This window comes from Enterobacter cloacae complex sp. 418I7 (assembly GCF_050030705.1).
Lineage (GTDB): Bacteria > Pseudomonadota > Gammaproteobacteria > Enterobacterales > Enterobacteriaceae > Enterobacter > Enterobacter intestinihominis.
This window is the reverse complement of the sequence record NZ_JBLGUU010000001.1, coordinates 2,235,729-2,293,399: the sequence shown is the minus strand read 5'-3', so window position 1 is coordinate 2,293,399 and position 57,671 is coordinate 2,235,729. Positions and strand designations below refer to the sequence as shown.

The 57,671-nt window shown below is 52.9% G+C and carries 55 protein-coding genes and 1 pseudogene (2 of these 56 cut by a window edge); 23 read left to right on the top strand and 33 right to left on the bottom strand.

Annotated features, from left to right (window positions below):
* On the top strand, positions 1-61 hold the 3' end of the coding sequence (locus tag ACQG0S_RS11065; protein ID WP_048966636.1) for a LysR substrate-binding domain-containing protein. It extends 824 nt beyond the left edge of the window; only the last 61 of its 885 coding nucleotides appear in the window; the start codon falls outside the window, past its left edge; the stop codon is at positions 59-61.
* On the opposite strand, the gene ACQG0S_RS11060 is transcribed toward ACQG0S_RS11065, so the two are convergent.
* The 4 genes from ACQG0S_RS11060 to ACQG0S_RS11045 form a co-directional block, all read right to left on the bottom strand.
* Entirely contained in the window at positions 52-960 is a 909-nt protein-coding gene (locus tag ACQG0S_RS11060; RefSeq protein ID WP_048966637.1) for a LysR family transcriptional regulator, read from the bottom strand. The two genes, ACQG0S_RS11065 and ACQG0S_RS11060, sit on opposite strands and share 10 nt — an antisense overlap.
* Before the next feature lies 1 nt (position 961).
* Positions 962-1,939 (bottom strand): MBL fold metallo-hydrolase, encoded by a 978-nt coding sequence (locus tag ACQG0S_RS11055; protein ID WP_048966638.1) that lies wholly within the window; start codon positions 1,937-1,939, stop codon positions 962-964.
* 107 nt (positions 1,940-2,046) lie between these two features.
* Positions 2,047-2,931, bottom strand: coding sequence for an SDR family oxidoreductase (locus ACQG0S_RS11050; protein ID WP_022648162.1), 885 nt, complete (start codon positions 2,929-2,931; stop codon positions 2,047-2,049).
* Between the two features lie 111 nt (positions 2,932-3,042).
* Positions 3,043-3,570, bottom strand: a complete 528-nt coding sequence (locus ACQG0S_RS11045; protein WP_022648161.1) for a GNAT family N-acetyltransferase — start codon at positions 3,568-3,570, stop codon at positions 3,043-3,045.
* Positions 3,571-3,701: 131 nt separating this feature from the next.
* Here ACQG0S_RS11045 and treZ point away from each other — a divergent pair, with 131 nt between their 5' ends.
* From treZ to glgX, 3 genes are read left to right on the top strand one after another with little or no spacing between them, the layout of a single operon-like run.
* Positions 3,702-5,489, top strand: coding sequence for a malto-oligosyltrehalose trehalohydrolase (treZ, locus tag ACQG0S_RS11040; protein ID WP_048966639.1), 1,788 nt, complete (start codon positions 3,702-3,704; stop codon positions 5,487-5,489).
* Positions 5,486-7,954: a malto-oligosyltrehalose synthase gene (gene treY, locus ACQG0S_RS11035; protein WP_169441114.1), complete on the top strand. Its 2,469-nt coding sequence runs from the start codon at positions 5,486-5,488 to the stop codon at positions 7,952-7,954. Before treZ ends, treY begins: the two co-directional genes overlap by 4 nt.
* Before the next feature lie 15 nt (positions 7,955-7,969).
* Positions 7,970-10,045, top strand: coding sequence for a glycogen debranching protein GlgX (gene glgX / locus ACQG0S_RS11030; RefSeq protein WP_048966033.1), 2,076 nt, complete (start codon positions 7,970-7,972; stop codon positions 10,043-10,045).
* Here the strand turns inward: glgX and ACQG0S_RS11025 are convergent.
* On the bottom strand, positions 10,042-10,590 hold the full coding sequence (locus tag ACQG0S_RS11025; RefSeq protein ID WP_022648157.1) for a winged helix DNA-binding protein: 549 nt from the start codon (positions 10,588-10,590) through the stop codon (positions 10,042-10,044). The genes glgX and ACQG0S_RS11025 overlap by 4 nt on opposite strands.
* Before the next feature lie 224 nt (positions 10,591-10,814).
* Here ACQG0S_RS11025 and ACQG0S_RS11020 point away from each other — a divergent pair, with 224 nt between their 5' ends.
* The 3 genes from ACQG0S_RS11020 to ACQG0S_RS11010 are packed head-to-tail and all read left to right on the top strand — an operon-like array spanning position 10,815 to position 13,525.
* Positions 10,815-11,537 (top strand): DUF969 domain-containing protein, encoded by a 723-nt coding sequence (locus tag ACQG0S_RS11020; protein WP_038416072.1) that lies wholly within the window; start codon positions 10,815-10,817, stop codon positions 11,535-11,537.
* On the top strand, positions 11,534-12,520 hold the full coding sequence (locus tag ACQG0S_RS11015; protein ID WP_038416071.1) for a DUF979 domain-containing protein: 987 nt from the start codon (positions 11,534-11,536) through the stop codon (positions 12,518-12,520). Before ACQG0S_RS11020 ends, ACQG0S_RS11015 begins: the two co-directional genes overlap by 4 nt.
* A 9-nt stretch (positions 12,521-12,529) precedes the next feature.
* Positions 12,530-13,525, top strand: a complete 996-nt coding sequence (locus tag ACQG0S_RS11010) for a DUF2891 domain-containing protein (protein WP_169441112.1) — start codon at positions 12,530-12,532, stop codon at positions 13,523-13,525.
* 3 nt (positions 13,526-13,528) lie between these two features.
* Here the strand turns inward: ACQG0S_RS11010 and ACQG0S_RS11005 are convergent, their stop codons facing one another.
* The 4 genes from ACQG0S_RS11005 to ACQG0S_RS10990 are packed head-to-tail and all read right to left on the bottom strand — an operon-like array spanning position 13,529 to position 18,506.
* Positions 13,529-14,602: a fimbrial protein gene (locus ACQG0S_RS11005; protein ID WP_169441110.1), complete on the bottom strand. Its 1,074-nt coding sequence runs from the start codon at positions 14,600-14,602 to the stop codon at positions 13,529-13,531.
* 15 nt (positions 14,603-14,617) lie between these two features.
* The gene (locus ACQG0S_RS11000; protein WP_244644851.1) at positions 14,618-17,122 is read right to left on the bottom strand and encodes a fimbria/pilus outer membrane usher protein; all 2,505 of its coding nucleotides are present in this window, start codon (positions 17,120-17,122) and stop codon (positions 14,618-14,620) included.
* Positions 17,123-17,166: 44 nt separating this feature from the next.
* Positions 17,167-17,835 carry a fimbrial biogenesis chaperone gene (locus ACQG0S_RS10995; protein ID WP_169441108.1) on the bottom strand — a complete coding sequence of 223 codons (669 nt, stop codon included), beginning with the start codon at positions 17,833-17,835 and terminating at the stop codon, positions 17,167-17,169.
* Positions 17,836-17,894: 59 nt separating this feature from the next.
* Positions 17,895-18,506, bottom strand: coding sequence for a fimbrial protein (locus ACQG0S_RS10990; RefSeq protein WP_022648150.1), 612 nt, complete (start codon positions 18,504-18,506; stop codon positions 17,895-17,897).
* A gap of 367 nt (positions 18,507-18,873) precedes the next feature.
* Between ACQG0S_RS10990 and ACQG0S_RS10985 the strand changes: the two genes are divergently transcribed.
* From ACQG0S_RS10985 to ACQG0S_RS10960, 6 genes are all read left to right on the top strand, one after another.
* The gene (locus ACQG0S_RS10985) at positions 18,874-19,401 is read left to right on the top strand and encodes a fimbrial protein (protein ID WP_022648149.1); all 528 of its coding nucleotides are present in this window, start codon (positions 18,874-18,876) and stop codon (positions 19,399-19,401) included.
* Positions 19,402-19,445: 44 nt separating this feature from the next.
* Complete coding sequence (locus ACQG0S_RS10980; protein ID WP_048966031.1) at positions 19,446-20,129, top strand: fimbria/pilus periplasmic chaperone; 684 nt, start codon at positions 19,446-19,448, stop codon at positions 20,127-20,129.
* 38 nt (positions 20,130-20,167) lie between these two features.
* Positions 20,168-22,750: a fimbria/pilus outer membrane usher protein gene (locus ACQG0S_RS10975; RefSeq protein WP_426750331.1), complete on the top strand. Its 2,583-nt coding sequence runs from the start codon at positions 20,168-20,170 to the stop codon at positions 22,748-22,750.
* Positions 22,750-23,328 carry a fimbrial protein gene (locus tag ACQG0S_RS10970; RefSeq protein ID WP_022648146.1) on the top strand — a complete coding sequence of 193 codons (579 nt, stop codon included), beginning with the start codon at positions 22,750-22,752 and terminating at the stop codon, positions 23,326-23,328. Before ACQG0S_RS10975 ends, ACQG0S_RS10970 begins: the two co-directional genes overlap by 1 nt.
* Positions 23,329-23,351: 23 nt before the next feature.
* Positions 23,352-24,488, top strand: coding sequence for a type 1 fimbrial protein (locus tag ACQG0S_RS10965; protein ID WP_048966029.1), 1,137 nt, complete (start codon positions 23,352-23,354; stop codon positions 24,486-24,488).
* 120 nt (positions 24,489-24,608) lie between these two features.
* Positions 24,609-25,166, top strand: a complete 558-nt coding sequence (locus ACQG0S_RS10960) for a hypothetical protein (RefSeq protein WP_426750329.1) — start codon at positions 24,609-24,611, stop codon at positions 25,164-25,166.
* On the opposite strand, the gene ACQG0S_RS10955 is transcribed toward ACQG0S_RS10960, so the two are convergent.
* Positions 25,145-26,533: an MFS transporter gene (locus ACQG0S_RS10955; protein ID WP_048966028.1), complete on the bottom strand. Its 1,389-nt coding sequence runs from the start codon at positions 26,531-26,533 to the stop codon at positions 25,145-25,147. The two genes, ACQG0S_RS10960 and ACQG0S_RS10955, sit on opposite strands and share 22 nt — an antisense overlap.
* Before the next feature lie 129 nt (positions 26,534-26,662).
* Between ACQG0S_RS10955 and ACQG0S_RS10950 the strand changes: the two genes are divergently transcribed.
* From ACQG0S_RS10950 to ACQG0S_RS10935, 4 genes are all read left to right on the top strand, one after another.
* A complete protein-coding gene (locus ACQG0S_RS10950; RefSeq protein WP_048966027.1) occupies positions 26,663-27,592 on the top strand; it encodes a LysR family transcriptional regulator in 930 nt (309 codons plus the stop codon).
* A 63-nt stretch (positions 27,593-27,655) separates the two neighbouring features.
* Positions 27,656-27,922 carry a DUF1778 domain-containing protein gene (locus ACQG0S_RS10945; RefSeq protein ID WP_003857131.1) on the top strand — a complete coding sequence of 89 codons (267 nt, stop codon included), beginning with the start codon at positions 27,656-27,658 and terminating at the stop codon, positions 27,920-27,922.
* On the top strand, positions 27,910-28,395 hold the full coding sequence (locus ACQG0S_RS10940) for a GNAT family N-acetyltransferase (RefSeq protein ID WP_048966026.1): 486 nt from the start codon (positions 27,910-27,912) through the stop codon (positions 28,393-28,395). Before ACQG0S_RS10945 ends, ACQG0S_RS10940 begins: the two co-directional genes overlap by 13 nt.
* A gap of 17 nt (positions 28,396-28,412) precedes the next feature.
* Positions 28,413-28,751 carry a hypothetical protein gene (locus tag ACQG0S_RS10935; RefSeq protein WP_023300127.1) on the top strand — a complete coding sequence of 113 codons (339 nt, stop codon included), beginning with the start codon at positions 28,413-28,415 and terminating at the stop codon, positions 28,749-28,751.
* On the opposite strand, the gene ACQG0S_RS10930 is transcribed toward ACQG0S_RS10935, so the two are convergent.
* From ACQG0S_RS10930 to ACQG0S_RS10920, 3 genes are all read right to left on the bottom strand, one after another.
* On the bottom strand, positions 28,726-28,941 hold the full coding sequence (locus ACQG0S_RS10930) for a DUF4225 domain-containing protein (protein ID WP_265349208.1): 216 nt from the start codon (positions 28,939-28,941) through the stop codon (positions 28,726-28,728). The genes ACQG0S_RS10935 and ACQG0S_RS10930 overlap by 26 nt on opposite strands.
* A gap of 549 nt (positions 28,942-29,490) precedes the next feature.
* Positions 29,491-30,255, bottom strand: a complete 765-nt coding sequence (locus tag ACQG0S_RS10925; RefSeq protein ID WP_048966025.1) for an SDR family NAD(P)-dependent oxidoreductase — start codon at positions 30,253-30,255, stop codon at positions 29,491-29,493.
* A 95-nt stretch (positions 30,256-30,350) separates the two neighbouring features.
* Positions 30,351-31,373, bottom strand: a complete 1,023-nt coding sequence (locus ACQG0S_RS10920; protein WP_023300125.1) for an alpha/beta hydrolase — start codon at positions 31,371-31,373, stop codon at positions 30,351-30,353.
* A 338-nt stretch (positions 31,374-31,711) separates the two neighbouring features.
* On the opposite strand from ACQG0S_RS10920, the gene ACQG0S_RS10915 reads away from it, so the two are divergent.
* The gene (locus tag ACQG0S_RS10915) at positions 31,712-32,611 is read left to right on the top strand and encodes a LysR family transcriptional regulator (RefSeq protein WP_023300124.1); all 900 of its coding nucleotides are present in this window, start codon (positions 31,712-31,714) and stop codon (positions 32,609-32,611) included.
* Positions 32,612-32,703: 92 nt separating this feature from the next.
* Positions 32,704-33,603: a LysR family transcriptional regulator gene (locus ACQG0S_RS10910; protein ID WP_022648133.1), complete on the top strand. Its 900-nt coding sequence runs from the start codon at positions 32,704-32,706 to the stop codon at positions 33,601-33,603.
* Between the two features lie 185 nt (positions 33,604-33,788).
* Here the strand turns inward: ACQG0S_RS10910 and ACQG0S_RS10905 are convergent, their stop codons facing one another.
* Positions 33,789-34,838 carry an NAD(P)-dependent alcohol dehydrogenase gene (locus tag ACQG0S_RS10905; protein WP_048966024.1) on the bottom strand — a complete coding sequence of 350 codons (1,050 nt, stop codon included), beginning with the start codon at positions 34,836-34,838 and terminating at the stop codon, positions 33,789-33,791.
* Between the two features lie 672 nt (positions 34,839-35,510).
* Positions 35,511-35,627, bottom strand: a pseudogene (locus tag ACQG0S_RS10900) (AraC family transcriptional regulator); the annotation flags it as partial.
* Between the two features lie 146 nt (positions 35,628-35,773).
* On the opposite strand from ACQG0S_RS10900, the gene ACQG0S_RS10895 reads away from it, so the two are divergent.
* Positions 35,774-36,313: an NAD(P)H-dependent oxidoreductase gene (locus ACQG0S_RS10895; protein ID WP_237764898.1), complete on the top strand. Its 540-nt coding sequence runs from the start codon at positions 35,774-35,776 to the stop codon at positions 36,311-36,313.
* Between the two features lie 327 nt (positions 36,314-36,640).
* On the opposite strand, the gene ACQG0S_RS10890 is transcribed toward ACQG0S_RS10895, so the two are convergent.
* On the bottom strand, positions 36,641-37,933 hold the full coding sequence (locus tag ACQG0S_RS10890) for a glycoside hydrolase family 28 protein (protein WP_048966022.1): 1,293 nt from the start codon (positions 37,931-37,933) through the stop codon (positions 36,641-36,643).
* A 104-nt stretch (positions 37,934-38,037) separates the two neighbouring features.
* Positions 38,038-38,796, bottom strand: coding sequence for a DeoR/GlpR family DNA-binding transcription regulator (locus ACQG0S_RS10885; protein WP_048966021.1), 759 nt, complete (start codon positions 38,794-38,796; stop codon positions 38,038-38,040).
* A gap of 86 nt (positions 38,797-38,882) precedes the next feature.
* Between ACQG0S_RS10885 and ACQG0S_RS10880 the strand changes: the two genes are divergently transcribed.
* Positions 38,883-39,467, top strand: coding sequence for an NUDIX domain-containing protein (locus tag ACQG0S_RS10880; protein ID WP_022648128.1), 585 nt, complete (start codon positions 38,883-38,885; stop codon positions 39,465-39,467).
* Positions 39,468-39,551: 84 nt separating this feature from the next.
* Positions 39,552-40,310: a trans-aconitate 2-methyltransferase gene (gene tam, locus ACQG0S_RS10875; protein ID WP_048966020.1), complete on the top strand. Its 759-nt coding sequence runs from the start codon at positions 39,552-39,554 to the stop codon at positions 40,308-40,310.
* 6 nt (positions 40,311-40,316) lie between these two features.
* Here the strand turns inward: tam and ACQG0S_RS10870 are convergent, their stop codons facing one another.
* From ACQG0S_RS10870 to ACQG0S_RS10830, 9 genes are all read right to left on the bottom strand, one after another.
* On the bottom strand, positions 40,317-41,507 hold the full coding sequence (locus ACQG0S_RS10870; RefSeq protein WP_048966019.1) for a cytochrome c biogenesis protein/redoxin: 1,191 nt from the start codon (positions 41,505-41,507) through the stop codon (positions 40,317-40,319).
* A gap of 135 nt (positions 41,508-41,642) precedes the next feature.
* Positions 41,643-42,938, bottom strand: a complete 1,296-nt coding sequence (locus tag ACQG0S_RS10865) for an ATP-binding protein (RefSeq protein WP_426750322.1) — start codon at positions 42,936-42,938, stop codon at positions 41,643-41,645.
* Positions 42,935-43,675: a response regulator gene (locus ACQG0S_RS10860; protein ID WP_022648124.1), complete on the bottom strand. Its 741-nt coding sequence runs from the start codon at positions 43,673-43,675 to the stop codon at positions 42,935-42,937. Before ACQG0S_RS10860 ends, ACQG0S_RS10865 begins: the two co-directional genes overlap by 4 nt.
* Positions 43,676-43,719: 44 nt before the next feature.
* A complete protein-coding gene (locus ACQG0S_RS10855; protein ID WP_038416060.1) occupies positions 43,720-44,715 on the bottom strand; it encodes an alpha/beta fold hydrolase in 996 nt (331 codons plus the stop codon).
* 134 nt (positions 44,716-44,849) lie between these two features.
* Entirely contained in the window at positions 44,850-45,077 is a 228-nt protein-coding gene (locus ACQG0S_RS10850; protein WP_254909581.1) for a GNAT family N-acetyltransferase, read from the bottom strand.
* Between the two features lie 11 nt (positions 45,078-45,088).
* Positions 45,089-47,296: a peptidase domain-containing ABC transporter gene (locus tag ACQG0S_RS10845; RefSeq protein WP_426750319.1), complete on the bottom strand. Its 2,208-nt coding sequence runs from the start codon at positions 47,294-47,296 to the stop codon at positions 45,089-45,091.
* Positions 47,296-48,549 (bottom strand): HlyD family secretion protein, encoded by a 1,254-nt coding sequence (locus ACQG0S_RS10840; protein ID WP_032624257.1) that lies wholly within the window; start codon positions 48,547-48,549, stop codon positions 47,296-47,298. Before ACQG0S_RS10840 ends, ACQG0S_RS10845 begins: the two co-directional genes overlap by 1 nt.
* 14 nt (positions 48,550-48,563) lie before the next feature.
* Complete coding sequence (locus ACQG0S_RS10835) at positions 48,564-49,208, bottom strand: CPBP family intramembrane glutamic endopeptidase (protein ID WP_426750317.1); 645 nt, start codon at positions 49,206-49,208, stop codon at positions 48,564-48,566.
* Between the two features lie 497 nt (positions 49,209-49,705).
* Positions 49,706-50,038 carry a hypothetical protein gene (locus tag ACQG0S_RS10830; protein WP_074142822.1) on the bottom strand — a complete coding sequence of 111 codons (333 nt, stop codon included), beginning with the start codon at positions 50,036-50,038 and terminating at the stop codon, positions 49,706-49,708.
* Between the two features lie 444 nt (positions 50,039-50,482).
* Between ACQG0S_RS10830 and ACQG0S_RS10825 the strand changes: the two genes are divergently transcribed.
* Positions 50,483-51,031: a GNAT family N-acetyltransferase gene (locus ACQG0S_RS10825; RefSeq protein ID WP_058646625.1), complete on the top strand. Its 549-nt coding sequence runs from the start codon at positions 50,483-50,485 to the stop codon at positions 51,029-51,031.
* Here the strand turns inward: ACQG0S_RS10825 and ACQG0S_RS10820 are convergent.
* From ACQG0S_RS10820 to ACQG0S_RS10790, 7 genes are all read right to left on the bottom strand, one after another.
* Positions 51,019-51,933: a bestrophin family protein gene (locus ACQG0S_RS10820; protein WP_003857155.1), complete on the bottom strand. Its 915-nt coding sequence runs from the start codon at positions 51,931-51,933 to the stop codon at positions 51,019-51,021. The two genes, ACQG0S_RS10825 and ACQG0S_RS10820, sit on opposite strands and share 13 nt — an antisense overlap.
* A 201-nt stretch (positions 51,934-52,134) precedes the next feature.
* Positions 52,135-53,586, bottom strand: coding sequence for a tagaturonate reductase (locus ACQG0S_RS10815; RefSeq protein ID WP_045308111.1), 1,452 nt, complete (start codon positions 53,584-53,586; stop codon positions 52,135-52,137).
* A gap of 116 nt (positions 53,587-53,702) precedes the next feature.
* On the bottom strand, positions 53,703-54,230 hold the full coding sequence (locus ACQG0S_RS10810; RefSeq protein WP_032624259.1) for a GNAT family N-acetyltransferase: 528 nt from the start codon (positions 54,228-54,230) through the stop codon (positions 53,703-53,705).
* A gap of 82 nt (positions 54,231-54,312) precedes the next feature.
* Positions 54,313-55,278 (bottom strand): sensor domain-containing diguanylate cyclase, encoded by a 966-nt coding sequence (locus ACQG0S_RS10805; protein ID WP_022648115.1) that lies wholly within the window; start codon positions 55,276-55,278, stop codon positions 54,313-54,315.
* A gap of 58 nt (positions 55,279-55,336) precedes the next feature.
* Positions 55,337-55,699 carry a DUF4186 domain-containing protein gene (locus ACQG0S_RS10800; protein WP_022648114.1) on the bottom strand — a complete coding sequence of 121 codons (363 nt, stop codon included), beginning with the start codon at positions 55,697-55,699 and terminating at the stop codon, positions 55,337-55,339.
* Positions 55,699-56,625 (bottom strand): glutaminase B, encoded by a 927-nt coding sequence (gene glsB, locus ACQG0S_RS10795; protein ID WP_003857165.1) that lies wholly within the window; start codon positions 56,623-56,625, stop codon positions 55,699-55,701. Before glsB ends, ACQG0S_RS10800 begins: the two co-directional genes overlap by 1 nt.
* Positions 56,626-56,687: 62 nt before the next feature.
* Positions 56,688-57,671 carry the 3' portion of a methyl-accepting chemotaxis protein gene (locus ACQG0S_RS10790; protein WP_063137748.1) on the bottom strand. Its footprint extends 606 nt past the window's final position, so the window shows 984 of its 1,590 coding nt (coding positions 607-1,590); the start codon falls outside the window, past its right edge; it ends in the stop codon at positions 56,688-56,690.

Sequence of the window (57,671 nt, the reverse complement as noted above, 5' to 3'; positions counted from 1 at the left end):
CCACCGGATTATTCGCTCTGAGGTGCTGAAAAAATTGCTGAGTATCCTCGATCATACCTGACGTCCGGCGGCCTGATGAAGCTGTTCTCGCAGCCAGCGATTAGCCGGATCCTGACTGTTTTTCGGGTGCCAGTACATACCGATGACGATCGGCGGGAGATCCAGCGGCGGCGGAAAAATATCAAGCGTTTGCGTAAAGCGTAGCAACATGCGCCTGGGTAGGGTGCAGAGCAAATCGGTACCGGCAACAATCGCAGGCGCCATCGCATAGCTTTGCGTCGACATCACCACGTTACGCTGGTGGCCAAGCCCCGCCAGATGCTGATCGACAAAGCCCGCGAACGGGTCGCCCTCGGATGAAACCACCAGGTGTGAAAGACTACAATAGCTTTCCAGATCCACCGGCCCCGTACCGCGCGGATGGCCTTTCCGCTGGGCTGTGGCATATTCATCGTCAAACAGTTTGCGTCTGACCCATGCATCGTGCGCCCCCGCGTTAACGCCGATATAAATATCCACATCGCCATTTTCCATCTGCGCTGACAGCAGCTGGGTTTCCGGGAGCGCAAAACGCAGGCGGATACCTGGTGCCGCACTGCTAATCTGATTCTGCAACTCTGCCCCCAGCATTAGCGCCGGGTTTTCGTGCAGGGCAATAACAAAGGTGCGGTTGCTGTTCTGCGCGTTGAACGTGGTGGGTTCAAGCATCGCCGCTATGCCCTGCAAAACCGTCGCGACCTGCGGCCTTAACACTTCGGCGCGCGGCGTCGGTAACACCCCACGTCCGTGTGGGGAAGGGACAAACAGCGGCTCACCAAACAACACGCGCAGGCGTGCCAGGCGGGCAGACATTGCTGGCTGGCTGATGCCCAGCCGCGCGGCCGCATGGGTGATATTCTGGTCCCTGAGTAACGCATCCAGCGTCAGGATCAGGTCCATATCCATATCGGAGGGGGACATCTTATTTTGCGTCACGGTTGGTATAGGTCACCGGGACCCACGCGTAGCCTTCCCGCTCACCTTTCGTCACATAGCCGATCCCGGGGAAAGGCAGATGTGGCGCCGCAATCAGATCTTTGTTTTTCACAAACTCAGCGAAAGCTGCGTTGCGCACCCGGGCGGCGCCGTCCTGATCCTCATCGTAAGCAATCGTCACGTTGGGCTGCGGGAACTGAACTGCGGCGACGTGGATGATGTCACCGACAAAGGTAATTTTTTCACCTTTGCTCTCCAGCGTGTAAAACGCGGAACCTGGGGTGTGGCCCGGGTGAACCGTACCGCTGATGCCCGGCAGAAGCTGTTCGGTGCCTGAGAAAGTCTTCACTTTTCCGGCATCCAGATAAGGCTTTAATGTCTTGTGCGCGACATCGAAGTAGTTCTGGTCATAGCCAGACTTTTTCTGGTTCTTGTCGTTAAAGAAGAAATCGATATCCGGTTTGCCGACATAGACCTGCGCGCGGGTAAACACGCGCTGACCGTCTTTGACCAGGCCACCAGCGTGATCTGAGTGCGCATGGGTGATTAGAATATCGGTAATATCTTCGGGTTTGATGCCCTGGGTCGCCAGGCTTTCAATCAGCCGCCCGCCTTTGCCGGGGCCAAAGAGCTGACCGGAACCGGTATCCACCAGGATTTTGTGACCGGGCAAGGCGATATAAAACGCGTTAATCGATGCTTCCACCGGATTGGCCTGGAAGTTTTTGGCCAGTAACGCATCGGTATTTTCCGCCGTCGTCCGGCGCAGTAAGGCGTGCAGATCCTGCGGCACGCTGCCGTCCGTAAAGGCGGTGATAATCCTGTCGCCAACCTGAACGCTGTAGCCGCCAGCCTGCTGTTTCACCACATGCTGCGGAACGCTGGCCACCGCGTGGATCGCTGGAAAGAATAAAACTGAACCGGTCAACAGGGTTGATATCGCAAGTTTTTTCACAGTAAACATGATGGGCTCCTCAATAGTAAGTTCATCATAGTTCAACTGCGATTTTTGAGAACAGCAGGGGAGTGAATGTGACCTATCCATGAAATGGATAGGTCTGAGAGGATGCTTTACAGCACGCCGGTACCGCCATCAGAGCACCACACCTGCCCGGAAGCGTATGAGCAGGAATCGGAGGCAAACAGCACATACAGCGGTGCGATTTCAACCGGCTGACCCGGTCTCCCCAGGGGCGTATCTTCCCCGAACTTCTGAACTTTAGACTGAGGCTGACCGCCGCTGGACTGAAGAGGCGTCCAGTATGGACCTGGCGCGACGGCATTTACCCGAATACCACGCGGTCCCAGCTGCTGGGCCAGAGACTTGGTAAAGGCCACGTTACAGGCTTTGGTCTGCGCATAGTCCACCAGGATCGCGCTCGGTTTAAACGCCTGAACGGAAGTGGTGTTGATGATCACGGCACCTTCCTGCAAATGGCGCAGCGCAGCTTTGGTGATCCAGAAGGGGGCATAGACGTTGGTCTTAAACGTCGCGTCAAAATCTGCCGTGGTGAGATCGTCGATAGATTCACAGTACTGCTGGCGTCCGGCGTTATTCACCAGGATATCCAGGCCGCCCAGTTCGGCAACGGCTTTTTCCACCAGCGTGTCGCAGAAGGACTCCACGCGAATGTCGCCGGGAATGGCGACCGCTTTACGGCCTTCGGCCTGAATCAGCGCAATGACCGATGCCGCATCGGACTCCTCTTCCGGCAGATAGCCAATAGCGACATCTGCACCTTCACGGGCATAGGCGATGGCTACCGCGCGACCAATGCCGGAATCACCGCCGGTAATCAGCGCTTTTTTTCCTGCCAGTTTTCCTGACCCGATATAACTTGTTTCACCATGATCCGGTATTGGCTTCATTTCCGATGCCAGCCCGGGAGCCCTTTGCGGTTGTTCAGCAAACGGTGGACGAGGGTAATGCAGCGTGTGATTATTTCCTGTAGACATACCGGCCTCCTTAATAGTGAATTCCAAGATTAGTCGTTAATTAAACGTAAGCGGGCAAAATTGACAAATTCAGACAAATCTATATTCCAGTGGCGGATATAAAATATTTTCTCAAGCCAGCATGTAATACCAGAAAAGGGCGACCTCATCTTTTTCCGGCAGGGCGTTGTAAAGGTAACGATCGTAACCGCCCAGAATAAACCCATAGTGACGATAGAAAAGGCAGGCAGAAACATTAACGTTCTGCGTCTCCAGCCGTAAGCCGGGCGCATTGAGGCTTCGCGCCCAGACGTGGGTGGCAGACATCAGCTTGTGCGCCGCGCCCGTTCGGCGTTTTGAACGCTCCACGGCAATGTAATCCACCGAAATAAATTTATTCCAGTTGCAGGACGCGGTTATAAAACCGGCGATTTCACCGTCATCCGTTTCGGCGATAAGAAATATTGAATCGGGATTAACGCAATGATTTTCCAGCGTCTGGAGATCCAGTTCATAGGTTTTATGATAAGGATCGGTTAGCGCCTCGATATGCAAATCACCATTGAGAAAAGGTTCTCTGGCAATCTCATCGACCGTAAAAGAAAAATCACAACATTCAAGACGGGCGAGGTCGGTGCTTAATCCTTTTCGAATATGCATAGTATTCCTTAAGTGGGAGTTATAAATAGATAATAGACGAAGCGGCATACCCTGCTGGCATAACACTCTGTTCATCCTGGTCTAAGCTTGTATTTCGTTCCGCGTAAAATGTGGTCATTCGAGGACAATGAATGGAATTCAGAACATGTCGCAGGCACTGGGGTGCTGAGTTTATTTCCGATGACGTTGTACGTTTTCGCGTCTGGGCAGAAGGGCAGAAAGATCTCACGTTGCGTTTAACCGACACCGACATTCCGATGGCGGCGGTGGGCGACGGCTGGTTTCAGGTTGACGTGCCCGGCGTCAGACACGGTACGCCGTATCAGTTTGTTTTACAGGATGGAATGGCGGTGCCGGATCCGGCCTCGCGCGCGCAACAGGCTGACGTCAACGGCCCGTCGGTGGTAATCGACCCGCGTCACAACCTGCCCGCACAGCGGGAATGGCAAGGGCGGCCTTGGGAAGAGACGGTGATCTACGAGATGCATATCGGCACCTTCACCGGGGAAGGAACCTTCAGGGCGGCCATCGATAAATTGCCTTATCTGGCCGAACTGGGTATTACGCAACTGGAAGTGATGCCCGTGTCCCAGTTCGGGGGCGCGCGCGGATGGGGGTATGATGGCGTACTGCTGTATGCCCCGCACTCAGCTTATGGCACACCGGATGATTTTCATGCCTTCATCGATGCCGCCCACGCGCTCGGGCTTTCCGTGGTGCTGGATATTGTACTCAACCACTTTGGCCCGGAAGGGAACTACCTGCCGTTGCTCTCGCCGGCGTTTTTCCATCAGGATCGTATGACCCCGTGGGGCAACGGTATAGCCTATGAGGTTGAAGCCGTCCGGCAATACATCGCTGAGGCGCCGTTATTCTGGCTCTCGGAGTATCATCTTGACGGTCTGCGCTTCGACGCCATCGACCAGATCCATGACAACGCTGAGACCCATATTCTTCCCGAGATAGCGCAACGGATCCGCGACGCCTTTCCGGATCGGCATATCCATCTGACCACCGAAGACAGTCGCAACGTGATTTTCCTGCATCCGCGCGATGAGCATGGTCAGACGCCGCTTTTCACCGCCGAATGGAATGATGATTTTCACAACGCCGCGCATGTCTTCGCGACCGGGGAATCACACGCCTATTATCAGGATTTTGCCTTTGAGCCGGAGAAAAAGCTGGCGCGGGCGCTGGCAGAGGGCTTTGTCTACCAGGGGGAAATCTCGCTTCAGACCGGGAAATCGCGCGGAGTAGAGTGTCGCGAGCAACCACCGCAGTTTTTTGTCGATTTTATTCAGAATCACGACCAGGTCGGCAACCGTGCCCAGGGGGAGAGGCTTATCTCTCTGGCTGGGGCGGAGAAAACGCGCGTGCTGTTCGCGGCGCTGCTCCTGTCGCCACATATCCCGCTGCTGTTTATGGGTGAGGAGTATGGCGAAACGCATCCGTTCCTCTTTTTCACCGACTTCCAAGGCGACCTGGCGAAAGCCGTGCGGGAGGGGCGCGCGAAAGAGTTTACCGGCCATGCCGGGCACGATGAAACCGTACCGGATCCCAATGACGTAAATACCTTTATGCGGTCGAAGCTTGACTGGAACAAGGCAGACACGGAGGAAGGCAGGGCGTGGCTGCACGTTACGCGCGAACTGATTGCGCTGCGTCAACGCTTTATCGTCCCGTTACTGAAACAGCGGGGCGCCGTGGAGGGTAACGTCCTGCAAACGGCGCTCGGCATGGTTGCCGTGAGCTGGCGTTTTCCGTCCGGTACGCTGTCGCTGGCGCTGAATATCGGCAAAAAGCCCCTCGCCTTAGCGGACCTGCCCGGAAAAACGATCTTTAGCTGGCCGGAGGCAGTCGAAAACCTGCCGCCGAACAGCATTGTTGTTCGCTTTGCTGATGGAGAAGCAGCGCTATGATCCCTTCCTCTACTTACCGAATTCAGTTTCGCAACGGCATGACCTTCGATCGCGTGGTGGACCTGATTCCGTATATGAAAGACCTCGGAATTAGCCATCTTTACGCGTCGCCTGTTTTCATCGCAACCACGGATTCCACCCACGGCTATGACGTGACCGACCCCAACGAAATCGACCCGGCGATTGGCGGGCGGGAAGGGTTTGACCGCATGGCGGCAGCGCTGAAACAGGCGGGGATGGGGCTGATTCTGGATATCGTTCCTAACCATATGTCGACCTCGCTGGAAAACCGCTGGTGGCGCGATGTTATCGAGCACGGTCGGCAGAGCCGCTATGCGGCATATTTTGATATCGACTGGTCCCGACCCCTGACGTTGCCGTTTCTTGGCGACACCTTTGAAGCCGAGCTGGAGCGGGGGGCTATCACCCTTAAACGTGACAATGTCACCGACAGCACGGCGTTGGTTTACTATGATACCGCCTATCCGCTTAATCCCGGCACGTATGCCGAAGGCAAGAGCATCGCTGAGATCCACGAGGCGCAAAGCTGGCGGCTGATGTCCTGGCGGGAAGCGCCGAAACAGCTTTCATGGCGGCGCTTTTTTGAAATCACCGGGCTGGTCGGCGTGCGGGTAGAGGATGAGGCGGTATTCGCAGACACGCACCGCCTGATCCTTGAGCTTGTCCACGCCGGGGTTGTCGACGGCCTGCGCATTGACCATGTGGACGGGCTTGCCGATCCGCTGGGCTATTTGCAGCGACTGCGTGCGGCGACCGGACCGGATTGCTACATCACGGTAGAGAAGATCCTCGCCAAAGGGGAACAGCTTCCTCCGGAGTGGCCCATCTCAGGTACTACGGGCTATGAGTTTATCGCCTCCCTGGCGGAAGTGCTGGTGGATGATACCAACCTCTCGCGGCTGGAGACGCTCTACGACGAGACACTGGGTACGACCGTTGACAGGCAGGCGGAACTTCGCAACGCCAAAGGCCTGATGACCGATCGTAATTTTGAAGGTGAATTTACCACGCTGCTCAAAATAGCCAGCGAGCTGGCCGGACATAACGGTGCCGAAGTGGAGCATGAGGATATCCGCCATGCCCTGCGCGAGCTGCTTATCGCGTTTCCGGTGTATCGCACCTACGGCACCGCTGAGGGGCTGACGTCACCGGATGTGGCGCTGCTCAGCCGCGTGGTCGCCAGCGTCAACACCTCTGAACCCGCTCTGAGCCTTATCGTGCGTATTCTTACCGGCGATCTGCCGGCGCATGACCACGCACTGGCCTCGCTTTTCCGCACCCGTTTTCAGCAGCTGACCGGGCCGCTGATGGCGAAATCGGTAGAGGATACGCTGTTCTTCCGCCATAACCTGGAGCTGGCCCTGAACGAAGTCGGCGCCGACCCGACGCCGCGCGCGTTTTCACTTTCCCGTTTTCATCAGGAGATGCGCATTCGACTTACCCGTCAGCCCGATGCGCTGCTGGGAACTTCCACCCACGACACCAAACGCGGCGAGGATGCACGAGCTCGTCTGTATACGCTGACGGAAGCGCCAGATCTGTGGGGAGAAAATCTGGCGCGCTGGCGGCAGATGAACCAGACGCAAGTCCGATTCCTCAACGATGGCACCGCGCCGAACGCCGCCGACACCTGGATGATCTTCCAGGCGCTGGCGGGCGTCTGGCCAGCAACCCTGTCGCCTGAGGATCGTGATGGCCTTAAGTCACTGGAAGAGCGTTTCCTCGGCTTTATCGAGAAAGCCCTGCGCGAGGCCAAGCAGCGTACCGACTGGATCGACAGCAACGAAGATTACGAGAGCGTGGTCCTGGACTACGTGCGCCATCTGCTTTCCCCGGATAACACCCTGTTCCTGCGTGATTTCAGTGCCGCACTCCAGCCGTTTATTCGGGCTGGGTTAATGAACAGCCTGAGCCAGACGGTGATCAAACTGACTGCGCCTGGCGTACCGGACATCTACCAGGGCAGCGAGGGGCTTAACTTCAGCCTCGTCGACCCGGATAACCGCCGCGAACCGGATTTCGCCGCACTGGCGGAAAACCTCAGCGTAGCGGATGGCACTGTTTTTAACGATGCGCAACGCTGGCGAGACGGCAGCGTGAAGCAGTACGTCACCGCCACGCTGTTACGGCTTCGGCCACATTACTCCGCGCTTTTCCGCTACGGCGACTGGCTGCCGCTGAAGGTAACCGGCGAGCGGGAGGAGAATCTGATCGTTTATGCCCGCATCAAAGATGACGAGGCGCTGATCGTCGCCGTGCCGCGCCTGGTGTTTGACGTCACCGATAATGCGATGCTGTGGGCCAATACTACCGTGGCCATACCCCAGGCGCTGGCCGGGAAGCACTACCGGGATCTGTTTACCGGTGAGCGTCGCCTTCTGCCAGAGACGCTGGATTTAACGTCTGAAAAGGGATGTTTGTTGGTTCTGCTTACCTGCGAATAATCGAGGAGAACAAAAATGCCAAAGGATACAACGTTTGAAATTCGGGCCGGTCATGGCCAACAGTTGGGCGCAAATTATGACGGAAAAGGGGTGAACTTCGCCCTGTTTTCCGCCCACGCGGAGCGGGTGGAGCTGTGTCTGTTTGATCCTTCGGGAAAAACAGAAATCGCCCGTCTGGAACTGCCGGAATATACCCATGAGGTCTGGCACGGCTATGTGCCGGACCTGAAACCGGGGGCGCTGTATGGCTACCGCGTTTACGGCCCCTACGATCCGGAGAAGGGTCACCGCTTCAACCCCAATAAGCTGCTTATTGACCCCTATGCCCGTGAACTGGTAGGTGAAATTGAGTGGAACGATGCCCACTTCGGCTATGAGCTGGGACACGACGAGCTGGATCTCAGTTTTGACACGCGAGACAGCGCGCCGTTTACGCCCAAATGTAAGGTCATCGACCCCAATGCCGTTGACTGGCAGGACTCACGCCGGCCCGATATCCCGTGGCCGCATACCGTGGTCTATGAAAGCCACGTTAAAGGCTTTACCCAGCTTAACCCGGCTATTCCGCCTGAACTGCGCGGTACGTTTGAGGGGATGGGGCATAAAGCCTCGGTGGAGTACATCAAAAGCCTCGGCATTACCTCGGTCGAACTGCTACCGGTTCACTGGTTCCCGGACGATCAGCACCTGCTCGATCGCGGCCTGAAAAACTTCTGGGGCTATAACTCGCTCGGTTTCTTTGCGCCAGCGTCCCGCTATTACGGCCCGGCGGGGATCCAGGGTTTCCGCGACATGGTGCGTGCTTATCATGACGCGGGCATCGAGGTGATCCTAGACGTGGTCTATAACCACACGGCGGAGGGCAACGAGCTGGGACCAACCCTGTCGTTTAAGGGGATTGATAACTTCTGCTATTACCGCACCATGCCGGATCAGCACCGGTATTACATCAACGACACCGGCACCGGGAACACCGTTAACACCTCGCACCCGCGCGTGTTGCAGATGGTCATGGACTCCCTGCGTTACTGGGCGGAATCGATGCAGATTGACGGTTTCCGCTTTGACCTCGGAACCATTCTCGGACGCGAGCCGGAGGGATTTGACCCGCGCGGCGGCTTCTTTGATGCCGTGACCCAGGATCCGGTGCTGTCGAAGCTGAAGCTTATCGGTGAACCGTGGGATATCGGCCCAGGGGGATATCAGGTGGGGGGCTTCCCGCCAGGCTGGGGCGAGTGGAACGACAAATACCGCGACACGGTACGTGAATACTGGAAGGGAGATAACGTTTCTAACGATTTTGCCGCCCGTCTGTTAGGGTCCGGTGATTTGTACGATCTGCGCGGGCGTCGTCCGTGGGCCAGCGTCAATTTTATTACCGCGCATGACGGCTTCACGCTGAACGACCTGGTGTCGTACAACGAGAAACATAACGCCGATAACGGGGAAGATAATAACGACGGACATAACGATAACCGGTCGTATAACTACGGTGTAGAAGGGTCGACGGAGAACCCGGATATCATCGCCACCCGCGAGCGGCAAAAGCGCAACTTCCTCACCACGCTCTTCTTCTCGCACGGCACGCCGATGCTGCTGGCAGGCGATGAGTTTGGCCGGACGCAAAAGGGCAATAATAACGGCTATTGTCAGGACAGCGAGATCTCCTGGGTAAACTGGGAAGGACTCACTGAAAACGACGAGAAGCTGCGCGACTTTACCCGTCGGTTGATTGCCCTGCGCGCGACGCAGCCGCTGCTGCGACGTGAGAACTGGCGCGACGGGCTGGAGATCCGCTGGTTTAACGCCGGCGGCGGACCGCAGCAGTCTGAGCAGTGGGACGAGGGTTCCACCCTTGGTCTTGCCATCAGCCGTCCTGATCTTGAGCAGGAAGAGGGCGTCTGGCACGACGTGCTGATGCTGTTTAACCCGTTTGAAGGTACGGTGCCATTCCAGATCCCGCAGTTTGGCGAAGGGGGTTGGGTGCTGGAGCTTTCGACGGCGGATGATGCCCCCACAGGGGAAATCATCACTGAATCTGTCGATTACGAGCTGGCCGGGCGGAGTATAACGCTTTTCCGCCGTCCTTAAAGCGAGGCCGCCGCGCGTGCGGCGGTATCATACAGGGAGGAGATCGCGCGGAGTAACTGCGCGGTCTCACCAATCGACGCGCCTGGAATGCCGCTTTCCGCATGAATGTTGATCAGGCAGGCCTCCCGCACTTCCCGGTACTTCATGCACAGCGCTTTGCCTTCCTCCGTCGTCGAGAAAAAGAGTTCTTTCCCCGCTTTTTCACTGGTGACGTAACCCGCCTTTACCAGCTTTTTCAGCGCATACGTCACCACGTGGGTATCTTCCACGTTCAGCACAAAGCAGATGTCGGCCAGCTTTTTCTTGCGGTTGCGGTGGTTTACGTGGTGCAGAAGCGAGACGTCGAAAGCGCCCATATCCGGTTCACCTGCTGCGGTCATGCAGCGCACCATCCATTTGTTAAACGCATTGCTGGTCATGATCAACGCGTATTCCAGCTCCGACAGTTCGGCACACCGCTCTGAGACGAGATGGCGGGAGGAGACGATACGCCCGTCCGCAATGTCGTCGTGGTTTAACGCTGTTTTCGTTTTCTTTGTCGTCATACCGATCCTTTCTCCAGAATGTAAACCCGTCGATAAAATAAGAACATTTTATTGATAAATTGTTTACATGTTTTTGACGTTCAGATATAGCTTTTTAGTGCAGGTTCTGCAGAGCCTGACGCAAAACACAACATCGCGCGCCGTAATGCACCGGCTTCGCTCTGCTGCGAAGTATAAAAAATAGCCGTCGGCGCGCAACGCTCACTTTGGATAGGGTAACGTTTATGGACAGTTCTACACTGTTGCCACTTATCGGGATTCCGGTGGTGGTTATTGGTTTTGCACTGCGTTTCAACCCGCTGCTGGTTGTCGTGGTGGCGGGGCTGGCAACGGGCCTGCTGGTTGGCATGGATTTCGGTATGCTGCTGGAAACCTTTGGCGAAAAGTTCGTGAATAGCCGATCGCTCGCCACTTTCATACTGATCCTGCCGGTGATTGGCCTGCTGGAGTATTACGGGCTGAAAGAGCGCGCCCAGGCCTGGGTCGCGAAGATCGCCAGCGCCACCTCGGCGCGTATCCTGATGCTCTACTTTGTTGCCCGCGAAGGGACGGCTGCGCTGGGCCTGATGTCGCTTGGCGGCCACGCACAAACGGTGCGTCCTCTGCTGGCGCCGATGGCCGAAGGGGCGGCCCTGAATGAATACGGCGAACTGCCGCAGACTATCCGCGACAAAATCAAAGCCCATGCCGCCGCGTGTGACAATATCGCGGTTTTCTTTGGGGAAGATATCTTTATCGCCTTTGGCGCGGTACTGCTGATTGATGCGTTCCTGAAAGAGAACGGGATCGAGGGGATCGAACCGCTGCATATCGGCCTGTGGGCCATTCCGACCGCTATTGCGGCACTGATCATCCATATGACGCGTCTGCTGCGCCTGGACGCCAGCATTCGTCGCGACGTGATGGCCTGGAGAGCAGAGCAGGGTTCGCAGGAGATCGCACCATGATGACCTTTATCACCATTAACCGCGTGTACTACCTGATCGGTTTTGTCGTGATGCTGCTGGTTGTGATGACCCTTCGCGATCGCGCTAACCCGAAACGCTATACCACCGCGCTGTTCTGGTTTCTGTTTGGCGGGATCTTCCTGTTTGGCGATCTGATGGTGCAGGAGCTGGGTAAGTCGCTGGCGTATCGCATTATTGGCGGCGCCGTTATCGTGATTGCGCTACTGGCCGGTTTCGGGCTGGTCGGGAAGGGGCATTATAAAATGTCCACCGAGGAGGAGCGGGTTGCCTCATCACACCGGCTGAAAAACTGGCTATTCTTGCCCGCGCTGATGATCCCGGTGGTGACGGTCATCGGGACGCTGTTTCTGAAAGGCGTGTCGATTGGCGGTGTCTATCTGCTAGACCAGAAGCAGCTTACGCTGGCGGCGCTGTGCGTGGCCTGTGTGGCAGCTATCCTCACCGGCTGGTGGCTGACAAAAGGTACGCCGCTGCATGCGGTTCGTCAGTCGCGTCGGCTGGTCGATACCATTGGCTGGGCGGTGATCCTGCCGCAGATGCTCGCCATGCTCGGCGGGGTGTTTGTGGTGGCGAATACCGGTGAATCGGTACAAAAGGTGGTCAGCCTGTTTGTGAACCCGGACAGCCGCTTCATGCTGGTGGTCATTTATTGCGTGGGGATGGCGCTGTTTACCATGATTATGGGCAACGCCTTCGCTGCCTTCCCGGTGTTAAGCGCCGGTATCGCTCTGCCATTCCTGATTAACGTCCATCACGGTAACCCGGCACCATTGCTGGCTATCGGCATGTACGCAGGCTATTGCGGCACGCTGATGACCCCGATGGCCGCCAACTTCAACATCGTGCCCGCCGCGCTGCTGGAGCTAAAAGACAAATATCAGGTTATCAAGATCCAGATCCCGACCGCGTTAACCTTGCTGGTGGTGAACGTGTTCTTAATGTATTTCCTCGTGTTTCGCTAAGGAGCTGCAATGGAATTAACGCAACATCAGGCTGACGCCTTCGCCAGAATGCCGTTGACCTATTTACGTCAGGAATATCCGAACCACATTATGCATCTGCTCAACGATGACGGCGACGTTCTGCCGCCTCGCGAGCTGCACCCGATCTTTTACGGCTGTTTTGACTGGCACTCTGCGGTGCACGGCTACTGGCTGCTGCTGCGCTGCCTGCGTCTCTGGCCCGAACTGCCGTGTCGGGAAGAGATCATCATTCTCTTCGAAGAACACCTGACCGACGAGAAGGTGGCGAAGGAGCTGGCCTATTTTACCGCGCCGTTCCGCGCGTCGTTTGAGCGGCCTTATGGCTACGGCTGGCTGCTGGCGCTGGCGCAGGAGCTGAAACAATCGTCACTGCCGCAGGCGGAGCGCTGGTACCAGACGCTGCAACCGTTAACGCGGGATATTCGCCAGCGGCTGGTGGATTACCTCAGCAAGCTTACCTATCCGATCCGCGTCGGGACGCACTACAACACGGCGTTTGCGCTCGCGCTGGGGCTGGATTATGCCCGGGCGGTAAACGATGACACGCTTGAGCGCGCCATCCTGGACGCGGCAACGCGGTTTTACCTCGCGGACACGCATTATCCTGCGCATTATGAGCCGGGTGGCGACGAGTATATCTCCGGAGCGCTGACCGAGGCCCTGCTGATGAGTAAGGTGGTGGAGGATTTCCCGGCCTGGTTCGATGCGTTTCTGCCTGAAGTTGGCGCCGTTTCTGCGCTCATGAACCCGGCTGAGGTGAGCGATCGCACCGACCCGAAAATCGCGCATCTGGACGGTCTCAACCTCAGCCGTGCCTGGTGTATGAAGCACATTGCCCGCGCCCTGCCGGAAAATCATCACGCCCGAAAGCCATTACGCGATGCCGTTGCGCGCCATCTCTCGGCAAGCGTGGAGCATGTTGTCGGCAGTCACTACAGCGGCGGGCACTGGCTGGCGAGTTTTGCGCTGCTGGCACTGGAGTAGCGCTTAGTTGTATATCAGACTAAATGTCGCCAGGCTGTCTGCCAGCCCCGCGGTGGCCTGGGTTTCAGTGCGCACATATTGTGCGTCGTAATCCAGGGAAAACGCGGTCTGCCGGGCAGCGTTGGCAAAAGGTTCGACACCGGTGCTGTTGAGAGGAACGGTTGTACCTCTGGCGGCACCGTAGTTATCGCCATACAGAATGCGGATCCCCACGCCGGTAGCGGCGCTCTCCTGTTGACTTAGCGCCAGCACATCGTGATTCTGCGCGTCTTTTTCAGTCGGACCAAAGAACCCGATCTTCACCGCTGCCGTTTGGGATGCGTCACAGACCAGAGGGATGATGAAGCGGTGTTTATCCCCATCCATTCCTTTGTTGAGATCGCTTACGCTACTTTGTCCCATATTGACGGTGATGTTGTTATCCGAGATATAACAGCTCGATTTATGCACTTTCAGGTCGGCGGCAGCGACTTCCACCGTCACGCCAGCTTCAGATATCACCGCGCCGTTAGTATCCTCCAGAATCAGCGTTCCTGCGCGAATTTGCCCGCTGTTCGGCTGTTCATAGACAATCTCCTGCGCGGTTTTATAAAACACGACGAAGAACTGGGTCGCCATTTGCGAGGGATCGTTTGTGCTGCAAATCGCAACGCTGTCATCCCCCGAGGCGATGTAATGCACGGGTTCAGCTGCACAGTGCGTGGTTTCGCGAACGCCCACCGCAAACCCGACGCCGGGAATATCTGGCACGTCATAAACGGAGGCCGGGGCGCCCGTACCGTTCGGCGCCACGCCGCTGACGGGCGCTACGGTTAAGGCGTTATTGGCCACAAAGCGCATCGTTACCGGGCCGGTTCCCTCAGGACAGTTATAAAACGAGCGGTTTTCCTGGCCCAGGATAGCGCCTGAAAGCATCGACCCCGGAGGGATCGAGGGGTTATCAGTGATCGAGTAGTTTTGAAAGTTAATGACCGCATCGCCCATGGTCGGCGGGCAGGTCTGAGACGCCCTTGCCGTAGCGTGAATCAGCAAAAAAGCGAGCATCAGGAGATTGATTAAACGGTTGATATTGTTCACAGATATCTCAGTAAGTTATTGGCACTGAAGCTTCAGAAGCGTGACCGGAGTGCGGCCAGCGGTATCCGGAAGGCGTAATGGGGCGCTACAGCGCATATCCTGGCCTTTCTGCCGCCAGCTGGCATGCAAGGTCCCGCGTAGCGGCACGCCGCTGAGATAGACCTGTCCTGCTTCGCCAACGATGCCGACGCTTGATTTCGCAGACGTCCCGTTCGAGACATACGCGCTGGCGCCGAATGGAAGCGGGCGCCCGTGTGCCGTAAGGGTGATGAGCGTTCTGATGCCCACGTGGGTATGGTAATTCGCCAGGACGACCGCGCCGCTGGTCGGCACAATCGTTCTGCTGTTCTGGTCCAGATCGACATTTTCTGCCAGCGTTTCGGTATCCAGCGAAATGGTGTTTTTGTGATACGCCGATAAGGTTGGCATCACGGCATAACCTCGGGAGTCGGTGTGAACATTGGTCGCCCCTTCAACCTGAACGTCCGACGCCTCGTCAGCGCGGATCAGCGCCAGGGTATCCCCAAGGCTTTGGCTCAACGTCACCCCATACTGTGTTGCCACAATGCCGCCTGCCGCGCCGTAGTTCACGCGGTTGCTATAGCGATCGTGGCTGTACCCGAGACTGGCGCTGCCATAACCGCCGTGATAAGCCAGCGCAAGGTTGCTGTTCGCGGTATTGGCCTGGTTGTCGAAGCCCTGCTGGAGGTTATAGTTCAGGCGATCGTGGGCCAGCGCCGTACCATACAGCGAAACCTGCCGGGTAGTATGGCCATCAAGGTTATTGTTGAGGCTGTAGCTGGTTGTTGCGCCGGGTAACCAGCGGCTGAGTGGGACGCTGATGCTAAGGTTTATCGCCCGTTCGTTGTCGCTATCATCAGCGCTTGAGCGGGTGAGATAATACCCAACACTCAACGACACCCCTTTGTAGTTAGCGTAATAGCCAAGATGGACGGTTTGATCGACCGCCGAGGCGTTCCAGTAATCCTGACGGTAAAAGGATGCGCTGATATTGCCCAGCGCACCGAGATCCTGCGTCAAACTGAACTGTGTGCGGTTACGCCGGTTATGCACGTGCTGGTCTGGATCGCTGTCATCATTTGCTTCACTGAAACTGTAAAAGTCATGCGTCGTATAATGGCTGGTCGAAAGGGTGAGCGACGTGTTCGTCTCAGCGAGATTTTTTTGGTACTGAGCGCGTATTTGCTGCCCGAGGGCAAGCCTGTCATCACTGAGGTGTGCTTTCGCCGCAACGGTGTCCACACCCAGTGCCCCAAACCGGCCAAAATCTTTACCTAATCCCAGCGCGAGAGCCTGATAGTGGCCGGAAAGCTCCGCTCCGCCGTACAGCGTCAGGCTTGAAGACAATCCGTAAAAGGCGGAGGCCTGAACAAACGGCGGGGTGTCGCCCTCGGCGTCAGGGCTGTTATACCGTCCGGCGCTGGCGCTGAATTTCAGTCGTTTCTCCCGTAGCATGAAGGCCACCGAGGAGTAGGGTTGGGTGAACGTGCGTTCGCTGCCATCACTTTCATGGACCGTGATCTCAAGATCGCCGCTTTGCGAAGTGGGGAAGAGATCGCTAATGACAAATGCGCCAGGCGCAACATAGGTTTCATAGATGGTGTAACCGTGCTGGCGAACGCTGACGCGGGCATTGCTGTGAGCGACCCCGCGGATCGTGGGCGCGAAACCGCGCTGGCTGTCCGGCAGCATATTCTCATCCGAGGCAAGCTGAAGCCCCGTAAACTGAAAACTGTCAAAAACCTCGCCAGACGTGTAGGCATTCCCTATTGTTAACGCGCTCTTCAGCGGCGTAATGGCCCGCTGGAGGGATGTTCCCTGAGACTGCCAGTGATGGGTATTACCATATTCAAACGTGGCGTAATTGCGTAAACGCCACGCACCCAGGTTGATACCGGATCGCAGGCTCAGATAGCTGCTGTTGTCATGAATATTGTCGATGTTGGTTGTCGAGCCCGTAAGATTGTAATCGACAAAAGCAGCGGGGATGCCGTCGTCCCACTGTTCGGGAGGAATATAATCGGCACTTTTTTGCAACATGGCTGCCTGCGGAATGCTTAAAACCAGTTGATGATGGGTGAAGTCAAAATGCGTCGACGCATCGGGAATATATTTGCCGATGTCCGTAAATGTCTCCTCGTCATGCAGCGCATCGAACGAAGAGAAGGCCGCGATGTTTACCCCAAGTCTCTTGAGGTACGCCAGGTTGAGGACTGGTGAGAGCGTTCCCCCGGTATCAACGAATGCAATTTCGCGCTCATCCCGCTGCGTCTGGTTAACAACAACCGCGACACGATAACGTCCCGGCTGCTGACCGCCTTGTCGGGAAAAATAGCTTAAGTCGCTAGCCTGCTGCTGATCTGCGGTGATCTCCAGCGCCTGAGGATCGAAGTACTCATCGGCCTGTGCCCGGCGCACATGAATGCCAGACGTGACCGCACCCGCAAGCATCGCGAGCGTATAAATGCGGGGTAAATTGCGTGGGCCGAGAGAATGCATGTGCGGTCGTTGGCTACATTCGCCAAAGGCGTGTTGTCACAGCGTCAGGATTGCGTGGCGACTCTCGTCAGCCCGCCGTAATCGTTGATCGCCTGCCAGCGAATGGTCCCCGAGCAGGGAATGTGCCATTGACGATCGGAGAAGGGGTCAATCATTCCCGGCATTTCAACGTCGGTGTTCCCAACGCTGACCTTGTAAAACGATACAAACCAGGGCGAGGGGTTGTGTGCGCTAAGCGTATTATTACGACAGGTAAATTTTAATTTTTTGTAGGCAAGTTCGGCATTGCCTTTCAACCCTGCGGGACGGAAAAATAACTTGAATTTTGACTTCACGTTAATCTGCAATTTGTTGCTGTTTGCTTTTTTGCTCGGGGCAATATTTTTGATGTTAAGCCAAAAAACAGATTCCCGGTCAGTGGGTAATGGCGTTCCAAGATAATTGATGCGCAGCGAGTTTTTCTGTTCCGCATCTAAACGAAATAACGTAGGCGTCACGATAAGGGGCGGAGCGGTTTTATTCTTACTGTCAATATTTTCAATCCACGACTGAATAAGATAAGGGGTTTCTTTTTCCATATTGGTAATGGAAAATGCCACTTCTCTTTGCCCCTCAAGGTAAACAACACGCGTACCGCCCATCACAACCCCCGCGTGTGCTGACAGACTCATGCCGAGCGAATAAAAGAACAGGGCCGCGGTGAGTTTCTTCATTTTCAGATCCCCGTAGAGGAAAAAGATAAGCAGAGAAAGCTCTGCTTATCATCAGTCGATCAGTTATAAACCATCAGGAAATTGGCATCTGCGTCGGCTTCTCCGGTGCTGACGACATCGGTGGTGGCATTATAATTGGCGTAGAAATTGAGTGTTTTTGAATCTTCCCCTTCGGCAAGGTCGATACTCTGAGAAATATCACCAATTTTAATCTGCGTGTTACGGTCGCTTTCATAGAGTTTAACGGCAACGCCAGTCGCCGTATTGCCATCGCTGTCCACGGAAGAATTTAAACCCAGCAGGGTATTATCATTCGCATCTTTGTTACCATCAAACAACACGGCAACGGTTTTAACGGAATCCGGGCAACCTTCAACTGAGATCTGGAAAGGCGTGCGCGTGGTCTCTTTTTGGGTGGCAAAGTAGCTTGCAGCCCAGGTGCCTAATTCAACGGTTTGCCCTGCTGAGTCGGTGGTGATATTACAGGATGCATCGGTAATCTTACCGGTAAAATGGACTACGCCGCCCGTGCCCTGAGTCCCCGCATCGTTCTCTGGGTTGGTATTAATATTATTGTCGCTGTCACCAGAAGGAAGGCCCGCCAGCGCACTGCCACTTGCCATCATCAGGCCACAAAGGGTTAATGCGATCATGTTTTTTTTGTTGATCATGCCTATTGTTCTCATTCGCTCAAATATGTCAGTCTGGATATGCTGCTAGCAACACTGCCGGTGGCGTTATTGCTCAGAAAAAACAGCGCGAATGCTAACAAAATGCCAATCCAGGCCATAACAAAAGGTTGTCTAAAATTAAATTACTTTATTTTACGAAACTCCGTAACTTTCTTGTAACCTTACTTCGGGTTTGCTGATGTCGTTTATTGATGTTGCGAATCTAATTCCTGCCTGAGGGTTTATATTTGCCTTGTCACAAACGGTGCATTATTCATTGTGAGCTCAGTGGAGCTACTTTGTTATTGTCTCGTCCTGGCAGGAATAAAAATGAAGATATTTATTATTTCTATTGGGATATCAACGAATGAAACTGACTAAAATTGGTGCGACGCTTATTCTGACTTTCTGTGGCGCGAGCGCGGCGACGGCTTCTAACACTATCACATTTAATGGAACGGTGCTCGATCAGGGTTGTGATATTGCCGTTGATGGCGGCACGGCAAATGCGACCGTTGATCTGGGCTCAACGGCGGCAACCGACCTCGCTACAAAAGGCGACCTTGGCGCGCCAAAACAGTTTGTGTTCGACCTGAATAACTGCCCAACCAGCACGACTGCAAATATTGTCTTCTCAGGCCCTGTTGATGCTGTTGCAGCCGATCCATCCTATTTTGCAAACACTGCTACGCTGGGTGCGGCAACCAACGTGGCCGTTCAGCTCAAGCAGGGCGGCTCAAATGGTACCATCGTCAAAAATAATGCAGATAACGATCCTATTACTTTCACCGATGGCACAGCGAGTCAAACCTATACCGCGCAGATGATTGCCACCGGGCAGGCCGTTGCCGGCGATGTTAACGCTGTTATTACCTATAACGTCCGTTATAACTGATTCCGCAGGAGGGGAAACCCTCCTTTTTAGTTTGTGAGTGCATTATGAAACCCATCGCCGCTGTTATTTTTTGCGTGGCCAGCGCCACCAGCCTGAACGCGTCCGCCAGTATTGTTACCGGGAGTACGCGGGTTATTTTTGACGGCTCCCGCCAGGCCGCCTCTTTGTCCGTTGAAAACTCTGACAAGGTTACTAACCTGGTACAGTCGTGGATTAGCCCGGCTAAAGGCAGCCCGTTAAAAAAAGAAAATATGATTATTACGCCACCGCTATTCCGTCTGGAAGCCGGGAAAAAAGCGTCAATTCGTATTGTGCGTTCAGGTTTACCTGTTCCGGAAGATCGTGAATCGCTGTTATGGCTGAACGTGAAAGGGATCCCCGCTACCGACGGTAGTGAAGGTAAAAATACGATGCAAATTGCCATCAACTCAAAGATTAAGCTGATCTACCGTCCGGCAGCATTAAAGGGGCAGACGCCAGAATCCAGTGCGGAAAAGCTTAAGTGGAACCTGACCGCGAAGGGTTTACAGGTCAATAACCCGACACCTTTTTATATGAACTTCTCACGAATTGAAATTAATCACCAGGCGTTAAGCGGACAGTATTTTGTCGCGCCATTCTCCACGTTGAGTATTTCTGAAGGTGTTATGTCACCTCACGGCAAAGTAACCTGGTCGCTTATTAATGATTATGGCGTGAAAGGCCCGGACAAAGTCACCTCATATTAATCGACACCGTAAGTCTCCCGCACGGATACAGGGTTACAATGGAAAAAGTGAAACAAACCTACGTCCTTTCTTTAGGGCTCGGGCTCAGTGTTGTCTTTAGTTCTTTCAGCGCACGTGCGCAGGAACATTTCAACCCTCATCTTTTGGAAACAGACAGCGCAGAAGTGCCAGCAATGGATCTCAGTCTGTTTGCCAAAGATGAGGTGCCGCCCGGGGACTATAACGTCGACATTTTTATCAACGGCAATCTGGTAGACAGTAAAACCCTCTCTTTTCGACGGTTGAAAAGTGCCCCTACGTCAGACCGCACAGGGGCATGCTTAAACGTCACTCAGCTGAAAGCCTGGAACGTTCGTGTCGATAACTATTTTGGCGAACAGGAAAAAGCCAGCGAATGTGTGGATCTGTATGCCATCCCCGGCGCGGACGAAAAAATCGATCTGGCGCAGCAGCGTTTCGACCTGATCCTGCCGCAGGTTGCTTTATTTAACACCGCAAGGGGTTATGTTTCACCGGAGCGCTGGGATGAAGGGATCACGGCGGGTTTACTTAATTACAGCGTCTCGGGTCAACAGGATCTGCATCAGCGCAACGGCACCGACAGCAGTAATCAGTTTCTTAGCCTGCAACCGGGGCTGAACGTAGGCGCCTGGCGCTTTCGCAACTATTCCACCTATACCCATTCCGAATCCGAAAATGACTGGGATTCCGTGTATACCTACGCCTCACGGGATATTAAATCTCTCAAAAGCCAGCTGGTGCTGGGACAAGGAACCACGCGCGGCGGCATTTTTGATAGCGTTGGTTTTACCGGTGTACAAATGTACTCGGATAACGATATGAAGCCGGACAGCATGCAAGGCTTCGCCCCTGTAATACGCGGTATAGCCCGCAGCAATGCCGAAGTGACGGTATACCAGAACGGTCACAGCATTTATAAGGCTACCGTGCCGCCGGGGCCGTTTGAATTCAGCGATATGTATCCGACCGGCAGCTCCGGCGATCTACAGGTGGTGATCAAAGAGTCCGACGGTACGCAAAGTAGCTTTATTGTGCCTTACGCCACGCTGCCGGTATTGCAACGTGAAGGTCAGGTGCAGTATGGCCTGGTGGCGGGCAAAACCCGTCAAGACGGGTCGGGTTCACGTGCAGAGGATTTTAACTTTATTCAGGGATCAGCGGCCTGGGACGTCGGAAAAGGGATCACGCTTTACGGCGGCTATATTCAGGCGGAGGACAATTATTCCAACCTGATTGCCGGAACCGGTTTTAATATGGGCAGCGCCGGAGCGCTCTCATTTGATATTTCCCAGTCGTGGGCGGATATCCCGCAGCCGGACAACATGCGACAACAGGAACACCATAGCGGCCAGTCGTATCGCGTGCGCTACAGTAAGACGCTTCAGCAAACCAACACCGATATTGCCGTCGCCGGTTATAAATTTTCAACCCGGGGTTATCTTTCGTTTCAGGACTTCCTCAATGACTGGGATCCGGGCAATAGCACTATTGATAATGGCCGGGAGCGAAACCGTTTTGATGTGACAATCTCACAGACGTTGCCTTTCGGCACCCTGTCACTGAGCATGTACGACGCCTCTTACTGGAACAGTGAACATGCGGACTCCATGAACCTGGGCTTCAGCAGCACGCTTGGACCGGTGTCGTACTCGCTGAACTATGCCCACTCTAAAAACGTCAATGGCGGTCACAATAACGATTCCGATAACTACGACGACGATAACGTCTTCTCGCTTAACCTGAGCGTACCGTTCAGCGCCTTCAGCCACAGTGAAGCGGCCCGGTCTGTTTCGGCTAACTATTCGATGAACAGTAGTAAAAACGGCGATACCACGCACAACATCGGAATTTCCGGTACCGCGATGCAGGAAAACCAGCTGAACTGGCAGGTTTCAGAAGGCTATAACGCCGATTCTGAAGCTACTAACGGCAATGTCACTGTGGGTTATCAAAGTACTTATGCCGATATGTCCGCAGGCTATAGCTACGACGATTACAGCCGACGAGTGAATTACAGCCTGCGCGGGGGCATGGTGCTGCATCGCGACGGTATCACCTTGGCGCGTCAGCTCAACGATAGCGTAGCGCTGGTTGAAACACCGGGTGTTTCCGGTATGCCGATCAACGGGCAGACGAACGTTCATACCGATTATTTCGGTAACGCCATTGTGCCGTACGTTCGTCCGTATCACAGCAATTCGATCTCACTCAACACAGTGGATGCCAGCGATACTTCTGCGGCCATTGATAACATCGCCAAAACCGTGGTGCCGACCAAAGGGGCGGTAGTACGCGTGAAGTACAACACCTGGATTGGACAAAAGGCGATGATGACGCTGACCTACAACGGTAAACCGGTGCCGTTTGGCGCAGTAGTAACACAAACCAGCGGCGAGTCGGATGACACGCGCAGCAGTATTGTTGGCGACGGCGGGGAAGTGTATCTCGTCGGGCTCGCCGGGAAAGGGCGGTTAATTGTTAAGTGGGGGGAGACGGCGAACAAGCAGTGCGCCGTTAATTACACACTTGCCGGCGCTAAAACAGAGGCCGATATTTTATTCATCAACGGGGTTTGCCATCCCGTATCGGGAGCAAATTAATGTCACGCTTCATTATTCTCCGTTCCGGCCTTAAATCGCTCATCGGCCCGGGAATGGTATTCATGCTGAGCGTGTCGCCGGCAATGGCGTACACCGATCGCAATGATATTGAGTTCCATGTCACCGGAAACATTATTGATGGCTCATGTAACGTCACCAAACCGGAGGCAGTCGACCTCGGGAAATATTACTGGAAAGACTTTGCCGTAGCGGGGGGGAACACAGGAAATGTGCCAGTGACCATCGCGTTTGACAGCTGCACCGCAGGGTTAAGCCAGGCAACGGTTACCTTTACAGGCGCACCTTACGCTGAAGATCCGGCTTATGCTTCTGTCATTTACGCCAATCAGGTGGCGGCAGATGCAGGCGGCGCGACCGATGTCGGCCTTCAGTTGTTTATCCGTGACCACGAACATCCCATCAGCGGTGTCGCGCTGGCCAACGGCGTGAGCTACCCGGTTGCGCTCGAAAACCAAACCGGCGCGATGACTTTTACTGCCCGAATGTATACCCCACATGGGACCCCAACACCGGGTGCATTCAGCAGTGCGATTACATTGAATGTTGTTTATAACTGAGCTTAAGTGAGCAGACTAATTTCATGTCAAAATATTTATATTATCTGGTGTTATTGCTGGGGACAGTCCCACTATTAAGTCATGCAGCCTGTAACCGGGATAACGGCGATGATGTTACCGTTACGACGATCCCATTACCCTCGAAACTGTTGGTCAGTGCGAAAAATTATACCTTTGGCGAAGTGTTATACGATTCTGGATATATCAGCGGGACGGATGGGGATGTCACGATTAAAAACTGTAGCAGGGATTATTACGTAGGATTTCATTATAACCCGACTCATTTAGCATCGGCGTCGCCGGTGGGAGATAATATCTACCCGACCACGATACCGGGTATCGGCATTAAGACCTACACGCTTAACCAGGCCGGTCCGTATGATTATGAACGTGCGGTTGATAACTCATGGCAGTCCGGCGATGGCGAGAGCAGCCATACGCTGGCGGGCTCGGCCTATCGTGTGCAGTTGATTGCGACGGGGGGGACAATCCCGGGCGGTAATCTGGCCCTTGAGAGCGGCAAACTGGCGACGGTGGAATTTCGTGAAGGGCAAAGCAGTTCGGATAACGGTGATAATGCGTCAGAAGTCTATTTGTCAAATACACAGATAGAAGTCTATGCGATGGGATGCTCAGCATCTGTTTCTTCCCTGCTGTTTAATATGGGCGATGTGGATACCTCTGCGTTTGATAATCTTAAGATGGTGGAAGGACCCGAACAGGATGTTGGTCTGAGCTGTCAGCCAGGCACCAACGTGACCTTGACCATCAACGGGCCGCTTGCCGAGGGCGACAACGATGATGGTTCAGTGATTGCTTTAGACCAGTCTGAATCGGGTACGACGGCGACCGGTGTGGGGGTCGTGATATCAGCCTATCAACCGGCGCTACGCAGTTTTACCTACTGGGCCATTGGTCAGGAGGTACAAGCTTTTAATTCCAGTCGTGTAAAAGCCGCATCACAAGGCAGTGGGCTGGCTGCCGATGGTACCGCGCTTGCTGATATCGGCTCCGCAACCACCTATAGCGATCCGGCAAATACAGGCGGGGCCGGAGAGTCTGAAACCTTACGTTTTAAAGCGTGGTATTACAAAACCAGTGACGTTGTCACGCCAGGGCAAGCAAATGCCACCGGGACAATCACCCTTAAATATAATTGATACCTTTGATCATGACAGGGGGTAGCGCTGCGGTTTATTTTTGTACACCTCTGCGCTACCGTTATGTGTTTCTGTCGTGTACATTTCCTCTGCGACCCTATTTATTCGGTGGAACTGACAATGATTACTAAACGGTCTGAGCCACGCTTTTCATTCATTCTGTTAATTTTTGTGTGTCTTGTAGGATTATATTCTTTTAACGGTCACCTTAAGCCTCACGCCGGACAAAAAGGGGTTGCATGTATTTCTTACAAGCGGATCCTGCGTGAATCACCGTTACTGGCACAGGAAAAAAAGCAGAACGAAATACTTCTCGCATTAGCTAAAAAATCCGCGCTTGAAGTTGAGAAAAAATATTACGCTCTGCCAGAACCCTTGCGCCGTGAAATGAAAGCGATCGATGATATGAGTAAAAACACGCAACTGCGGGCAGAGCAGGGTCGCCTGCGGCATATAAGCCAGCGAGTCATATCTGATACCGTTGAAAAATACAGAATAGATCATCACTATTCGGTCGTTTTCAATAAAGATAGCGCCTCTACAGTGGATTATGGTCACGACATCAGTAATGAAATCATTATTGAATTACAGCATGTAAAAGTGGTTTACGGGCCGCGCCCTAATTTTGAAGATGCGACCCGGGAGCTTTTGCTCGCTCAACCTGTTTCCGCAGGATGAGTGATTTTACGCAGTCGGCTCGCGCTGACGATGACCGCTATCGCAGAAGCCGCCGCAGCGATCCACAGTGCAGCATGAATTGCTCTCTCATTTGTCGCCAGCAGTACGCCCACAGCGGCGGCCCCCAGACACTGCCCGAACGTGCGCATAATGGATAACACACCGGATGCATAGCTCGCATAGTCACGACTAACGTTTGAGAGCATTTCCCGGTTATTGGGACTCTGAAAGCAGCCAAATCCCATCCCGCAAACCAGGTTTCGCAGGCAGATATCCCACATCGAAGGGCTGGCGGGTAACGTTGCCAGCAGAATCAAACCGACGACAAAAATCATCAGCCCCAGGGTTGAAATCACCGGGGCTGAAATCGTGTCCGCCCACCGGCCTGCATGCGGCGCAATCAGCACGATCCCGAGCGGCCACGGCGTAAATAGCAGGGCAGAAATCACCGGACTGTAGCCGTATTCGCTCTGAAACAGGAAGGGTAGCGCAATAAAGGTGATACCCTGGCTGACAAAAGCAATCATCGACGTTAAGGCCGCGAGGGTAAAACGTTCATTTTTGAATATGGCTGGCGGCAGTAAGGGGTTATCCGTGCGGCGGATCTGCCAGATAAAAGCCATGCTGCTCAGCGCAGCGAGAACCGTCCAGCAAAGACTACCTGTGTGATAAGTAGCATCATGGAGGCTGTTCGCCGCCACGATCGTCGAACCCAACAGCAGCGCCGACAATATGGCGCCCAGGGTGTCAAAGGGCGCTTGCTTTCGAACCGCATCCCGCGGCAGCGTTTTGACCGCCAGCAGCAAGGCGAGGGTGCCGGGAAGAACGTTTATCGCAAAAAGCCATTGCCAGCTCAGGGTGTGAAGGATCGTACCGCCCAATACCGGGCCGATAGCGGAGCTGGAGGCGATGAGCAGGGCGTGCAAACCCAGAATGCGGCCAAGTAATCGTCCGGGAAATACGGACCGCAGTATCGCGGGAGCAATACTCAGCGTCGCTGCGCCGCCGATCCCCTGCAGCACGCGCATACCGATAAGCACTTCGGGCGTTTTCGCCAGCGCGCAACCCAGCGATGTCAGGGTAAAGGTCGTCAGGCCTGCCAGAAATACGGGGCGATAACCCAGGCGGGCCGCAAGCGCCGCGAATATCGCCAGCGTCATTGCAGCCGCCAGCAGATACCCGTTGGCGAACCAGACGGCATAACTGGCTGGCACCTGCATCCCCTGAGCCATGGAGGGCAGGGCAATATTGATCATGGTGCCATCAAACACGCCCATTAACGTGGTGGTCATTATCGCGGCCATCACCCGTGCGCGCGTCGGGCCAGGCAGTCCATCGTCCCCGGGTTGGCTGGAAAAAAGCATCATCTTGTTGTCCTTAGAGAAGAGTGTGTGGATGACAAAACTATAAAGATGGCTTTTGCAGGGCGGAAGGCGCACCATTTGCACTTTATCGTTGCATGAAACGCCTTATCTGAATCTACAGGGAGGAAGGAGATGTCCGAACCCGATTTTAATTTGCTGATAGCACTCGACATATTGCTGAGCGAAGCGAGCGTGGCAGGCGCGGCACGTCGTCTGAACCTCAGCACCTCGGCAATGAGCCGGACATTAAGCAGGTTACGCGACGTCACTGGCGATCCGATTCTGGTGCGCGCCGGACGTAACATGGTACTGACCCCGTGGGCCGAAGCGACCCGGGACCGTGCCAGGCGTGCAGTGCACGAGGCCAGGGCGGTATTACAGCCCTCAACTGATACGTTCAGCGCGCGAAGTCTGGCGCGACTTTTTACCATCAGGGCAAACGATGGTTTTGTGGTGGCTTTTGGGCCTGCGCTTATAGCGGCTGTGGCCGACACCGCGCCGGACGTCTGTATACGCTTTGCGCCTAAGCCGGAAAAAACATCGCGCTATCTTCGGGAAGGGCTGGTTGATCTGGAGATTGGCGTCCAGAGTAATATGGGGCCTGAAATACGGCTGCAACGACTGTTTGAGGATCGGTTTGTGGGCGTCGTGCGTAAGGGGCATCCGCTGGCTAAGCAGGCAGAAATAGGGGTGAAGGATTATGTCGCCTGGGGCCATGTGGTAGCGTCACCCGAGGGTGCACTGCACGGATCCGTTGACGATGCGCTGGCAGAACTCGGAACAAAACGTAAAATCGCGAGCGTCGTACCGGGATTTCCGACGGCGCTGTCCGTGGCGGTGGCATCGGATCTTATCGCCATGATACCCGCTCTCTATTTACTCAATCAGCAGGTAACGGACCAGGTACACGTTTTCGCGTTGCCGTTCCAAAGCCGTCTAATTACGGTATCACAGATGTGGCACCCAAGAATGGAACGCGATCCCGCGCACCGCTGGCTGAGAGAGCAAATTCTTGCGATATGCAGAGTGAAGAGGTCAGACATGATTAAGGGACCTGTATAGCGATTGCTATACGCGCCGCTTATGCTATGCTTGTAAAGCAATTGCTATACAAGAGGTATACCCATGAAATCAGATGTTCAACTCAATCTTAGAGCCAAAGAATCCCAGCGGGCGCTTATCGATGCCGCCGCAGAGATCCTACATAAATCACGTACTGACTTCATTCTGGAGATGGCCTGTCAGGCAGCCGAAAATGTGATCCTCGATCGGCGTGTATTCAATTTTAACGATGAACAGTATGCAGAGTTCATTGATATGCTTGATGCCCCGGTCGCCGACGATCCTGCCATAGAAAAACTGCTGGCAAGGAAACCTCAGTGGGACGTGTAACCGCCCCAGAGCCCTTATCCAGCGTCCATCAACTGGCGGAGTTCGTCAGTGGAGAGGCCGTGCTTGACGAATGGTTAAAACAAAGAGGTCTGAAAAACCAGGCGCTTGGCGCAGCCCGAACGTTTGTCGTTTGTAAAACGGGCACAAAGCAGGTCGCGGGATTTTACTCTCTGGCTACCGGCAGCGTTAACCATACGGAAGCGACAGGTAATTTGCGGCGTAACATGCCGGATCCCATTCCCGTGATTATTCTTGCCCGTCTGGCTGTCGATGCCTCAATACGCGGAAATGGGTTGGGAGCCGATTTACTCCAGGATGCGGTTTTACGCTGTTATCGGGTAGCAGAGAATATTGGGGTGCGGGCGATCATGGTTCATGCACTCACTGAGGACGCCAAAGCGTTTTATATCCACCATGGTTTTAAAGCATCGCAGACTCAGGAACGGACACTGTTTCTCAGGCTTCCTCAGTAGCGGCGGGATTTTATGGAATGAATGTTCAGCCCGTCTGGCTGATAAAGCAGCAAGGAACCGATCTTTTAAATAAGGATATCGAGCGAATCAAACGTCACCAGGCGACGGGGGAATCGCAGGAAAAGGTTCTGAAGGATCTGGCCGGTTATTTTCTGTCGGTAGCCTGGATCACCGGCGGGATGGCCATCATCACCTTGGTTACCGCGATCTTTGGCAGCGCAAGCCATGTTATCTCCTGTATGATTGCCGTCGTCTTTTTGCTAATTGTTCTGCTTCTGGTGATGCCGGTCAGACTTGGCTATAAATCATGGAAGCTGATGAGAACACAGTTCAGCGACTCCGGTCATCACGGGTAAGGAGTTCCAGTACCACCTTCGCGCTCACCCCCCATCCCATAACCTTCATCGTCAGTTTGCCCGGAGACATGGTTTCCACCTTGCGGTAATAGTCTCCGGGAAGATAACGGAAAAGACGCCAGGCATCAGCTTTACCAGTCATACCAAACACCCCATAAACGCTGGCTGCAAGCGGGGTTACATTAAAGATCCCCAGGCCAACATTTAGGCAACCGACTGATTCATCGGTAAGTTCCTGAAAGAGAGGAACTCATGAACTAAAGAATAAACCCACCGTATTTAACTTATGTTTTACGAAAGCTTAGTTCATAATGCATCTAGCGTATATCTCATTGTTTTAGAATATCTTTTTATGAATAGGATGAGTTCATATCAAAAGGACTTCATGAACTAAGAAGAAATGCGCCTTCTATGTATGTTATCTGAGAGCTTACTCTTCGTCAGTTCAGGAATGTCTTCCCAACGCTCGTGTAGAAATAACACTCGGTATGAGAAAAGTGGGCAAGGATTCGGGTTAGGATCTGTAGAGAAGACCGATTATTGCAGGAGGGTTATGAAAGCGAAGGTTTGTTGCGTCTGGTAGCATGGCTGCATCAGTCATCCCGTTGAAGATAAGGGCTTGAAAGGTGATAGATGACCGTACAGGCGGTTTAACAGAAAAGTTAAAAAAGCCCTGTTAAACAGGGCAGTGTTTCAATGAGGGAAAACAAACAGGGGGTAATAATTAGGGCAGCTATGCTTAGCGCATGGTCAGGCCGCCATCAACCGAAATTGACTGGCCTGTAACGTAGGACGATGCATCACTGGACAACCAGAGGACCGCATCGGCGATTTCTTCCGGATTACCATGGCGCTGCAACGGAACGGCTTTAACCATGCCTTCCAGGGCTTCCTTCTGGCCTGAAGCGACCATCGCATCGACCATTGGTGTCCAGATAAGCCCCGGGCAAACTGCATTCACCCGGATGTTCCTGCCTGCATATTCAAGAGCTGCACTCTTGGTCAGGCCCAGCACACCGTGCTTCGCGGCGTGGTAGTTCGCACGTTCTGCACCGCCCACAATTCCGCCGATAGAAGAACAGTTTACGATGACACCACTTTCCTGTTTGCGCATCTGCTGAAGTTCATACTTCATACATCCCCAGACGCCCCGGAGGTTCACGGCATTAACGCGGTCGAAGTCCTCCACGGTAGCGTCCGCGATTTCGACAAGTTTATTCTGTACACCGGCATTATTAAATGCGATATCCAGACGACCGTAAGTAGAAACAGTGAAGTGAACCATCGCTTCAACTTCATCAAGATTTGCCGCATTACAGGTAAATGATTTAGCTTCGAAGCCACGGGAAATCAGATCGTTTGCGGCCTTATCTACCAGTTCAGAATTAATATCCGCTAACACGACGGCTGCCCCCGCTTCTGCATAAGCACGAGCAGTTGCAAATCCAATACCGGACGCGGCACCGGTGACCAGCGCGACTTTATTTTTCAGTGAAATATTCATAATTTTCTCCTCTTAATATTTTGCCCGCAGAAGGTCCCTTAGCGTAATTTCGGACTTTCTGCTGCTTATTCACATACACCTACGTGAGGATATGATTAAAGGTTTTTGCTAAAGAACTCTGCCAGCTTATTCAGGGCAGGGTTAACAAACTGCGGCTTGTCATATAAATCAAAATGTGATGCGCCAGGAATAATAACCAGCTCCTTCGGTTCTTTCGCATTGTCATAAGCCTGCTGGCTGAATTTTCTTGTTTCAGCTTTTTCACCGGCAATTAGCAGCACGGGACGAGGGGAAATCAAATCCATATGCTCCAGTGGATAGTAGGCCATATGGAGTCCTGGACTGGTGACGACATAACGGTTACGGGCATTGGGATGCGCTCCTCTCGGAGTCAGGTAATAATCAGTCGCCTCCTGAACAAAATTAGGCGTACTGGTATTTACCGTATCCCGTGAAGGCAGCAACTGCTGAACCAGTACTGGAGCCCCGCTTGCCTCTTTATTCAGTTGTTCATCCACACTTTGCATTAACTTCATTCGAGCGCTTGCCGTAACCGGCAGGCCTTCAATACCGTTGCGGGTTGCATCGCCAATGTCGTAGGTGACGACACCGGCAACAGCCTTGACGCGTAAATCGTTTTGCGCTTCGTGCAGCGTATAGCCTCCGCCAGCACAAACGCCGAGAGTACCAATGCGGCTGGCATCAACCTGTGGCAGGCTGGCAAGATAGCCTATAGCGCTGCGGATATCCTGTACCCGATCTGACGGATTTTCCAGGTCACGCGGCAACCCACCGCTTTCACCATAGTGCGACGCATCATAAGCCAGAGTAATAAATCCACGCTTTGCCAGCTGCTGTGCGTAAAGCCCGGACGTTTGTTCTTTTACGCCGCCCCAGGGATGCGAGACTACAATAGCCGGATATTTCCTGGCACTGTCATAATCAGGCGGAAGATATAAATTTCCCGCCATGGTGATGTCTCCATTTTTAAACGTTACTTTTTGCGAGCCTGAAACATTGATGCCCTCCGCAACAGTAGAAGGAATTTTTTGGGCAGCCATAACAGAGCCTGCCGCCAGCATTGAAGCACACAAAAGAGAAACCTTAATTAAGGACATGGTTTTACCTCATTGATGAGATTGACAGGAGTCATCGAATAAGCCAAAAGCACAGGTTGAACTGTGAGAAATATATCCGCATACTGTCAGCTTTATTGTTTCAGGCACCCATAGCCAGCCGGAAACTATCAATTCTGATATAATACCGGGACAGGCAAATTCAATTGTTATTGAAGAGCAGCCAGTGCTTATTAATGTACATGAGGCGGACTCGGTTAACCACCCGGCCGTATTTCTTACATTCATAAATGAAATTCATTAATGCCCGTGTTATCTTATCCATAGTATCTGTAGACACCGAGTTGTCCGGAAGGCAACATAGCCGGTGAGGGAGAAAGATGGCACGAGAAGGGTTTAGTGAATTAATCGCACTCATTGCAGTTGCCCAGACGGGAAGTTTTACCCGTGCAGCGGCTCAGCTGGGCATCACGCAACCCGCACTCAGCGCGAGCATACGCGGACTTGAGGAACGGCTGGGAGTGCGTCTTGTCCAACGCAGCACACGAAGCGTTGCGATGACAATGGCGGGCCAGCATCTTGTCGAGCGCCTGATACCGGAGTTTGAGCAGATCACGTATGAACTGGAATCCCTCAATGACTTACGCGATAAACCTACCGGAACGCTGCGCATTACCGCCATTGACTACGTCATACGCTCGGTTCTGTGGCCCCGATTAACCCCTTTTCTGAGACAGTATCCGGACATTACCGTTGAGCTTATCAGCGAGTATGAAAGCGTAGATATTGCTGCCCGGGGGTATGATGCTGGCGTCCGGTTTGGGGCCGACCTGGCCCAGGACATGATTTCCGTTCGCATCAGTGCAGACGTGAAAAATGCGGTTGTCGCTTCAGCAGAGTATTTTACGCGCTACCCGATCCCGCAACATCCGGACGAACTGAGCCAGCACAGCGGGGTTCGTTTACGCATGTCCACCTACGGTGGGTTGTATGACTGGGAATTTGTTGAGGATAACCGCGAGTTCAGCGTCAAAATCAACGGGTCGGTAATATGTAATAACGTTTACGACATACTGGAAGCAGTGAGGCGAGGCTTCGGTCTGGCTTACCTTCCACTGGATATGGTACAGCCCTTGATTGATAGCGGAGAGCTGATTTCTGTACTCCATGACTGGTGCCCTCTCTGGCCAGGGCTACACCTTTATTATCCAAACCGGCGACAGCATTCCAGAGCCATGAGTCTGATGGTGGAGGCACTACGCTTTCATGTGAATGACTGAACCGGATATCGCTGCCAGTCACTTAAACCAGAGCAGCGAATAATCAGTACATGTTGTTAAACAGATTTTTTCCAGAGAACAGGTGACGAAGCATGTCAGGCGAAATATTCCGGGATCTAACTGCATTTATTACCATTGCCCGGCACAGAAGCTTTACCAGAGCGGCCGCAGAGCTCGGCGTTTCGCAATCAGCATTAAGCCATGCCATCCGCAATCTGGAAGAGCGGATCGGGCTGCGTCTTTTGATTCGTACCACACGCAGCGTTTCCCCGACCGAGGCGGGTAAAAGATTGCTGGAACGCGTTTCCCCCAGGCTGGATACGATTGCCCGTGAGCTGACCTCCGTCAGGGATTTGAGCAGTACTATTGCGGGTACGGTAAGAATGACGGTCTCTGATTTTGCCTATAAGACTTTTGTATGGCCACGCCTCAGCGAAACGCTACGCCATTATCCGGACGTCAGGCTTGAGCTCTCTCTGGATGCAGCACTGACCGATATAATTACGGAGAGATTTGATGCCGGTATCAGGGACGGTGATTCGCTTGGCAAAAATATGGCCTCTGTGCGCATCAGCCCGGACTTACGTTATTCAGCAGTTGCCTCTCCCGGTTATGTTCAGGATAAAGGGCTACCGCTTATACCCGGTGATTTAGGCCAGTATTCCTGTATTAGTACCCGCTTTACGCCAGGGGGAAGCACAACGCCATGGATAGTGAAGGAAAATGAAACGGGGCAGATTTTACGGCCTGCGGGCCATCTGATCTTTAATTCATATTATGCTGCGATGGATGCAGCGCTGGCGGGTTACGGCATTGCCTTTTTACCGGAGATACTCAGCCAGCCATGGCTGGATTCAGGAAAACTTGTGCCGATCCTGCCTGGATGGTGGGCAGAACGACCGGGTTTTTATATTTACTATCCGGGAGAACGTCAGATGCTGCCTGCGCTCTCCATGATTGTTGAAACGCTGCGATATGAGCCGCCAGTATAATGCCATTTCTGCTCAGAACCGCTTGACCCGGGAAGCAGTGAAAGGCCAGGCTTATCCACCTGGCCGTTACAAAGATCCTTCGTCCCCGGAGCGCATGCCCGAAATACGCCTGATAGCCGGATGTGCAGGTGTGCGGCAGGCAGTTCCGATCAAGTCTTTTCCGACGCTACAGACACGCTGAAGGATTATTCTGCACTTAACGTAGCCATATCAATGACAAAGCGATGAGCCATGTCCCCTTTTTCAAGACGGGAGAAAGCATCATTGATGTGCTCTATGTTGATCATTTCACAATCCGGATAGACATCATGTGCCGCGCAGAAATTAAGAAGCTCCTGCGTTTCGGCAATGCCACCAATTAACGATCCTGCAATGCGACGTCGTCCCATAATCAGCGGGACCGTTACGGGTTCTTCCAGCGGACCAACCTGTCCGACAATGATTAACGTACCGTCGACATCCAGCAGAGGAGTGAAGGTATTTACGTCATGTTTGACAGGAGCAGTATCGATAATCACATCAAAAGAACTGGCTGCTTTTTCAAGTTCAGCCTGATCGGTGGAGGAAAGAATGCCTTTAGCACCCAGAGTAATCGCCTCTTTTTCTTTATTACGGCTCCGGCTGATGACCGTAACTTCAGCCCCCATGGCGACAGCGATTTTTACAGCCATATGACCTAGCCCCCCGAGACCAATCACCCCGACACGGCTTCCTGACTTCACATTCCATGTTTTTAAAGGGGAGTAGGTAGTGATACCAGCGCAAAGGATAGGCGCAGTGCGGGACAGATCCATGCCGTCCGGAATTTTGAGCACAAATTCTTCACGGACAACAATATGCTTTGAATAACCGCCTTGCGTGATTTCGCCGGTTACTCGATCAGGAACCCCGTAAGTGGGTGTCATGCCCTGGCGGCAGAACTGCTCCTCACCGTGGGTACACTGGTCGCACTGCATGCAACTGTCGACCATACAACCGACCGCGACATTATCGCCAATCTGATATTTAGTGACACCGCTACCCGTCGCTTTCACCACGCCAACAATTTCATGTCCGGGTACCAGCGGATACGACTGCGGGCCCCAGTCGCCGTTCACCGTATGCAGGTCAGAATGACACACACCACAATAAAGGATTTCGATGGCGATATCATTTTCCTTCAGCTCACGTCGGGTAAATTGATAAGGCGCTAATGTCGCACTGGAAGAGAATGCAGCATATCCGACTGTTTTCATAAAACCTCAAATCTGATAATTAATTGATACGTCAAATAAAACGGAAAGCGATAAACAATTTATGGTGTACAAATAAAGCACGAACTAATGATATTTATTTTCCCACCCGTCATGTGATATTGATTATTTACTAGTGTATGGTGCTGCTATCAGATTGCAACATCATAAAACTGATAACACTTATAACTGAAATTAATAAATTACGCACAGCCTCAGATATTCAATTGAGTTTCAGCCGCGATGCTAATCGCGACGGGTCAGATTTTTATCTTCATCCATTTCTACACTCCCGTTAATATTTCTAATCGGATCAGGCTTCCGCTTCAGAATGAAAACTGAATGTACTTTGGTTGTGGCCAACCTGGATAGTTGAGCTTTCCTTGATGCCTCATATTAACACCCTGGCACCATTATAAAATTAAGCCTTTAAGGGTGAACAGAGAATAATTTACCTGTCAGGGATGACATAAAAATACACAATTACAACAAATTATTTGCCTGATCCTCTGAGGGTTGAACATCCACATCAATTTACAGGGGTGAAATGTCAATGAATGTTCAGTTCCGAAACACTACTGGAATTTGCCTTCGCAAGCTCATTAATAAGCTAATGATACATATAATGCTTTCCCGGGGCGGGGTAGTGCACGAAAAAAACCAGCTCGTTAAATATCATATTTTCCCGGCAGCTTTTCTCAGAACAGTTATATCTCTTTTAGGTGATTCCCCGAACATTCTCGTATATTCCCGGCTGAAATGGGACAGGCTTTCGTAACCGACAGCATATGATTTTTTATTTCAGTAATTCCGCGTTTTCTTTAAGGCGAGAACGTGTCCGGAAAACTTTGATTTCAGCTAAACTGGAGACAAGCATGAAACCACTCATTATGAGTACCCCGGTTAAAATGCTGGCAATTTTCCTGCTGGCCATACTGATGCCACTAAAAGGTGCCATCAGTAAAGAGAAGAGCGCCATAAGGACGCTTGTAATCGTGTCTCATCCGTATCCGGAACGGTCTGTGATGATAAAGGGGCTTCAGCAGGCGGCTGAGAGCGTACAGGGAGTGACTGTTCGTAACCTTGAAACGCTCTATGGTTTCGATACACGCAAGATAAACGGTGATGAGGAGAGTCGTATCACGCGCCAGAATGACCGGATAGTATTTATCTTTCCAACTCACTGGTTCAACATCACACCCATGATGAAAGCGTATATGAATGATACCTGGGGTAGCGTTGGTCCTGATTTATGGAAGGGTAAAGAAATGCTTATCGTTACTACTGCTGCCGGTGACGAATCAACATACGGAAAAAATGGCAGAACAGGTATCGAGCTTGCCGATGTATTCACACCAATGAAAGCCAGTGCATTACATGCAGGCATAACATGGCTACCACCTCTGGTTTTCCAGGGCGTAAGTGCCAGCCATTTGCCTGAATACCAGCGCCAGCTCATTGAGCGCCTGACTAAATAAATCTCATACACTATGATTAAACGCTTCTTAATCGGAAGCGTTTTCCTGCCATGTGGTATCTACTGATCAAGTACATACATCTGGCACATTTCGTATATTTGAAGAAAATAGCTCCTAAACATAACGTCTCTTCAAGAAGAAGATAGAGGGATAGGTAAGTGTATGATTAATCGTATCCTGTGGCCGGTTATGAACTAAATGACCGACGGACTGAATTTAACATAATATACATTATGCGCACTTAGATTGAATACGAGTAAATCCAGCCAGTTCAGACCCATCCTTGTTCTGCTCATTCCGCGCATCATGTACCTCTGTTCTGTGCCATCAACGTTCATAACTGTCGTTACGGTCTTGCGTGATCTCCACGGCAGTCACCTGTACATCCTTAAAGCGCAGCCCATCCACACCAGAAATTTTCCCGAACTCTGACGCGTCAATCAAAATCCCCTCCAGCGTTAACCCAACCACAGGACGCTCCGGATATCCCTCGATGAAAAATGCCCGCGAAAAGCATTTGCTGTCTGATCGACGCGCCGTCATATTTTTAATCGTCAGTCCGCTGACCGCAGTAAGACCGGCTTCGCCCTCAACACCTTCAGCCAGTTTGCGCCAGTGTTCTGGTTTATCAGATAAATTGCTCTGGTCGCCATAGCTATACTGCGGAAACCAGTTCAGCTGGATCAGCACCGGAAAACGCACGTCCGTAAGCCGTAGATTTTGTACGGTGATATCACGGATAAATCCGCCCCGGTTGCGAGCAGATTTAATGCGAAACCCGACGCCCGTTCCGTTAAACGCGTTATCTTCTATCAGGACGCGTTCAATGCCACCTGAAGTTTCACTCCCCAGTGTGATCCCGGATCCCTTATTCAGCGTACATCCTCGAATCACTATATCCCGCGCGGCACGAGCTTTTTGCGCCGCTTCGCGTCCTCGTCCTGATTTGATGCAGATATTGTCGTCATTGCAGGACACAATGCAGCGTTCAATCCGCACCTGTTCGCAGGAGTCGACGTCAATCCCGTCGGTGCTCGGCCCCGCAGAATTGCTGATTTGCACGCCCTCAACCGCGATATGGCGCGAATAACAGAGGTGCATGTTCCAGAATCCGGACTCCCGACTGGTAAAATCACGCAGCAGAATGCTCTGGCTTTCAAAGACCAGAATATTGCGCGGGCGCTGACAGTCATAATCAACAACCCAGCGCAATCCTCTTGCGCTGTAATCGCCGACCATGCCGCTGCGCTCGTCATCGCCCCAGTAGCGTTGCCACCAAATTGCACCCTGCCCGTCTATCGTGCCTGTACCGGTAATGCTGACGTTTTCACAATCGATGATATTAATAATGCCTGCCGGCCAGCGCATATCAATGCCGGCCACCCGGGTATTTATCAGGGGATAATCAGCCAGATCCTGGCTTCCAACGAGCTGTGCGCCAGCGTCCAGGCGAAGTGAAACACCGCTTTTCAGAAACAACGCTCCGGTCAGAAAACGGCCTTGCGGAATAACGATGACATCGTTCTGTTGAGCACTATTTATGGCCTGCTGAATGGCGGATGTTGCCAGGCGTTGCGCGGTTGGGTCCGCGCCATACGCCAGAATGGAGATCACTTTCATGGCTTTTCCTTAAACAGATGAAAGCCTTAGTCTAGGAATCCGCGTGATGGATAACCTTTGTCTGTTTGACAGCCACGCAGTCAGGCTGGCAAAAAAGCGGATATTTACTGGCTGGCGATCACCGCAACGCCCTTTTCTTTCATAACGTTGACCCAGCGTTCATCCGTTGTGTTTTCAACAACGAGCGTATTCAACAGCGACAAATCGCCAATCACAAACGCCGAGGCCGTGTTGATCTTTTCCGGTGAGGCCAATACCACCGTTTCCGCCGCTCTGCCGGAAAATGCACGTTTGATGCATGCTTCTTCATAATCTCCGGTGGTCAGCCCGGCCTCAGGATGCACGCCGGTGACACCCATGAAAAACAGATCCGCATGAATATTGTTGATGCCTTCAATAGCGGCCGCGCCGACCGTGACGATGGAGTGTTTATACAAACGACCGCCAATCAGGATCACCTCTATGCACGGATGGTTGACCAGCCCCAATGCAATACCCGGGCTGTGCGTCACCACGGTTACCCGCAAATCTGGCGGCAAGAAGGTAATAAGTTCTGAGGTGGTCGTCCCGCCATCAATGATCACCACCTGCCCCGGTGAAATGAGCTGCGCGCCCCGACGTGCCACGCGTTTTTTTGCATCCATTTTAACGGACTGACGCTCGGCAAAAGGCGCAATCGCTGAAGATGCCGGAAGCGCGCCGCCGTGGACACGCTGCAAACGCCCTTCTGCCGCCAGTTCACGTAGATCCCGGCGGATAGTGTCCTCAGACACCGAGAAAAAGAGGCTGAGCGCAGTTGACTGGACCTGGCCTTCCGCCTCCAGCTTTTCCAAAATCAACTGTTTACGCTGACTTGTGAGCATGAATTATTCCTGATGTTGCACGATAATTATTGTAATTACACGAAAATGCTGTTTATGATGCATACTCTACGAGAGGAGAGCCAAACGTGCAATCAAAACGTGCAGATATACGCATCATCAACAGCGAAACGTTGTCCGACAACTGGTATAACCTGAAAAAATACACTTTTGACCTCCAGCGCAGCGATGGTGACTGGCAGCGGCAAGAGCGTGAAGTGTATGACCGCGGGAATGGCGCGACGATCCTGCTCTATAATCGCGACAGCAAAACAGTCATTCTTACACGTCAGTTTCGTTTCCCTGTGTTTATCAATGGTCACGAAGAGGATCTCATTGAGGCGGCTGCCGGGTTGCTCGATAACCTTGACCCGGAAAGCCGGATTAAGGCCGAAGCGGAAGAGGAAACCGGGTATAAGGTGACACGCGTAGAGAAAATTTTTGAGGCCTATATGAGCCCGGGCTCCGTTACCGAAAAACTCTACTTCTATCTGGCGGAATATCACCCGCAGGATCGGACCAGCGCGGGCGGCGGCGTTAAAGCAGAGGGGGAAGATATCGACGTGCTGGAAATGACGCTGGACGACGCGCTTCGTGGCATCGAGAATGGCCAGATCGTCGACGGTAAAACCATCATGCTGCTTTATCACGTGGCCCTGAAAGGCATTTTATAATCTCACGTTTATCCGGATACCTGCCCCTGCGCAGGTATTTGCCTGTGCTATTCTTGCTGAACACCTCAACATGGAGATGCGAAAATGGCCGACTGGGATCCTTCTCTATATCTACAATACAGCGCAGAACGCACACGTCCTGCCGCTGAGTTACTGGCCCGGGTGCCGCTTGCTGACATAACCTCTGGCGTGGATTTGGGTTGCGGGCCAGGCAACAGCACCGCGCTGCTGAAACAACGCTGGCCTTCAGCGCAGATAGCCGGTGTGGATAACTCCCCGGCGATGCTGGAGGAAGCCCGACAGGCCCTGCCAGACTGCCACTTTGTTGAATCGGATATCCGTCACTACAAACCTGACCAGCCTCTCAGCCTGATCTACGCCAACGCTTCCCTGCAATGGATCCCGGACCATTACCACCTTCTGCCGCATCTGGTTTCACTGCTCCAGTTAAACGGCGTGCTGGCGATACAAATGCCTGACAACTGGCTTGAGCCGACGCACGCCCTGATGCGTGAAGTTGCCTGGGAACAGGGCTACCCCGATCGTGGCCGCGAGCAGCTGCCGGGTATTCATGCCTACTATGATATTCTGACGGACGCGGGATGCGACGTGGATATCTGGCGCACCACCTACTTTCATCAGATGAGCTCTCATCAGGCGATTATTGACTGGGTCAGCGCGACGGGGTTACGGCCGTGGCTACAGGATCTCAACGAAAGCGAGCAGAAAAACTATCTGAAACGCTACCTTGAGCTGCTGGAAGAGCAGTATCCGCTCCAGGAGAACGGGCAGATACTGCTGGCTTTTCCGCGCCTGTTTATGGTTGCTCAGCGGGTTCTGTAAGCCGAATCAGGAACGCGCTTCCTTGAGCAAATGCTGAATTACAGCCTCCTGCTTGTCGTAGTTGCCTTCGCCAAACGAGGTGTAACGCAGTTGCCCTTTCGCATCGAAATAGTAATGTGCTGGCCAGTACTGATTACCGAACGCGCTCCAGATTTTGTAGTTATTATCCGTCACTACGCGGTACGGCAACTGCCATTTGTTGACCGCGTTTTTCACCGATGATAACGGCTTTTCCCAGGGGTATTCAGGGGTGTGGACGCCAATCACCACCAGACCTTGTGACTCATATTTCTTCGCCCAGTCTCGAACATGCGGAAGGGTATGCTGGCAGTTTATACAGTCCCAGGTCCAGAAATCGATAAGCACAACTTTCCCCCGCAAGGCCTTAGATGTGACAGGGTCACCGTTTACCCAGCCCGTACCGCCGCTTAATGTCGGTAGCTGGCTGCTCGGCATTGCGTCAGCGATCGGTCGCAGTTTCACCTGCGTGGAGGTTGGTTGCGCAAGGCTCAAGAGAGCGTTTTCCAGCTGGTCGGTAATACCGCTGGCGCCTTTCAGGACCGACGTCATTCCTGAGGCGTTGAAAGCCACGGCGGCTAACATCATCACCCCTGCGCCCTGACGCAGACGCTCCATCAATGCGGATTTGGCTCTCAGAGGGGTTATCAGCTTACGGCCCCCCGCGACAAGCAGCCCCAGCATCAACGCGCACCCACTGCCGTAAGCGGCTAACAGCGCTCCGGTTGCGATGGCCGAGTGGCCAGTAATGTTAATGCCGAAGATCGCCCCGAGAATCGGTCCTGCACAGGGGGACCACAGAAGTCCAACGGCCAGCCCTGCCAGAAAAGCCGAAAACATGCCGTGTCGCTGAACGCTGTGGGTGTTAAGAACGTTCCCCGCTCTGACCGCCGGGCTGGCAATGCGCTGAGCGAACTGCGGGAAGATCAGGGCCAGGGCGGCAATGCTCAGTACCAGCAGCGCAATCCAGCGACCGATAACGGTGGCGTCAGCGATCCAGTCACTGGCAACCGTTACTACCATCGCCACAAACGTGAACATCACTATCATTCCCGCCAGAAGCGCCAGAATGTGTTTGCGCTGCCCCTGAAAGCCGGCGAACAGCAGAGGAATAACGGGAAGCGTGCACGGACTGAGCAGGCTAATCATGCCGCCTAAAAAAGCGATTATCAGAAACATAACGACCTCACGATACAGTTGCTGCGAAGGTGCAGTGAGGTCATTTCACCCTGCGAATGTGTTCAGGCCGTGTGCAAAAAACTGAATTTTGTCTGCCTTCGTATCCGCACGGCGCGCAGATACACAGGCGTACAATTAAACGCGCGGAAGAGTCACGCTTACGGCCAGCCCGCCCTCTGCCCGGTTTGCAAGATGCAATTTCCCGTCAAGCTGGGCGGTGAGCTGCGCGGCAATGGCGAGGCCTAACCCGGTGCCGCCCGTTTCGCGGTTGCGCGACGTTTCAACCCGGTAGAACGGCTGTAACACCGCCCCCAGTTCTGCCTCCGGGATGCCGGGGCCGTTATCCATAATGCGGATCGCTACCTGCCTTTCATCTTCATCAATCTCTATTACCGCGCTATGGCCAAACTTGAGCGCATTATCCAGCAGATTGGTCATTACCCGGCGCAATGCCTGGGGGCGGGTGACGATCGGCAGACGTGTACTGCGTGCATGAAACTGCACGTTTTTACCAATGTCCTGATAATCACTGGCGATGCTGTTAACCCACGCGTTTAGCTCCAGCTTAAGCGTGGTCTCTTTCAGTGATTCTGATGACCGGGCATAGGCAATACCTTCTCGTACCAGGCGCGACATATTATCCAGGTCGCTCAACAACTTATCGTGGAGTTCGGGCTGATCCGCCATTTCGACCCGCAGCTTCATACGCGTGATGGGCGTCTGAAGATCGTGAGAAATGGACGCCAGAATCTGCGCGCGTTCACGCAGATAAGTTTGTATCCGCGACTGCATCTCATTAAAAGCCTGCGCCGCCTGTCGCACCTCAACCGGACCTTTTTCAGTCATAGGAGAATGGGCCGCAGGATCGAGGGAATCAACCGCGCGCGTGAATTGCAGGAAAGGCCGGACAACCTGGCGCACGGCAATCCAGGAGCAGAGCGCGACAAGTAACAGCTGAAGAACCAGCACCACGGGCAACCAGCTGGCGACAGGCGGTATGCGCGGGATCAGATCGATGGTGAGCGGTGCGCCGTCGCGGAGCGTCAGATGGGCCTGAATGTGGGAAACAGGCCCCGGCACTGCCGTAAACTGGAGCGGATATTGAACTGAAAGCGTCTCTTTCAGGGTGCGAATCGCATCCCGCGAGCGCTTGTCCGTTGGCGCAGCGCCTGCCTCGCCGGGACCAAGGATATAACGATAATTACCGCGACCGAGCCGTTCCAGCCACTCTGGCCGCTCTTTGGCCGGAAGCCGGTCGAGAATGGCCACGCTGGTCGCCACGTCATTCTCAAGATTGCCCAGCATAACCGTGCGCGCGCTGTGCATTCGCTCAACCATGACCAGCGTCAGGCTGAGCGCGTTAGCCAGCAAGAGTCCAAGCAGCACAATGATCAGCAGCCGGGCCAGTAAGGTGCGGGGCCACAGCGTCATTCATTGGCCTCGACGATGGTCACCGGCATAGTAAAAACGTAGCCTTCGCTGCGAACGGTTTTAATGTAGGCTGGCGAGCGGGCATCTTCATTCAGGCGCTGTCGCACGCGGCTCACCAGGAGATCAATCGAACGCTCAAACAGCTCGGCATCACGTCCCTGCGTCAGGTTCAGCAGTTGATCGCGGGTCAGCACCCGTTGAGGATGATCGAGAAATACACGCAGAAGGCGATATTCCGCCCCGCTGAGCGCCACAACCATCCCCTCGTTATCAATCAGATGACGCGCCACGGTATCCAGCTGCCATTCACCGAACACCACCAGGCGCCCTGCCTCGGTCACCTGAAGATTAGGCGGCATAGTACGAAAACGGCGCAGGATAGTTTTGATACGCGCCAGCAGTTCGCGGGCCACAAACGGTTTTACCACATAATCGTCGGCGCCCATCTCCAGCCCCAGGATCCGGTCCATGTCCTCGTTGCGCGCGGTGAGCATCAGGATCGGCAGATCCTTATGCCTGCTGCTGCGCAGCTGTCGACACACCGTCAGGCCATCATCACCGGGCATCATCACGTCCAGCACCACCAGGTCGATATGCTGTTTGTCGAGCACCATGCGCATCTCTTTTCCGTTCGCCGCACCAGAGGCGTGATAGCCGGATTTCACGAGGTAATCGACAATCAGTTCACGAATATCCCTGTCGTCATCGACGACAAGGATGTGATCAATATGCTCCACCGCAGGCTCCTGATTAAGAGGTAACGGATTGAAAATAGCACATATCAGAGCTTATCCGCGTCGACAACTGCTTTAACAAAGTCCTGCGGATCTTCTTGCGGCGGGTTGTGGCCCACCGTTGCGCCGAAAGTACGGTGCTCATATTTTCCGGTAAATTTCCCGGCATAGGCCGCAGGTGCAGGGTGTGGCGCCCCGTTATTACCGCCTTCGATGGTGATGGTCGGCACCGTAATGTTCGGCAGCGTCGCCAGTTTTTGTTCATAGGCGTCATATTTAGGCTCCCCTTTTTCCAGACCCAGACGCCAGCGGTAATTACTGAGCGTGACGGCAACGTGGTCCGGGTTATCGAGGGATTTGGCGCTGGCATTGAAGGTGGCATCGCTGAATTTCCAGTCCGGCGAAGCCTGGGACCAGATCAGCCGGGCAAAATCGTGCGTATTTTTAGCATAGCCTTCCGCCCCGCGCGGCGTGGCGAAATAGAACTGATACCACCACTGAACTTCTGCCTTCGGCGGTAAAGGCTGTTTGCCAATCGCCTGGCTGCTGATCAGGTAGCCACTTACCGAGACCAGCGATTTCACCCGTTCCGGCCAGAGCGCCGCAACGATATCCGCCGTACGTGCACCCCAGTCATAACCGGCAAACACCGCCTGTTTGATATCCAGGGCGTCCATCAGGTTGACGATGTCTTTCGCCATTGCCGAAGGCTGGCCGTTTCGCGGCGTTTTATCAGAAATAAAGCGCGTGGTGCCGTACCCGCGCAGGGACGGCACAATGACACGATACCCTTTCGCGGCCAGCGCGGGGGCCACTTCAGCGTAGCTGTGAATGTCGTACGGCCAGCCATGCAGCAGGATCACCGGTTGCCCCTCTTTCGGCCCGATATCGACATAACCGACGTTAAGATCGCCAGCGTTAATCTGTTTTACCTGGTTGAAGGCCGACGCGTAATCCTTGCCCATCGCTTCCGCCTGACAGGACATCACGGTGCCAAGCGAAACGGTCAGGGCGACTGCTGAGTATGCGAGTTTGTTAAACATGATGTTATCTCCGGGTGAGTTCAGTTGACGGAGATATAACACCATGCGTTTGTATAAAGGATGTGTGCGGATGCGGTTTTATTGCATACCTGTGTATGTATCACAGACGCAGATACAGTGTGATACAAACCCGGTTAAGGGGTGATTCGGTACCGGACGTAATCGTCGGCTTCACCATAGTGGTCATACAGCTTACGCGCCGGATTGTGCATGCGGGTTACCCAGTAGAGTTTTGACCACCCTTCCCGCTTACCCTCATCGATCAGGGCGTCGATAAGCGCTTTACCCGCCCCTGCGCCACGTTCGGCAGCGTCAACAAATAGATCTTCCAGATAGGGGTAAGTTTGGATATCGAAAATTATGTACGTTAAGGTTAATTTTTTGCCATCACGTCATTAGTATATTCACAAACAGACTCGCCATTATTGACTGTATGCTGGAGATTCAGCTCCGTTAAGTAGCCGTCTGCCAGATACAAAACCCGGTCTGCAGAGGCTATGGTTTCCGGGCGATGGGCTATCAGCAGAACAGGAAGCCCCAGTTGACGTAAGGTCTGGCTTATCCGGATTTCACTCTCAACATCAAGGTGGCTGGTCGCTTCATCCAGTAACAGGAATCCCGGTTTCTTGTACAACGCCCTTGCCAGCAGAATGCGTTGTTTTTGTTCTCCGGAAAGCCCTCCGCCGGTTTCACCAATCAGCGTCTGATACCCCATCGGCATTGCCATAACATCGCTGTCGATAAGTGCCAGTCTTGCGCACTGGATCATTCGTTCATAATTTCGGTCATCACTGAAAAAAATAATGTTATCTGCTACAGAACCTTTGAAAAGATGGTCATCCTGCAGTACGGTACCGATACGCTGACGAACCTGAAAATAATCCGGATGCGTATGCAATATGCCAAATGCCCTGATCCTGCCCTCATCAGGGATGTGGATCCCAAGGATAAGCTTCACCAGTGTCGTTTTCCCGCATCCGGATTTACCTGTAATGGCAACGACTTCTCCGGGATTGAGTGTCAGCGACACCCCGCCGATTATCGGATTTTCCCCTCCCTTGTGGCTGAAGATGATGTGCTCAAGTACTAGAGGAGCATGAGCATATTCATCCATCTCCCTGCGGGATACAGAAGGAATGTGCGAAGCGTTGTTATGCTCACGAAAAGGCTGTTGCTGAAGGCCTTCTGTCGGGGTCAGTACAATATCAGCCAGTCGTTCGTTGTAAACATCGAGCGTACGCCAGGAAAAAAACTTATCAGTCAGGCTACTGATACTGGAAGAAAAACGCGTCTGATAGGATAAATAAGCAACCAGCATGCCGACGGTGAAGGTACCATTCAATACCTCCCCGGCGCCTTTCCACAAAATGATTGCTGATACCACGCTGCCGGTAAGAGTGTGAGCAATGTCATAGCACATCAGCAGACGGCTCTGACGCAACTGCGTATTTCTGCGGGCAACGTTGAGATTCAGCCAGGCGGCCTCACGATGTGCCGTCACACCGTTAATTCTCAGGCTGAGGATCCCGTTGAGTGTTTCAAGAAAATGCCCGGACTCCTTGGCACCTGCATCCCAGGCATCTTCTGCCGACTGTCGAAGGGACGGATACCACAGTGCCCTCAACACACCATAGAAAATGGCTGCAAGTACGGCGATCAATGTCATTTCAGGACTGTACAGCAGCATCATGCAAAGCGCAGTCACCACGAGCAACACATCCAGAATACCTTCCAGCACTTGCGTAGTCAGCGCCTGCTGGATGGTATCTACTGCCTCAAAACGAGCATTAATACTCCCCTTACTGCGTGCATCAAACCAGGCCAGAGGAAGATGGACCAGATGATGGAAAACCCGTGCTGTCCACTGCATGTTAAAATTGACGGACAGTGTAATACTCGCCCACTGGCGGGCCAGTGACAGCAGCATCTGGGTCAGTGACATCAGCAGAAGCGCAATAATAATGACGGTCAACAAACTCTGGTCGGCAGCCACCAGGACTTCATCAATCACCAGCTGGTTGAGAAGCGGGCTTCCCAGTGTCAGGATTTCGAGTGCCACGGCAAAAACGATAATTCGCGACATTGCCGACAACAGACCCGGTGTTTTACCTGTCAGTTGGCGCAGATGGATTTTTTTCCTTTCATCCCGAGCGGTAAAATCACTGGCTGGCATCAGCTCCAGCGCGACGCCGGTGAAATGTTTTCCAGCATCCTGTAGGGAGAGCGTTACTTTTCCCTTTTCCGGATCATGAATAACCAGCCTGCTTCCGCGAACTTTATGTAGCACAACAAAATGATTCATGTTCCAGTGGAGAATACACGGGAGAGAAAGGGATCTTAGGTCCTCAAGCTCCAGCCGAACTGCCCGGCTGGATAATCCGATACCGGCCGCACATTCAGTCAGTCTCTGCAGGGTCATCCCTTGTGAGCTGATACTGAAACGTTCGCGCAGTGTGGGTAAGTCTGTTTGCAGACCATGCCAGCAGGCCATCATGACCAGGCATGCCAGACCACATTCCGCTGACTCTGTCTGTCGGGTGAGAGGAAGCTGTTTTCTCCCGGTCCATTTGAGTGTATCCATCACAGCTTTCCTTTCAGGCTCCAGAGCGGCTCAGTCAGCCACTCCCACAAATTGCGGGTATCCAGGCTGACATCCCCCTCAAGAACCATGCCGGGGCGCAGGGCTTCCTGTTTCCCATAAGCCAGAATAAAAGTATTTTCAGGTTCAACGATGACGCGGTAATGACCTTCATTCTCCTTCCAGGTCACAGGAGATACGGAGAGTAAATCAGAAGATGTCAGCGTTGTATGGCTTATTTCACGGATAGTCCCGTACTGCACACCAAACTTCTGATAGGGGAAGGCAGAGAACCGCAGGGCAACACGCTGCCCCGCCTGAATAAAGCCAGCATTCTGACTGGTAGCATAGAGTTCTATCTGCAAACGGGCATTGTCGGGAATGAGGGTCATGACAGGTTCAGATGCCCTGACAGACTGTCCCTGTCTGACCAGCACGGCAGCAACGGTTCCGGATACCGGTGAAGTCAGCGTGAAATTTTCCTTACCTGCCAGTTCGTCCTGCTGTTGCCTGATAACCTGCAACTGCCTGTCCATTTCAGCCTTCCGGCTTTCACCCTGAACGATGAGATGGTCAAGGTCGTCTTTAGCAGCCTCCATCGCGGTGTGCAGTTGCAGAAGCCCCTGACGCTGATCCTCAACGTTTTGCTGTGACGTTGAAACGTCAATCTGCTTCTGCTGGTATTCGATATCTGATACGTAATGCGTATCAGCAAGTTTCTTATAGCGCTCCATAACAGACACGGCCAGCGCAGCCTGATGCACGGCAAGTGACAGACGCTTTTCTGCACTTTTAACCTGAGGTTTCAGGGAAACTATTCGCTGTTGTATGGCATGCTGCTGCTGACTGTTGTCACGCAATTCCAGGGTCTGTTGAGAAGTCAGCATTGTAAACTGAGTTTGTAGGGAAAGTCTTATAGCAGCGAGTGTACCTGCCCCCTGTTCGTTGAAATGTTCACCGCTGATATGATAAAGAGTCTCACCGGCAATAATGTGTTGACCTTCTGAGGCGGTCAATTTGGTTACGTAGCCAGCATATTGAGGAGTGATTTTTACCAGCCCGGATGACGGCATAACGATTCCGGAAAGGTGAGCCTTACGTGTATAGCTACCATAAAGAATAAAGAGTATCAGGCACAGAAATATGAATAACGTTGTGAGTGCGCTTACTGATAAACCGAATGACGCAGGTAAGACAATCTCACCATAATCAGAATCTGTTTGATGATTTAAAGCCTCTTCCCTGAAGATATTCATATCCCAAATCCCCTTCAAAAATTTAACGACAAAACAAAAGCATTCATGCACGAATGAATTATAATAGGATAAAAAAGCCCTCTGCCTCTTATTCTAACTATTAATAGCAATATTGACACCAAAAAAAGAATGGATTGATCTAAAATGTTATAATACTGTCCATGCATCAGACAAAAAGACAATGAAGTCAATATACATGGGATAATATACTTTTTATTAAAAATTGAGTGGAAAACACCGAAGATACAGCCCCTGTATATAATCTCCTCATAATATGGGACTACGAAGGTGGCTATTATAAATGCTATAAAACCAATATGGGAAGGTCCATAATGATATAAATTATCCCTGTAAAGATAAACATTATACTGAACCAGCAAAATGACAAACAACACAACAATAGAAAATTTTATTGAAGTTAAATCTCTACTTGGGCGTAATTTAAAACCATCCAACTTCCTTAAGTAAAAAATATACAAGAAAAATGCAATTGAAAATTCCGCAATAAACAATAAGAAAAATGACACATCGAGAGTAAGATAGCGGAGGGTTATGGATGGCGATAACGTAATTATTATTGAGATAACAGACGCAATAAAAAGAACAATTACGTTTTTCTTACTATAAATGAATGGATAGACATGCCTAAAGATTATCATGTTCAACCTATTATTAATTCATATTTTATATAAGAATCAACAAATATGGTTATGATATCGTAATCATTTTTTGATATCATGCACTTTAACTTCAGTGAACATTTGTAATGATTCCATTCTGCAACACAACAATTTTTATCGGAGTGTACTTTATTTACTTTTAAACCTATTCATCAAGTTAACGCCCCATCGAGTTACTGCTATTAATACAATCAACGCAATAAGAAACCTTGATATAATCCCTGGCCGTGATACTTCGTCAAACTCAAGAACTTCAGCGTATTTCAAAAGGGTAAATGCGATAATGAAAAAAAATAAGTAAATTAGGAAATTTAAAAATTGTTTCATGCTTAACCCGATACTTGTGATTACATTAACTTTATCAAAAATAATAGCTCATCATGACTACTTCGAATAATCATTAAATATCGAAACACCTAGAATAACATTCAGTTATAATGAGCTTTTAAATTATTATCACACACAACTCAAATTACTTACCAACGGCATTGTCCGGGGCCGTTGTAATTATTAATTTTATCTTTACTACCACGATCTGAAAAACTATCTTTTGTGCACTGGCCAGCTATAGCTCCACCAATTACCCCAGCGGTCATACCCACTGCCCCCCCAGGAGAGCCGGCGATTAGACCACCGATGATTCCTGCGCCGCATGAGTCAACGCCCTTGTAAATAGAGCCATTGTTTCCTTTTGAATTACCAGATTTAGAGCTGGTGTTACGACTACCGGCACCTTCATAATTACCGCTTCCATTGCCGCCACTTACTAATGCTATCTCATTAAGGCTTAATGCTCTTATATTCGACATAAATCATCTCCATTTAATTTAGTTTTGCATTTTGTGCTAAAAAAATATCTTACATTACTTAATGTAAAGAAAGTGTATTTATGTAAGCAAATGCAAATAAGCTATTGAACTTCGTAAACCGTAGCTCCATTTGGGAGCAGTTCAGCTCCTGCATGGGCAGGCCTATAACACGAAATCGACCTGGAGGTACGGTAATGTTCAGGCATCTTTTCTGACGTCCAGCGCGCAATCACTTCTGCGTCGTAACAGATTTTACAGCCATGGCGCATCGCTTCGTTACGGACGTGCCAGAGTGTTTCGGCTTCTTCGGGCCTGGCTTTTCTTGGCATTACATACTCCTTTATGGATAAATCTGAATAACAAAAGCACGACCAACTGGAATGTGATATTGATGAAATATCAGAACCCAAACAAATGATAACGCTCAAATATGGAGATCACCGGATGACGATACCCACGCTTACGACAGAACGCTTATTACTTAAACCCCTTGTTGCCGCCGATGCCGTCCAAATCCAGCAACGCTATCCGCGCTGGGAAATTGTCCGCTATATGGTGGCTTCAGTCCCCTGGCCCTACCCGGAAAACGGTGCAGAAAATTATGTCAACAACGTTGCACTGCCCGACATGGCCAAAGGGATTGCGTGGTTCTGGACGATTCGCAGCCGTGAAGCGCCTGATGAACTGATGGGGTTAATTTGCCTGTACGACGTCGAAGACAACAACCGGGGCTTCTGGCTCGCGCCGGAATTTCAGGGACAGGGATATATGCGTGAGGCGAGTATCGCGGCAACGGATTTCTGGTTCAATACGCTTAACAAAGCGGTGTTACGCGCGCCGAAAGCGGCGGCCAACAGCCGCTCCCGACGTATTTCAGACAGCAGCGGCATGCGACTCATCAGGACAGAGAAGAAAGCCTATGTCAGCGGCCTGCTGGATTCGGAGCTGTGGGAAATCACCCGCGACGAGTGGAATGCCCGTCAGGTCAGCTGATAATGCTTATCCGGCATTAGCCTTTCAGGGATGTTCTCTTCATCGTTCATCTGCAACAGATCGCGCTCCATCATGTTGCAGATGGCGTCCAGCGGCAGATCGTTATCTTCCGTCCCAAACGGATCTTCCAGCTCTTCCGCCAGCGTATCAAGTGAGATAAAAGTGTAGGAAATCAGCGCAGAGACAAAGGGCGTCATGTAATGCAGATCAACAACCAGCGCAAACGGCAGCATGATGCAGAACAAATACACCGTCCGGTGCAGGATCAGCGTATAGGCAAACGGGACTGGCGTATTAGCGATACGCTCACAGCCTGCCAGCACGATGGACATATCGTTCAGGCGGTTGTTGAGGCTGTGAAACAGGATGTCTGAAAGGTGCCCGCTGCGCCGCCGCACGGCCAGCCACTCCCCCATGATCAGCAGGATACGGTTCGCCGGCGAGTTGGCATCCATCACTTTGCGTAAATCGTCTGGAGCCAGATAGCGGGACAGCTGATCGGCATTGGTTTCTCTGCGCAGTGTCATACGCAGACAGTTAGCAAACGCGATTTGCAGGCGGACAAACTCTCCAAGATGTTTATCATCCGGCAAGGTGTTTTTTACCTCGCGAAACAGCGAGCGCGCCGCTATCATCAACTGCCCCCAAAGCAGACGCGCCTCAACGTAGCGCGAATAACAGGCGTTATTGCGAAATCCCAGGAAGATGGCGATAGCCACGCCCAGAATGCTGAACGGCGCGACGGTAAAGCGGATACCCAGCGAGGTGTACCACGGCAGCATGACAATCACGGCGATGGAAAGCAGGAAGTTAAGCAGCAGTCGGGTATAAATTTTGGGAAGTACCGAACCATGCCAGACAAAAATCAGTTGCAGCCAGTGCTGTTGAGGACGAACAATCATAATCAGCTTCAGAAAAGTAAAGAGCGCGGCTATTAAACGTGATCCTCATCACGGTTGCAAGCATGTTAATAGTTCATTGCATTTTCTGACCTGTTAAGCCCTGACCGCACGGTGCTGCCTGTGCTTTTTAAAAAAAGGATGTATAGTATGTTGTAACTAATACTGTTCTGTAAAAAACCCGGCAAACGCCGGGCATTATGATTAGCAGAGCGGTTTCACCGCCTCGCGCATGCCTTTGCTTAAAATTGCATCCAGATCCTGCGCAACCTGGTCTACCAGTCCGTTCACCAGAGTGAGATCCTGTTCCCAGTGCTCGCTCACGCTTAACACCGACGATACCAGTTCACGGGTAGTGACTTGTTTGTCGTGATGTTGCGTCCACAGCTGCTGGTAACGTTCAAGCCAGTGCGCATCGTCCTGCACCGGATAGCGCTCACCGTTGCGCTCGGCACGGTAAAATGCAATCAGCGCCGCCAGGGCAAAGGTCAGACGTGCTGGCAGTTCACCGGTCGCCTTCTGCCCTGCCAGCAGTTGCGGCAGAATGCGGGTGCGGTACTTGGTCATCCCGTTCAGTGCAATCGACAGCAGCTGATGCTTAATATACGGATTACGAAAACGCCCCGTTACGGCACTGGCGAAGGAGTGCAGCTCATCGCGCGGCAGATCCAGGACCGGAATAATCTCCTCATAAATAGCCTTCTCTACGAACGCGCAAATCTCCCCGTCGTTCATGGCTTCCCCTACCGTATCCAGCCCGGCCTGAAAAGCGACCGGAACCAGCGCCGTGTGTGCGCCGTTGAGGATCGCCACCTTACGCTCTTTATAAGGCTTGATATCGTCAACAATCAGGACGTTGAGCGGGTATTTATCCAGGCGCAATTCAGCTGAAAGTGATTTTGGCCCCTGAATAACAAACAGGTAGAAATGTTCTGCCGTGTCGAGGAAGCTGTCGTGATAGCCCAGCCCGGCTTCCAGCTCTGCCACCTCATCACGCGGATAGCCGGTAACAATGCGGTCAACCAGCGTCGAGCAGAAGGTGTTAGCGTTATTCAGCCACGCAATGAATGCCGCTGGCAGCGCCCACTCCTGTGCATAACGCAGCACCAGTTCACGCAGGGCATCGCCGTTGTAGTCGATAAGCTCACAAGGAATGATGATCCAGCCTTTATCCGCAGCCCCGTTAAAGTGGGTAAAGCGTTCGAACAGCAGACGCGTCAGTTTGGCCGGATAGCTGACAGCTGGCGCATCGTCAAACTTATCGCCCGCGTGATAGCCGATCCCCGCCTCCGTGGTATTGGAGAAGACAAACCGCATCTCCGGGTTATGGGCGAGTTTCAGGAATTCATCGTACTGGCTGTAGACGCTGATTTCACGATTCACGGAACGAATAAGACGCGCATCGCTTACCGCTTCCCCCTCCTCATTCAGACCACGAATAATCGTGGTATACAGACCATCCTGGGTGCTCAGCGACGGCGGAAAATCACTCTGGATCGGCCGCACAATCACCACACCTGCATTGAGATCGGTATGCTCGTTTAAGAGGTCGATTTGCCAGTCAACGAACGCGCGGAGGAAGTTACCTTCGCCAAACTGGATGATACGTTCAGGGTAGCGCGCACCGGGGAAATCACGACGGTTGAGTGTGTTCACAATGGAGGTCCTTTATGATTAGTCATACAGCCTGATGAGATTGGTGTGATAACTTATCAAAATTTCAGGACCAGAACCCCTGTCTGGATCAACTCAGGACGCGATGGTGAAAAATATCAAAGAAATTTATAGAACACCGAGGTCGCCGTCATGTCCCCGTTCGGCATCAGGGCGTAGCGTGGGATCTCCCCCGCCTTTTGCCAGCCCGCTCTCTGATAAAATGTCTCCGCGCCGCTGCCGGTCGAGGTATCAAGCACCAGCACCGTAAGCGCTTTTTCACGCGCAACCGCCTCCAGGGCTTCCATCAGCGCCATTGCCGCACCTTTACGGCGCGCCTTCTCATGTACCAGAAGTTTCGCGACATCTGCGCGGTGCGGCTGGTTTTCCGGCTGGTCGGTGATCAGCTGGACCGTGCCAACCAGCCCCTGCTCCGCGTCAAAACAGCCCAGGACGGTACGCTCGTCGCGCCCGACGCTGTCTGCGACGCCGAGCCAGAAGGTTTGGGCTTTCTCGGGAGAAAAAGGCAGCATAAAGCTGACGGAGGCGCCGCCGTTTACACAGTTGACGAGGATATCGCTCAGGGCATCAATGTGGCTGAGGATGTCCTGTCGGGAGAGAGGTTTAATCAGCATGGGAGAGTTCATTGCGCGTCCTTAGGTTGAATCTCTCCACTTTGCTATTAACATTTTTGTTACGCAATAAGCGATGACATAGGATTTCGTTATGTCATTTTTCGCCGTGATGTTGCCGCTTCATGGCGTACATTTGCGCATCCGCGTGTTTTAACCATGCCTGCATATCGTTGCGGTGATGATCGAACTCGCTCAGCCCCCAGGAGAACTGTAACGACCAGGGATGCAGCTGACGCGCGTTATACTTCTCCGTTTGTTCGACAAGATACTGCATGGCGATCCAGGCGCCAGGCTCATCGGTATCCGCAAACAGCACCGCGAACTCATCTCCCCCGAAACGCACCAGCATGTCGGCCTCGCGGAATGAGGAGCGCATCAGGGCGGCCATCGCTTTCAGGGCCTTGTCGCCCTCCTGATGCCCGAAGCGATCGTTAATGGTTTTGAAATGGTCCAGATCCAGCCAGCCAAGCGTTAACGGTTCTGCCCTACGCTGCGAAACCGACAGTGCAAACTGCGCAAACTGGTTAAACCCGCGTCGGTTAAACAGGCCCGTGAGTTCATCGGTCGTGGCGGCGCTAACGGCTGCAAATTCATCTTCTGCCAGCGCGCTGAGATCGGCCAGTACGGCGGAATCCGCCGCGGTAAACTCACGCGGTGCGTAATCAATGAGACACAACGATCCTACGCACGCCCCGTCACGTAAACGCAGCGGGAAACCGGCATAAAAGCGCACGCCCGGATCTCCCGCCACCTGCGGATTATCCGCAAAGCGTTCGTCCAGCAGCGTGTCAGCCACCACCAGCGGCGCGTCACCCAGGATCGTATGACCACAAAACGAGAGATCGCGAGGCTGGCTGGCGAGTGCCCGGCCGTCGGCAGATTTCACGATCGCAGCGTGGTCATCCACCAGCGTAATCATCGCCAGCGGCACCCTGAAAAAGCGTGTTGCCAGCCGCGTGAGACGATCAAACGCGGGATAATTGTCGATCTCAAGCAGACCGGACTCGCGCAGCGCATTCATGCGCTCCGTTTCATTCACGGGAATTAGAGGTGCTTTCATGACGTCTCCTGACGCTGAGCATTAGTAAAAGCGTAGCTTAAACAGAGACATTGTCAGTTCAGGAGGCACGATTTACCTCAATGACCAGCCAATGATGGATCACGTTGACGATATACTGTTGCTGCTGCGCACTCAGCGGCACGCCCTGCGGGATAGCATGCCACTTAGCCAGACAGCCCCGACAGCAGGTTGCCGTGGCATGCTGGGCGATAAAAACCGGATGGCCGCGCATCGGCGTCTGCTTACCGTCATTCACCGGGTGTGCAGGCGCCAGCCGCGCGGCGACAAAATCAGCGGCATGCTTATCGATAGTGTCCGCGCCCTTATCCCAGCAGTATTGCCGCTCTTTCATCCCTAAATGAAATCGTGAACGAAACGTGGAGCGAGCCAGGCGCGTGAACAGAGGATCTAACGTGGACATCAGTATACGGACCGTCCAAGGCGTTTGGTCAGCTGTTCCAGCGCCGCGACGCCCGCCAGTGAGTTGCCGGTCTCGTCCAGTTCCGGGCTCCAGACGGCAATCGCCATCTCGTGCGGAACAATGGCCACAACGCCGCCGCCAACGCCGGATTTAGCCGGCAGCCCCACGCGCCAGGCAAACTCCCCGGCATTCTGATACATTCCGCTGGTTGCCATTAAGGCGTTGATCTGCCGGGCCTGCATCGGGGAGACAACGTCCTCGCCCAGATGCGGGGCATGGCCCTGATGCGCCAGAAACAGAAAAGTCTGCGCCAGTTCAACGCAGTTCATCTTCAGCGCGCAGTAATGAAAATAGTTTTGCAGAACCGTGGCGACATCATTATGAAAGTTGCCGAAGGACTTCATCAGCCAGGCGATGGCGGCGTTACGTGCAGAGTGTTCAAACTCAGAGCGCGCTACCACCGGATCGTAGGCGATGTCCTGCACGCCGGAAAGCTGCCGCACAATCTGGAGCATACGCTGGCGCGGCGCGCTCAGACGGCTTTGCAGCATATCGCACACCACCAGCGCCCCGGCGTTGATAAACGGGTTGCGCGGCTTACCCTGTTCGATTTCAAGCTGGAGAAGGGAGTTGAAGGGCTGACCGGAGGGATCTTTGCCCACCCGCTGCCAGATCTCCTGCTCGTCATACTGGCGCATGGCGGCAACGAGGCTAAGCACTTTTGAGATCGACTGAATTGAAAAGCGCTCCAGTGCATCTCCCGCCTGAAAACGCTGCCCGTCGACAGTACAAATGGCGATGCCGAGCTTATTACCGCTGATCGAGGCCAGTGCGGGAATGTAATCGGCAACCTTACCCTGCCCCAGTAACGGACGAACCTGCGCCAGAATCTCGTCCAGCATCTCATTATGGATGACCGCAGCCACACTTTGCTCCTTGCCCTCAGGCTAAAACGGGCTGCGAGTATAACAGAGGCTTATACGTCACGTCAGGCAGGGAGACGAAAACGCGAGACGGCCTGCAACAAAAGATCTGACTCCCGATGCAGGCGCTCAGAGGCATTCGACGCTTCGCTAACCAGCACATCTGTCTGACGCGATACCTGATTCAGCGCCTGAAGTTGGCGCGTCATCTGATGAATGCTTTCCCCCTGATTTAGAGTGGCCAGCGAAATATCATTCAGCAGGCTACTCAGATTGGCCACCAGCCCGGTGACCTGCTGGAGATTTTCTTCCAGACGGTTTACCACCTGAGAACCTTCTTCAATGCCCTGTAGCGAGTGGTTAATTAGCGACTGGATGGTTTGCGTAGAGTGACTGCTTTTTCTGGCCAGCAGCCCCACTTCACGGGCGACCACCGCGAACCCGCGCCCCTGTTCTCCCGCATGGGCGGCTTCAATGGCAGCGTTGAGGGCCAGAATATTGGTCTGAAACGCCACGCTGTCGATCATGGCGACGATCCCACGCATCTCTGAGGATCGGTCGACGATCGTCTGCATCGAGCCATTCACCGCTGTCATCATTTGCTCCCCGCCGACGGCAGCCTGTCGGGCTTCATCCGCGCGCGAGCGGGCGAGTTTTGCATAACCCGTGTTCCCCTCAACGTGGGTTTCGAGATCGGCGATATGCGCGGTCACCTCCTCCAGCTCTTTGGCCTGACGCGTGGACTGCTGATAAAGCTTCTGGTTCCCCTGCGCAAGTGACCCGATATTTTCGACCATAGAGGTCGTGGCCTCGCTGACCTGAGTCACCAGCTGCTGGAGCCCGTGCTGCATGGCGGTAATACTGCCGCTGAGCTGGCTGATTTCACGGTTAAAACGCACAACGTCAGGGGGTATTCCCGACAAATCCCCTGCCGCAAGCTGGTTAATATGGACAATCAGACGGCGTAGCGGGGATATCACCCATTTCGCCATTGCAAACCAGACGGCAATGGCAATAGCCAGCAGCACCAGCGGCGCAAACAGGAACAG

Coding starts and splice junctions, on each gene's coding strand:
- ACQG0S_RS11060 (WP_048966637.1), bottom strand. CDS start 960: ATGTCCCCCTCCGATATGGATATGGACCTGATCCTGACGCTGGATGCG.
- ACQG0S_RS11055 (WP_048966638.1), bottom strand. CDS start 1,939: ATGTTTACTGTGAAAAAACTTGCGATATCAACCCTGTTGACCGGTTCA.
- ACQG0S_RS11050 (WP_022648162.1), bottom strand. CDS start 2,931: ATGTCTACAGGAAATAATCACACGCTGCATTACCCTCGTCCACCGTTT.
- ACQG0S_RS11045 (WP_022648161.1), bottom strand. CDS start 3,570: ATGCATATTCGAAAAGGATTAAGCACCGACCTCGCCCGTCTTGAATGT.
- treZ (WP_048966639.1), top strand. CDS start 3,702: ATGGAATTCAGAACATGTCGCAGGCACTGGGGTGCTGAGTTTATTTCC.
- treY (WP_169441114.1), top strand. CDS start 5,486: ATGATCCCTTCCTCTACTTACCGAATTCAGTTTCGCAACGGCATGACC.
- glgX (WP_048966033.1), top strand. CDS start 7,970: ATGCCAAAGGATACAACGTTTGAAATTCGGGCCGGTCATGGCCAACAG.
- ACQG0S_RS11025 (WP_022648157.1), bottom strand. CDS start 10,590: ATGACGACAAAGAAAACGAAAACAGCGTTAAACCACGACGACATTGCG.
- ACQG0S_RS11020 (WP_038416072.1), top strand. CDS start 10,815: ATGGACAGTTCTACACTGTTGCCACTTATCGGGATTCCGGTGGTGGTT.
- ACQG0S_RS11015 (WP_038416071.1), top strand. CDS start 11,534: ATGATGACCTTTATCACCATTAACCGCGTGTACTACCTGATCGGTTTT.
- ACQG0S_RS11010 (WP_169441112.1), top strand. CDS start 12,530: ATGGAATTAACGCAACATCAGGCTGACGCCTTCGCCAGAATGCCGTTG.
- ACQG0S_RS11000 (WP_244644851.1), bottom strand. CDS start 17,122: ATGCATTCTCTCGGCCCACGCAATTTACCCCGCATTTATACGCTCGCG.
- ACQG0S_RS10995 (WP_169441108.1), bottom strand. CDS start 17,835: ATGAAGAAACTCACCGCGGCCCTGTTCTTTTATTCGCTCGGCATGAGT.
- ACQG0S_RS10990 (WP_022648150.1), bottom strand. CDS start 18,506: ATGATCAACAAAAAAAACATGATCGCATTAACCCTTTGTGGCCTGATG.
- ACQG0S_RS10985 (WP_022648149.1), top strand. CDS start 18,874: ATGAAACTGACTAAAATTGGTGCGACGCTTATTCTGACTTTCTGTGGC.
- ACQG0S_RS10980 (WP_048966031.1), top strand. CDS start 19,446: ATGAAACCCATCGCCGCTGTTATTTTTTGCGTGGCCAGCGCCACCAGC.
- ACQG0S_RS10975 (WP_426750331.1), top strand. CDS start 20,168: ATGGAAAAAGTGAAACAAACCTACGTCCTTTCTTTAGGGCTCGGGCTC.
- ACQG0S_RS10970 (WP_022648146.1), top strand. CDS start 22,750: ATGTCACGCTTCATTATTCTCCGTTCCGGCCTTAAATCGCTCATCGGC.
- ACQG0S_RS10965 (WP_048966029.1), top strand. CDS start 23,352: ATGTCAAAATATTTATATTATCTGGTGTTATTGCTGGGGACAGTCCCA.
- ACQG0S_RS10960 (WP_426750329.1), top strand. CDS start 24,609: ATGATTACTAAACGGTCTGAGCCACGCTTTTCATTCATTCTGTTAATT.
- ACQG0S_RS10955 (WP_048966028.1), bottom strand. CDS start 26,533: ATGATGCTTTTTTCCAGCCAACCCGGGGACGATGGACTGCCTGGCCCG.
- ACQG0S_RS10950 (WP_048966027.1), top strand. CDS start 26,663: ATGTCCGAACCCGATTTTAATTTGCTGATAGCACTCGACATATTGCTG.
- ACQG0S_RS10945 (WP_003857131.1), top strand. CDS start 27,656: ATGAAATCAGATGTTCAACTCAATCTTAGAGCCAAAGAATCCCAGCGG.
- ACQG0S_RS10935 (WP_023300127.1), top strand. CDS start 28,413: ATGAATGTTCAGCCCGTCTGGCTGATAAAGCAGCAAGGAACCGATCTT.
- ACQG0S_RS10925 (WP_048966025.1), bottom strand. CDS start 30,255: ATGAATATTTCACTGAAAAATAAAGTCGCGCTGGTCACCGGTGCCGCG.
- ACQG0S_RS10920 (WP_023300125.1), bottom strand. CDS start 31,373: ATGTCCTTAATTAAGGTTTCTCTTTTGTGTGCTTCAATGCTGGCGGCA.
- ACQG0S_RS10915 (WP_023300124.1), top strand. CDS start 31,712: ATGGCACGAGAAGGGTTTAGTGAATTAATCGCACTCATTGCAGTTGCC.
- ACQG0S_RS10910 (WP_022648133.1), top strand. CDS start 32,704: ATGTCAGGCGAAATATTCCGGGATCTAACTGCATTTATTACCATTGCC.
- ACQG0S_RS10905 (WP_048966024.1), bottom strand. CDS start 34,838: ATGAAAACAGTCGGATATGCTGCATTCTCTTCCAGTGCGACATTAGCG.
- ACQG0S_RS10895 (WP_237764898.1), top strand. CDS start 35,774: ATGCCACTAAAAGGTGCCATCAGTAAAGAGAAGAGCGCCATAAGGACG.
- ACQG0S_RS10890 (WP_048966022.1), bottom strand. CDS start 37,933: ATGAAAGTGATCTCCATTCTGGCGTATGGCGCGGACCCAACCGCGCAA.
- ACQG0S_RS10885 (WP_048966021.1), bottom strand. CDS start 38,796: ATGCTCACAAGTCAGCGTAAACAGTTGATTTTGGAAAAGCTGGAGGCG.
- tam (WP_048966020.1), top strand. CDS start 39,552: ATGGCCGACTGGGATCCTTCTCTATATCTACAATACAGCGCAGAACGC.
- ACQG0S_RS10870 (WP_048966019.1), bottom strand. CDS start 41,507: ATGTTTCTGATAATCGCTTTTTTAGGCGGCATGATTAGCCTGCTCAGT.
- ACQG0S_RS10865 (WP_426750322.1), bottom strand. CDS start 42,938: ATGACGCTGTGGCCCCGCACCTTACTGGCCCGGCTGCTGATCATTGTG.
- ACQG0S_RS10855 (WP_038416060.1), bottom strand. CDS start 44,715: ATGTTTAACAAACTCGCATACTCAGCAGTCGCCCTGACCGTTTCGCTT.
- ACQG0S_RS10845 (WP_426750319.1), bottom strand. CDS start 47,296: ATGGATACACTCAAATGGACCGGGAGAAAACAGCTTCCTCTCACCCGA.
- ACQG0S_RS10840 (WP_032624257.1), bottom strand. CDS start 48,549: ATGAATATCTTCAGGGAAGAGGCTTTAAATCATCAAACAGATTCTGAT.
- ACQG0S_RS10835 (WP_426750317.1), bottom strand. CDS start 49,208: ATGATAATCTTTAGGCATGTCTATCCATTCATTTATAGTAAGAAAAAC.
- ACQG0S_RS10830 (WP_074142822.1), bottom strand. CDS start 50,038: ATGTCGAATATAAGAGCATTAAGCCTTAATGAGATAGCATTAGTAAGT.
- ACQG0S_RS10825 (WP_058646625.1), top strand. CDS start 50,483: ATGACGATACCCACGCTTACGACAGAACGCTTATTACTTAAACCCCTT.
- ACQG0S_RS10820 (WP_003857155.1), bottom strand. CDS start 51,933: ATGATTGTTCGTCCTCAACAGCACTGGCTGCAACTGATTTTTGTCTGG.
- ACQG0S_RS10810 (WP_032624259.1), bottom strand. CDS start 54,230: ATGAACTCTCCCATGCTGATTAAACCTCTCTCCCGACAGGACATCCTC.
- ACQG0S_RS10805 (WP_022648115.1), bottom strand. CDS start 55,278: ATGAAAGCACCTCTAATTCCCGTGAATGAAACGGAGCGCATGAATGCG.
- ACQG0S_RS10800 (WP_022648114.1), bottom strand. CDS start 55,699: ATGTCCACGTTAGATCCTCTGTTCACGCGCCTGGCTCGCTCCACGTTT.